This window comes from Actinopolymorpha singaporensis (assembly GCF_900104745.1).
Lineage (GTDB): Bacteria > Actinomycetota > Actinomycetes > Propionibacteriales > Actinopolymorphaceae > Actinopolymorpha > Actinopolymorpha singaporensis.
The window spans coordinates 1,312,517-1,370,187 of the sequence record NZ_LT629732.1; the positions used below are offsets into that span (position 1 = coordinate 1,312,517).

Here is a 57,671-nt window from a genome sequence, read left to right on the forward strand (position 1 = left end):
GACGGCGGAGTCGGCGGCGCGGCGTCCGACCCTGGTGGCCGCGGCCCGGGCGAGCCGGCGGCCGGCTGTGCGGGCGGCGACGACGACCGGGGCCGGCATCAGGGTGCCCCGGGGCGCTTCGTCGTACTGGGACTGGGGGTGGGCCTGGGGCTGGGACTGGTGCTGTGCGTGGCTGCGGGCTTCGCGCCCGGCTCCCCCGGCTTCGTCGGCGGTGACGCGGTCGGGCTCGGCACCGGGGTGTCGGAGTCGGGCAGGACCTCCGAGACCCGCCACCCGGTGGTGTCGAGCACGAGGTTGCAGCGAATGCGGATGCCGTCGTCGAAGGGCGTGCTGGTGGCGGCGGCATAGGGCGTCGCGGCGACGATCGCGGGCTTGCCCTTCACCGACGCGGTCGGCAGGTCGGCCGGATCGATCCTGGCCAGCCGGGTGGTGAGCCACTCGGTGGCGTACGGCCGCAGGCGGGCGGTGCGCTCCGCCGGGGTGCCTGGCCGCTTCCACTCGGCGAGGAACCGCGTGCTGATCCGGACCAACGTGGCCTTCGTCCTGGCGTCCGGGGTGTAGGGGTCGTCGGAGTGGTCGGAGCCCTCTTCCGGCACGGTCGGCGTCGGCGTCGGGATTTCCGGTCCGGCGGGCGCGGGCGGGCCGTCGACGTCACCGGTCGTCGCGGTCGGCTCGGCGGCCGGGGTGTCACGATCACTGCCGAGATAGGTGCTCGCCATCAACGCCACGACCGACAGGACCGCCACCACGGCAGCGATGACCGCGGCGATGCGGGCGTTGCGGTTGTCCACCGGTCGCTCCCGAACGTGCCTGCCCGGGCGACCGTCGCGCGGGCTGTTGCCGAACTGCGGGTAGATGCCTCGACTACGGTACGCGAGCGCGCGGCGCTGCGGCTGCTGCGAATCGTCGCCTTGTGGACAACGCGCCGGCGTGGCCCGGTCGTCCGGTTATCGAGGGTGGCCGCCGTAGATCACGGATGCAAGCTTGCACCGGGATGGATCCCGAAGGTCGGGCCACCGATCAGCCCCCACGGTCAGAGGAGCCGGCGGACCACCGGCACACGCCGGAGCACGAGGGTGACCAGTCCGCAGCCGACCACCAGCGCCAGTACGACTCCCACGTGGAACGCCATGTCGGCGTAGTCGGACGCGAACGCGGGCCGGCGCCGGCGGACGAGCAGTTCCAGCGGGATCGGGTGCAGCAGGAACACGCCGAACGTCAGGTCGGCCAGCCGGCGTACCAGCCGGGCGCGTCCCGGGTTCGGCGCGCGGTCGCCGAACACCGCGCGCAACCCGTACGCCATCGCCACCGACGCCACCAGCACGGTCGGTGCGTAGTAGTCGTACAGCGGCCGGCCGTCCTGCGGCCCGACCAGCCCGAACAGCCACCAGGTGACCAGCGCCGTCACCAGTACAGCCGCGACGTACGCACCCGCCGACCAGGCGAGCACGGTCCGCCGGGGACGTCCCGGCCGCGCGGTGGCGACGACGTACCCGAGCAGGTAGTAGCCGAGGAACGGCACGAAGTAGGAGAACGCGTTGAACCCGCCGCCGCCCATCAGCAGGTGCTGCGCCTTGTCGGCGGTGGCCAGGCCGAGACACACGGCGGTACCGGCGACCAGTAGGCGGCGGTCCGCGGTGGCGACGAACGCCCGCAGGAACGGCGTGACGAGGTACAGACCGGCGACGACGTACAGGAAGTAGAGGTGGTAGTACGGCCGGCCCCACGCGAACCCCTGCACGAAGGTGTACGACGTGATCGCCCGCCCGTGCAGCCACGCGTCGAGGACGAGGTAACAAACCGTCCAGGCGACCAGCGGCACCGCGATCCGGGCGGCCCGGCGTCGGTAGAAGTCGCGCAGCCGTTCCCCGGGCCGTGGCGGCAGCAGGGTGGCGCCGGACACCATGACGAACAGCGGTACGGCGAACCGGGCGGCCGACTCGGCGAGGTTGCCGAAGTGCCACAGCTTCGCGCCGACCGTGCCCCACTCGAGGGTGAGGTGGGCACACACGTGGACGGTGACGACCGCGAGGATCGCCACGATCCGCGCCCAGGAGAGCCAGTGGACGTGTCCGGTCGCGTTGCTCTCCGGGGTCGCGGTGGCTCCGGTGTCCCTGGCGGCGCTCCCGGCGCTCGCGGCGGTGGGAGCGTCGGCTTCGGCGGAGGTCGGCACGTCGGGAGTCGGCACGTCGGTGGTAGGTGCGTACGGCGCGGTCAGCGCGCGGCGCGGCGTGGCCGGCCGGGTCGGCGGGAGCCGCGGCGCAGCCGGTTGGTGGCGTCCCGCGCCACCATCGCCACGAACTTCAGGTTGCCCTCGGCGTAGCGCCGGACCAGCCTGCGGGGCTCCTGCCGCATTCGGTGCACCCACTCCAGGCCGGTCCGCTGCATCCACCTGGGCGCCCGGGTCACCTCTCCTGCCACGACGTCGAACGAGCCGCCGACACCGACGGCCAGCGGAGTGCGCAGCCCGTCGAGGTGGCGGTGCAGGAACTCCTCCTTGCGCGGCGTCGGAAGTCCGACGAACAGCAGGTCTGGCCGGGAGCCCGCGACCTCGGCCACCACGGCGGGCTCCTCGGCCGGGGTCCAGTAGCCGCTGCGGGCGCCGACCACGGTCACCCCCTGCGCGCGGGCGGCGTCGGCGGCCTTCTGCACCGTCGACGGCTTGGCGCCCAGCAGGTAGACGCGGTAGCCGCGGTCGGCGGCGACCTCCCACATCCGCAGCATGAAGTCGATGCCGGCGACGCGTTCGGGCAATCGGGGCCGCAGCAGCCGGCTGGCCCAGACGATGGACTGGCCGTCGGCGTTGGCGAGCGCGCAGGACTCGATGATCTGCCGCAGCCGCGGGTCGCGCCGGGCGGCCACCACCTTCGCGGCGTTGATCGCGACGTGCTGGTGCGGCCGTCCGGACTCGATGAGCTCGCTGGCCGCGACCAGCGTCTCCTCCATGGTGAGGACGTCGACGGGCACGCCGCAGATGTGGGTGCGCCGCCACCGGTCGGCCTCGGGAGGAACAGGAGCGGGCGCGACCCGAGCCTGGACGTGCCGCGGTGTCGTCACATTCCCTCCCGTGCCGGAACCACCGACCAATGTGCGCCGATCAGGATGCCAGTCAGCTCATCCTGGCGTCGAGTGCCGGGCATCCCTCGAGAACGGGTGATGCGCCCGACGGGGTCCGCGGTCAGCGCCGAGCTGTGGCCGAACGCAGTTCCCGGACGCGACGAACCGTACCGGCAAGCTCGCCGGCGTTGAGCAGCCCGAACGCCAGGAGGAACCCGGCAGCGCACATGGCTATCACTCCGGGACGGGGGGTGAGCGCCGCGACCGTGGACGCGACGACCCCGGCGGCCAGTCCGGCGGCGTAGCGCGGCAGGCGGCGACCCCACCGCAACCGGAGACGGGTGAACGCCACCACCAGCGGCACACCGGCCTGCACCAGCATCCCCGCGAGGTATCCGGCGGCCACGCCGGCCGCCCCCCAGCGTGTGCCGACGGCGAGCCAGGTCGCCACCCCGACGACGACGCCTCCGGCCGAGGCCAGCGGGGGAATCCGGGCCAGCGTGAGGTCCTGTGCGGACAGGACGTTGACCGAGGGCACCGCCACGACGTACCAGAACACCGCGAGGACGAGCACGGCGAAGGCCGGGCCGCCGTCGGCGTACGCCGGTCCGAACACCAGCCCCAGCACCGGGCCGCCGAGCATCGCCGCCAGCCCGAACGCCGGAAGCGTGGTCAGCAGCAGCAGCCGGGTGACGAGGTCGGTGTGCCGGGCCAGCGCCGCCTGGTCGCCGCGGCCGACCGCCTCCGCCGCGGCCGGGAAGAACGCCATCCCCATCGCCCGCGGCAGGAAGAACGCCGGGCCGACGAGGCTCATGGCGGCGGCGTAGGCACCGGCCTCGGTGCCGCCGGTCGCGTGCCGGGCCACGATCATCGACACCTGGAAGAAGCCCTGCCCCGCGGCGATGCCGACCGCGGTGTACGCCACGAAGCCGCCGAGCTCACCGCGCAGGGCGGGCAGCTCGCCCGGCCGCACGCGCGGTACGGACCGGGCCGCCGCCACCGCGAAGGCGGCGTACCCCACGACCAGCGGCGCCAGCAGCAGGCCCGGCACCTCGCCTGCCAACCGAGCGGGCACCCACCACACCGCCACCACCGCGAGGACGAGGATCACAACATCCGTGGCCACCTCCAGGACGGCGTAGCGGTGCGGCAGGTGGTGGCCGTACAGCACCGACTTCGTGTAGGAGTACGCGCCGTACGCCGTGACCAGCGCGCACACCCACGCCACGTCGGCCCGGCCCGCGTCCGGCAGGAACACCCGCCCGAACGCGGTCAGCAAGGCGACCACGGCCACGGTCGCCACGACCGTCCACCGGGTGAGCCTTCGGCGGACGGCGGCGGCCGTGGCGGGCCCGGACCGTGCGTCGGTGAGCGGCAGGAACTTCGCCGCACCCGCACCGGTCGCGGCTGCGGTGGCGAACGTCGCGAGGAACGCCAGGGACACCTGGGAGCTGACCGCCGCCAGCCGGGCCGGGTCGCCGGTGCGGCCGATCAGCGCGGTGTAGGCCAGCCGGGTGACGCCGAGCGCGGCGATCCCGAGCATCGACCACAACGTGCCGCGGACCAACCGGCCGGTGAGCCGGCGGCGCGCCGCCGCCTCATCCTCGTCCGGGCCGTCCGGGCCGTCCGGGACCGGATCGGGTTCGCCGTCGGGGCCGACCCCGGCGCCGTTGTCCACAGGGGAACCGGCAGCCGGATCGGCGTCCGGGTTCGGCAGGGTATCGTTCGGCACCGTCGAGTCCTAGGGTCTTGGAGGATCGACCCTAGGGCATTCGCGAGACACGCCCTGGAGCCTGGGGATCAGGCGGTCGAGGTCGCCGGTCGCATCGGGTCCGAGCGGTCCGGCGCACCCCGCACAGGTACACATCCGAGCGAGGAGCCACCGCTGCACGTCGTCGTCGTTACCAATCTCTGGCCGAGCCCGCGCCGGCCCGCCTGGGGGTCCTTCGTGGCCAACCGGGTAGAGGCGCTGGAGCGGCTGGGGCACGACGTCGAGGTCGTAGCGGTCCGCGACCATCCGTCCGCGCCTGCACGGTACGCCTCCCTGCTCGCCGGGGTGGCCCGGGCCGCCCGCCCCGACCGGCCACGCCCGGCCGGGCCCGGCACCGTCGTCGAGGCGCACATCGCGCACCCGTCCGGGGCGTTCGCCTGGCCGCTCGCGGCCCGGCTGCGCGCTCCGCTGGTGCTGTTCGCGCACGGGTCGGACGTGCTCCGGCTGCCCGGTCGCTCGTGGGCCGACGCCCGGCTGTGCCGGTTCGTGTTCGAGCACGCCGACCTGGTGGTGGCCAACAGCCGCTACCTCGCCGGGGAGGTGACCCGCCGGTTCCACCTTCCGGCCGAGCGTGTCGCCGTGGTCTCGCCGGGCATCAGGTACGCCGACCTGGCCGCGGCCCGGTCCGCCTCGGACGCGGGCGACATGGCGGGCGGGCGCGGTGCACGTCCGTACGAGCTCCTCTTCGTCGCCAACCTCGTGCACCGCAAGGGCCTCGACGTGCTGCTCGCGGCGCTGGCCGAACTCCACCGGCGGGGCGTCCCCGTCCCGAGGCTGCGGGTCGTGGGCGACGGCCCCGAACGCGAGAAGCTGCGGCGCCAGGCCGACACAGCACGCCTGCGGGTCGACTTCGCCGGTGCGCTGCCGCAACACGCCGTGGTCGGCGAACTCGCCCGCGCCGAACTCCTCGCCGTCCCCTCGCGGGAGGAGGCGCTCGGACTCGCGCCCCTGGAGGGGATGGCGGCCGGCTGCGTACCCGTCGCCTCCGCCGTGGGTGGGCTGGCCGAGTCGGTGACCGACGGCGTGACCGGCTTCACCTACCCGCCGGATGACCCGTCCGCGCTGGCGACGGCGCTGGTCCGTGCGCGCGACGCCGTCCGCGACCCGGCTCGCCGCGCCGCTCTCGTGACCGCGGGCGACGCGCGTGCCCGCACCCACGACGTGGAGGCGGCGGCGGCCGCGACGATCGACCGGTACGCCGACCTGCTGGGCACGTCGGTCTCGCCGGCCACCGGGTCGAGGAGTTGACGGAACCATGCTGAGCCGCCGGACCATCCTCCGCGTCGTCGTGGCCGCGGTCGCGGTGCTCGCGGTGAGCCTGGTCGCCGACCGCGCCGTCCCGCCGGCGAGCGCCGGGTCACCGCACACGTTGTACGTCGACGCCCGGATCGGCGACGACGACGCGCCCGGCACGCTTCCCGACCAGCCGCTGGCGACGTTGACCGAGGCGCTTCGGCGTACCCGCCCGGGCACCGACATCCTGATGGCCGGGTACGGCGACCGCCTCCCGTACCTCGGCACCGGTGTGCAGTGCCCGACCGTCGAGGGCACCGCGGAGCGGCCCGTGGTGATCCGGCGCAACGTCTACACCAACATCCTGCGGCCGGTGGTGCTCACCACCGACACGCCCGTCACCGGGCCGTGGACGCTGCGGGAGACCACCGCCGGGCACCGCACCTGGAGCGCGCCCTGGCCGGACCGGATCCGGTTGTTCGGTGACCCCGACTACGGGTTCGTCAAGATCGGCGGGATCGCCCTCACCGGCTACGCCGAACCACCCGGCGACTACGCCCACGAGGCCGCCTGGTGGTCCGACGGCCGGCTCTACCTCCGCAGCGGGCGGGCGTCGCCCCACGACTACGCCGTGACCGTGAAGAACGGCGACGCCATCTGCCTGTCCGGGCGGTCGCGGCACGTCCGCATCGACGACCTGATGGTGGTCGGTGCCGTGCACGCGGTCCGGGTGGAGCCGGGTGCGGTGGACGTCCGCGTCGACCACTTCGTGCGCCACAACGTGCTCGACAAGGACCTGATCCCCGCCGACGCGAGGTCCGGCTTCAACCCGCCGATCAGCAGGTTCGGCCCGGACTGCCCCTGTCAGGTCGGCCAGAAGTGAGGGCGGTGACGGCGCTCGCGTTCGGCGCGGCCTCGGTGGTCACGGCGGTGTTGGTGTGGCGCCGGGTGCCGTCGCTGCGGGCCTGGCCGCCGGCCCTCGGGCTGCTGGTCGCGGTGTTCACGGTCGTGCCCCCGCACCAGACCCTCGCGGCCGGGGTCGGCGTCGACGACCTGCTCTTCCTGCTCGGGCTGGCGTTGCTGGTGCCGTACGCCTGGCGGCGCGGCCCGGTGAGCTGGGTGCCGTTCGGCCGCGGCCTGGTGCTCGGGGCCGGGCTGCTCGTCGCCGGTACGACGGTGTCCTCGTTCGTCAACGCCGACACTCTGCCGGGCACGGTCGAGCTGCTGTTTCGCGGACCGGGCCGGCTGTTGCTCTACGTCGCGATGGTCCTGGTGGTGCTCGCCCAGTCATCGCCCGACCGCACCCGTTGGGTGGTGGCCCGGGCGCTCGCCGGTGTGGGCGCGTTCGAGGCGGCGTTCAGCGTCGTGGCGTACTTCCCGGGCCTGCCCGGCGGGTTCGGGCTGGAGCCGGCGGAGGGCAACACCAGCCTGGTGGGCGAGATCCCTGGGCGCGTGACCGGGACACTGGCCCTGTCTCCGAACTTCCTCGGCGCCCTGCTGGTGCTGTCCATCCCGGTGGCGCTCGGGATCGCGCTGGACGCCGCGGACCGGCGCAGCCGGCTGTGGTGGTCGGCCGCGGTCCTGGTGCAGATGGTGGCGCTCGTCCTCACCTACACCCGCAGCTCGCTCGCGGTCACCGTGCTCGCCGCGGCGGCCCTGGTTGCGCTCCGCGGCCGGCTGCGCTGGCTGGTCGGCGGCGCCGTGCTCCTGGTCGGCGTACTGCTGCTGGTGCCGCCGGCGTTCGAGCGGCTCGCGCACGACCGGACCGACCGGATGGCGCTCTACACCTCGGGCCTGCGGGTCTTCCTCCACTATCCGCTGGCCGGGGTCGGGCCGGGCGAACAGGCCGCGTTCACCGCGGCCGATCCCGCCGCCTACCGGACGACGACGTTCGGAGTGGCCGGCAACAACGCCCACAACACGGTGCTGCTGGCCGGCGCGGAGAACGGCGTCCTGGGCCTGCTCGGTGCGCTGGTCCTGAACGTCGTCCTGGCGGCGGTGGCGGTGGCGGTCATCCGGCGGGCGCGGAAGCTCTCCGCCGAGGGCCGCCCGGCCGCCGGCGAGCCGCTCGGCATCGGGGTGGCGGTGCTGGCGTTCCTCTTCCAGGGAATGGCCAACAACCTGTTCACTGTGACGCTCACCGCGAGCGCTCTGGTGATGCTGGTGGCGGGGTGTGCGTTGCCGTGGCTGTCCGCCGCCGATCCTCCCCGGCGGGCGGGCGAGGAGCGGTCACCGGACCTCGAGGCGAACGCCGACCCGGGCCGCTGAGCCGGTCGAGAATCCTCCGGCCGCGCCAGGCGAGCACGGCGGTGAGGGCCAGCAGGAGGGTCGCGGCACCGGATCCCGCGAGCACGTGCGCGGGAGCGAGGACGCTGGTGAGCGGGCCGCCGATGGCCGTACCCACCGGTGCCGCGGTGAGCAGGACCGCCGACCGCGCAGCCAGCACCGAGGACAGCGCGGCGGGCGGCGTCCGGGACTGCAGCAGGGTGTAGGAAACGGCGGGAAACGGCCCGTAGATCATCCCGCCGAGGCCGAAGCAGACCAGCTCGACCGCGGTCGGCGGACCGAACCCGAACGGCAGCAGGATCAGGCTCCAGCAGCCGACGACGGCCAGCAGCACCGGCGCGGGCGAGAGCCGCCGCAACGCGCCGACCGTGAGTCCGCCGGCCACGGCCCCGAGCCCGAACGCCGTCCAGTACGCGCCGAGCAGTTCGGTGTGGCCGCGGTCCCCACCGGTCACGTGCAGCGGCAGCGCCACCTCGACCGGGCCGAACAGCAAGTTGAACGCCCAGGTCAGCACCAGCAGGCCGAGCAGCGTGGGCCGGCCGCGCAGGAAGCGCAAGCCCGATGTCGAGCCGCGCGCACCGGTCGGATCGGCCGGCCGGGCCCGGTGCAGGTCGGGGCGTACCTCCCGGTGGACCGACCACACCACCAACCCCAGCAGGGCGAACGACAACCCGTCGGCGCCGATCACCCAGCCCGGCCCGGCCACCGCCGCGCCGACACCGGCGACCGCCGGCCCCGCGATCATCGCCAGTGAACTCGTCGAGCTCGCCAGGGAGTTGCCCGCCAGCCGCTGGTCCGGCGGCAGCAACTCCGCAAGCAGGGTGAACTTCCCCGCCGAGCCCCAGGCGTGCAGCAGCGAGGAGAGCCCGAGCAGGGCCACCAGCCCCGCCGGCCGGAGGACCCCGAACGCCCAGGCGAGCGCCACGGCCGACAGGCATGCCGCCCGCAGGACGGAGTCGGTGAGCAGCAGGGACGCGGCCGGAAGTCGACGCAGCCATCGGCCGAAGACGAGGGCGCCGACGACGCCGGGCAGGGCGTACGCGGCGACCGACGCGCCGACCAGCATCCCCGCCTGGCCCGGCGCGGCGATCTCGATGGCGAGCAGGGGTACGGCGACGACGCTCATCCCGTCGCCGAGGTCGCTGACGCCGAACGCACCGAGCAGGCGGCGGAGCCTGGAGTCGGTCAGCAGGGGCCGGTACGTGGAGAGGAAGGGCACGGGGCCCAGCTTCGGGCCTCAACCGCGGTTGGGCTCAAGTGGTCCGGGCCTGCCGGGCCGGTCTGCTGTTCTCTCACGAGTTCTAGGCAAATCTAGGGCTGGCGCTAGCAAGAGCTAGACACGCCGATACGCCTCGATACGGCGCGATCGACCGGCGTCCGTCGCTCCGCCCGAGGCTCCTCCCGGATGCTGCGCCCTCGGTCCGAGTTCCGTGCCTCGCCCGGCGGGCCCAACCGAGCTGGGACTCCCGCGTCGGCCGAGTTGACGAGCCTTTGCGCTTTGTTCTATAACTTCTATAACAGAGCGCCGGGAGATGACATGATCGTGACCTTGGACCTCGCCAGCGAGATCCCGATCTACCAGCAGATCCGGGACCGGGTGGTCGAGGCCATCGCCGCCGGCGACCTGCGGGAAGGCAGTCCGCTGCCGTCCACCCGTCAGCTCGCGGTCGACCTGGGCATCAACTTCCACACCGTCAACAAGGCCTACGACCTGCTCCGCCACGAGGGGTTGCTCCGGCTCAACCGCAAGAGCGGTGCGGTCGTCGTCCGCGACCCCGGGTCCGGCCCGCCGGGGCCCGGTTTCGTCGACGACTGGGAAGCCAGGCTGCGCACCCTGTTGGCCGAGGCGATCGCCCAGGGGGTCCGCGGGCCGGAGACGCTCGGACACTGCCGATCGGTGCTCACGTCGTTCAAGCCGGACCCCGAAACGAGCCACGAACCAGGCCGAGAACCAGGCCGCGAACCGAACCACGAACCGAACCACGAACCGAACCACGAGGAGACCGAGTGATGGCCGAGTTGATGTTGGTGAACCTGTTCGGGCCCGTGCTCGGCCTCGTGGTGTTGTGGCTGCTGCCCACGATGAACCGCCGGACGCTGCCGTTCGGGATCCGGGTTCCGGCCGCGCACGTCGACGCCCCCGTCATCGCGGAGCAGTTGCGAACGTATCGGCGGTGGATCCTCGGCGCCGGGATCGTCGTCGTGGTGGCCGCTGTCGGGCTGACGTACCTCCTTCCGGTGCCGGTCGCGCAGGGCATCGCGCTGGTCGCGGTCGTCGCGGTGTGGCTCCCGGCGTTCCTGCGAGCTCGCCGGGAGATCAGCGCGGTGAAGGAACGCGAGGGCTGGTACGCCGGGCTGCGGCAGGGTGTCGCCGCCGACACCTCCCTGCGCACGGAGCCGGTTCGCTTCCCCTGGCTGTGGGCCGTGCCCGCCGTTCTCCTGTGCGTGGCCACCGCGGTCCTCGGCGTCCTGCGCTACCCCGACCTGCCGCCGACCCTGGTCACGCACTGGGATCTCGACGGCGCACCCGACCGGACCGTGCCCACCACCGTGGCCAGTGCGTTCACGCCGGTGTTCGTCCAGGTGGCGATGACGGCGCTCCTGGTGGGGTTGATGTGGGCGTCGATCCGGTTCCGGCCCGACCTCGACGCGGCCGCACCGGCCGCCTCGGCCCGGCAGCACCGCGGCTTCGTCGTCACGACCGCCAAGGCCGTTCTCGTACTGTCCGCACTCGTCGACGTGTCCATGCTGGCGATCGCCTGGCGCGTGTGGGGCGGCGGTACGCGGCTGCCGGCCGGCCTGGTGGTGCTGCCGATCCTGGCAGGCACCGCGATCGTGATCGGGTCGGCGATCCGGACGGGTCAGGGCGGCAGCCGGCTTCCGGCGGGCGGCGAGCCCGGCGCGGGGGCGGCGGAGGAGGACACCGGCGTGGTGCAGCGAGACGACGACAGGTTCTGGCCCGCCGCCAGTTTCTACGTCAACCGCGACGACCCGGCGATCTTTGTGCCCAAGCGCCTCGGCGTCGGCTGGACGGTCAACTTCGGCAACCTCAAGGGCGTGGCGCTGTTCGTGGCGATCCTGCTCGCCCCGCTGGTCCTGACCGTCGTACTCCGGTGACCGCGACAGGCGCGAGGACACGCCCTAGCCAGTTCTAACCAAATCTAGGGCCACGGCTAGACGAGCCCATACAGTCTGAGCGTGGACCCCGTGCGCAACCCCTACGCACCAGGTGCCGGCCAGCGTCCTCCCGAGCTGGCCGGCCGCGACCGCGAGGTACGCCAGTTCGAGGTGGTGCTCGAACGCGTCGCCGCGGGCCGGCCCGAACGCAGCCTCGTCCTGTCCGGGCTGCGCGGCGTGGGCAAGACCGTGCTGCTGAACGCCCTCCGCTCGCTCGCCCTGAGCAGGGCGTGGGGCACCGGAAAGGTCGAGGCCCGCCCCGACAGGTCGATCCGGCTGCCGATCGCGCAGGCGCTGTACGCGGCCAGCCGGGAACTCACCCCGCGCCACCGTGACCCCGAACGCGTGGACGACTTCCTCGGCGTACTCAAGGCGTTCGCGCTGGAGACGTCGATGAAGGACCGCAAGGGGGTGCGCTGGCGGCCGCCGTACGACGTGCCCGCCACCCGCGGCCGGGCAGACTCCGGCGACCTCGAACTCGACCTCACCGAACTCTTCACCGCCGCCGGCGAACTCGCCCGCGACCTCGGCGTGGGCGTCGCGGTCTTCGTCGACGAGATGCAGGACATCCAGTCCGCCGAGCTGGCGGCGCTGTGCGGTGCCTGCCACGAGATCAGCCAGCGCGGCGTGGCGTTCGTGGTGGTGGGCGCCGGCCTGCCGCACCTGCCGACCGCGCTGTCGGCGAGCAAGTCCTACGCCGAACGCCTGTTCCGCTACGTCTCGGTCGACCGGCTGGACCGCGACGCCGCCGACCGGGCGCTCACCGTTCCCGCGCAGACCGAGGACGTGGAGTTCGAGCCGGCTGCGCTGGACGCGCTGCACGACGTCACCGACGGCTATCCGTACTTCGTCCAGGCGTTCGGGAAGGCCACCTGGGACGTCGCGCCGCGCAGCCCGATCTGCGCCGACGATGTGAAGGTCGCCGCGCCGGAGGCGGAGGCCGAGCTCGCGGTCGGCTTCTTCGGTTCGCGGTACGAACGCGCCACCCCGGCCGAGCGGGAGTACATGCGGGCGATGGCCGAGCTCGGTGCCGAACGCGCCGACCGCGCGGTGCCCACCGCGGACGTCGCGGCGCTGCTCGGCCGCAAGCCGCAGAGCCTGTCGCCGGCGCGGGACGGGCTGATCAAGAAGGGCCTGGTGTACGCCGCGGAGCGTGGCTCGGTGGCGTTCACCGTCCCGCACTTCGGCGCGTTCCTGCGTTCCCAGCACGCCTGAGGCGCGTGGAACGGGCCAGGGTCTGTCGTGCGGACCCTTGGGGGTGCCGCCCGGCAGACTGGCGGCGCGAACCCAACCCGGCACTCGGAGGTCGTCCGCCATGTTGCAGACAAGCTTCTCCCGCTTCCTCGGTCTGAGATACCCCATCGTCGGCGCGCCGATGGCCGGGCCCGGCAGCGGCCGGCTCGCCTCGTTCGTCAGTGGAGCCGGCGGCCTCGGCATGGTCGGAGTTGGCAGCCGCGCGACGAGCAAGTGGGTGCGCGGCCAACTCGACGCCGCCTCCTCGATGGGGCAGCAGCGGTGGGGTGTCGGTGTGCAGGTGTGGGCGCTGCCGAACCAGCCCGGCGTGATGGACGAGATCGAGATCGCCCGGCCGGCGCTGGTTTCGTTGTCCTTCGGCGATCCCAGCCCCTACATCGACCAGGTTCACCGGGCCGGAGCCCTGGCCGCCTCCCAGGTCAACACGGTCGCCGACGCGCGGAAGGCGGTCGACGCGGGAGTCGACGTGGTGGTGGTCCAGGGCGCCGAGGCCGGCGGCCACCACGCCGGTCAGGTGGCGACCCTGCCTCTGCTGCAGGGGGTGCTCGAGGCCGTCGAGTACGACGAGGTCTACGTCCTCGCGGGCGGCGGGATCGGAACGGGGCGTGGGCTGGCGGCGGTGCTCGCCGCGGGTGCGGAAGCGGGCTGGATCGGTACGGCGTTTCTCGCCACCCCCGAGGCGCACAGCCCGCTGCTGGCCAAGATGGCGGTGCTCTCGGCGAAGGAGACCGACACGATCCACACCAGGGTGTTCGACCTCGTGGGCGGAATCGACTGGCCCGAACGCTATCCGGGCCGTGCCCTGCGCAACTCCTTCGCTCGCACCTGGCATCCCCGGGAGGCCGAGCTGGCCGAGTGGGCGCAAGGGTCCGACCCGGAGTCCGCCGGCAGGCTGGCCGCTGTCAAGGATGAGTTGACAAAGGCCACCAAGGCGGAGGACTACGACGTCGCGGTGGTCTACGCCGGGCAGGCGGCCGGACTGGTGCGGGACGAACGCCGAGCCGACGAGGTGGTGCGTTCCATCGGTGAGGACGCCGAACGCTGCCTGCGTGCGGCCGCCGAACTCTGCGTCCCCGACGAGTGGTTCCGCGGGTGATTTTCGGATGAGGGCTTGGCGATCCTCGGCCTGTCGGGGGTGCCGGTCCGGGTAGGCTCGCGGCCGTCCGGCAAGACGGCGGCACGACGAGATGACGAGGCTCCCGTAGATGCGCTGTGCACGTTGCGGCTACGACAACCCCGACAACCCTCGGACGTGTGCGCGCTGTGGCTTGGCGCTGGCCGATTCGTCCGACCCGGTTGGCGACCCGGTAGGCGACCCCGGCGGCCGCGACGTGTCCGACCCGGCGGAGGGACGCCCGTCCCCTGTCCAGCCGTCCTGGCGACGACCGGCCGAAGCGCCGGCCGAGTCGCCGCCGTGGTCGGGGTCCGTCGACGCCGCGCCCTGGCAGACGCCGCCGCGACGAGGGACGCCGCCGAACCGCCCGGCGACCGACTCGCCGGCTTCGACGTCGCCCGCGGCCGGCAGCCCGCCGGTGGCGGCGGAGCCGCCGAGAGCGGCGTCCGGGCGGCCGAACACACTCGGCCGGGTGCTCGTCGTCCTGCTCGCGATCGAGGTCGTGCTCGCGGTGGTCTACGCGGTGTTCTCGCTCGGCCCTCGGCGTGGAGTGTTCGCCGCGCTCGCCGCCGATCCGGCCGGGGTGGACAGTGCCGAGGCGGCGGCCAGCGACCGCACCAACCTTGCGCTGTTCACCGCGCTCGGACTCTGCACCCTCGTGGCGGTGGTGCTGGGTGCCTGGTGGGCGAGCCTGGCCGGCCGGGCCAGCCGGTCGCGACCGGTGCGCTGGGGACCGGCCTGGTGGATCGTCACGGTCGCCGCGGCCGTCGTGATCGGCGCGGCGCTGGTCCTGCACGCCGGCGAGGACACCGGGCGGATCGCCACGGGGTACGTGCTGCTCGGCCTCGGGTGCGTGCTTCTCGCAGGTTCGGCCGGGTGGGCAATGCTGGTCGTACGCCGGCACGGTGGGCGGCAGGGCGCGGTCGACAGCGACGCTGCCGGGGCGACCGGCCAGGCCGGCTCGGGCGCCGAGCGGAGTCAGGCCGGCCCGGACAGCGAAGGTCCCGGCCACCTGGTGCGGTGACCGGGACCATCGTCGCTGGCGTACGGCGCCGACACGAGCGGCCTACTGAAAGATCGTGGTGTTGCTGCGCTCGGTCGCGGTGTAGTTTTCGTGGACGTTCTGAACGGCGACGTGCAGCTGGTCGAGGACGCCGTTGAGCTCCCGGATCGCCTTCTCCCACTGGGCCTTCGCCTCCCAGTAGGCGTTCTTCGCGTCGCCGTCCCAGTCCTGGAGCTTGGCCTCGAGACTCTTCTCCAGGTCGTTGGTCTCGTCCTCGACACCGCGGTAGGCGAGCCGCAGGTTGGCCTGGAGGTCGAGCAGCGCCTGGCTGTTCCACCTGGTCAAATCACTCATGAACGTGAACCTTCCGTGCAGGTAGGGCGTGCTGAACTTGGTCGGACATGCATCAGGTCAGGCCGCGATCAGGTCAGGCCGTTGAGGAGCTGGTCGATCTTGTTGACGCCTTCCTCCTGCTGCTGCTCCGTCGCCTCGTAGCTCATGCGCGCGGCGCCCATCTTCTCCCGCAGGTCGTTCAGGGCGTCGCAGACGGTCAGGAACTTCTCGTCGAAGGTGCCCATCACCCGGGTGAAGGTGGTGGCGGCGTTGCCCTCCCACTGGCCGGCTGCTTCCCTGCTGTAGTCCTGCAGCTTGCCCTTGATGCCGACAATGACGTCGAACGAGTCGCCCACACGCTGGGCGGCCTCGGCCATCGCAGCTCTGTCTTGCGACGCTGCTCCTCCCACACCTACCTCCTCCGTCAGCCCGGTCTGCCGGGCAGTGTTGTCGACCGACGCCTCGTGGCGCCGATCCGCGATGTCGCGTGCGTTCGTGAGTCCGCTCGACCGCAGTCCCCGTGTCAACCGCGGTGCCGGGAGATCGTCGGCCGGGTTGGCACCCGACGCGAGAACACGCTAACGCGAAACGAGGTTTGGCCGGGAGCGGGAAATCTCCGGCTGTGGATAACTCCTCCGCTCCCGCAACCTGTCGACGACCCGGAGCCGCATCGCCCTTGGGGCAGGGCCTTCTCCACCTCGCGGATTCTTCCGCGGAAGAGTCCGATCCGGTCCCCATGGCGCACGCGGGACGGCCGGCTCTCCTACCCGCCGGACTCCGGTGCGAAGCGTTCGGAGCGGTAGGCCGCCTGCTGCGACAGCGCGGGACCGGTCGGGACGAGGTTCAGCAGCGTCGGAGGCACCGGCAGCGGGTGCGCGCCGGCGTACCCCAGGCGAGCAAGCGTGTCGGTGTCGGGCACCGGGAACTTCACTCCGGACTCGGTGACGAGGTAGTAGCCGGACGGCCGCACGCCCGGTCCCGGAAGCAGTGCGGCCAGCGCGCCACCACCGGGCGGCACGAGCACCCGCGGCGTGGAGGGAGCCGACCCCGACCCGGCCGATCCAGCGCCCTGCGGGAGGGATCCCCCGGTGGTGAGGCGCATCAGGGGGTGGTCGCCCGACTGGTCGTTGTCGTACCACAGGCACAGCGGGGCGTCCGGGCTCGACGGGGTCGCGAGCCGCGGCGGTGCCGGCGGGAGGTCCTTCACCTGCAGGTCGTCGTCGGTGGGAGAGGTGTGGGCGAGTACGACGCTGAACGCGACCTCGGTGAACGTGCTCTGCGCCTCGCCGCCGGCGGCGACGGCCGCACCGGTGCCGAGCAGGATCTTCGCCTGTACCTCACTGAGCCGGGCGAAGCCGTCGGCGGTCATCACGTAGTACCGGTCGGGGTCGGGGGTGTGGAAGAGCTGCCCGATCGTGGCGGACTCGCCGCCGATCGGCACCGGGCTCGGCTCACCCCGGCCGGGTACGACGGGACCGGCGAGCTCCTGGCCGGCCGGCAGAGCCCGCAGCCACGCGGAGTCGACAGGTACGGCGGCCGAGGTGGAGTAGCCCAGGCTCGCCAGCGGGCGTTCGCCGACGGCGAGCCGGCGCCCGTGCCAGACGAGGTGGTAGCTGCCGTTCGAGCCGCGCACCAGCAGGGCGGCATCGCCGACCTGGCGGCCGCCGACCGACTTCTCCGGCGTACCGATCAGCACCGTGACCCTCGGCGTTCCCGCCGCGGCGCCACCCTCGCCGGCGACCGCCGTCGCGCACATCGCCCACGGCGCGGAGCGGATGCTGGTGGCCAGGGGCACCGACGTGGGCGCCTGGGCGATCCCGATCTCCGGGCCGCGGGGGATCCCGGCGAGCGACTCCCGGCTCACCGACACCTTCTTCATCCCACTTCCCCGGATCAGCAGCGCGGAGGTGGTGTTGCGTACCGGCACCAGGATCATGTTCGCGTCGTCGCCGCCCTGCCCGGACTGTCCCGGCCGGCCCGGCGGCTGCGGTGTCTGAGGTGCCTGGCCGGGCTGTTGCGCGGTGGATCCGCCGGACTCCACCGCCGAGCGCGGCAGGTAGAGGTAGAGCGCGCCGGTCTCCTTCTCCACGATCACCGAGGAGGACGCGTCGTTCTTCCAGCGGGTGGACGAGCTGTCGCCCAGCCAGGCGTACAACGCGACTCCCGCGCACGCCAGCGCGCCGACCATGATGCCCGCGAACGTCGAGGTGGTGACCCGGCGCATGGGCTGCTCGATCGCCTCCGGGTCGTTGCCGAGCATGGCCGCGAGCACCCGGCGTACGAGATAGCGGTACGCCTGGAGCTGGTCGCGTCGGGTCTGCATCGTGGTGGTGTTCCTCGCGGAAGGCGCTGCGCGGTCACTGCCGGGATACTTCTGGGGCACTGCGTTCGCAGGTGGATCGGCCTCGCCGCCCCCGGCGGTTCCCGAGTCGGCGACACTACGATATTCCGGCGAGCCGCGACCACCGCGGCGCAGCCCGCGCAGGCCGCATCCGACGGGTGCGCCTGAAGTCCACGGGAGGAGGGGTCCGGTGTCCGCTGTCCGTGCCCCGCAACCGACCACTCGCACCGGATCGTCCCCGGCGAACGGCCGCAGGCGCGACCGGCGCACCGGCCGCGACGACCGGCGAGGAGACTCGGCCGGAAGTCGGCGGCGACCGGCCCGGCTGCGCCGCTCCTACCCGGGCCGCCACCTGGGTGCTCTCCCCGTCGCCACGCTCGTCGCGTGGGAGGTCGCGGTGGGACTGCTCGCCGCCGGGGTGGCCGTGGGCGGAGCGCTGCTGGTACTCGGCGGAGTGGTGTTCCTCGCGGTCGTGATCGGCACCGCGGTGTGGTGGAACGGCCGGCCGCTGTGGCGCTGGCTGGGCGTGTGGACACGGTTTCGCCGGCGCAACGCACAGGCCGCGCCGGCCCCGCCCCACGATCCGGGGCTCGCTCCGCTGCGGGAGTGGCTGCCGGCGTTCGAGCTGTCGGCGGTCGCCGGACGGCGTGGCGAGCGCCCGGCCGGCGTCGCCCACGACGGCACCGGCTACGTCGTCGTTCTCGGCCCGCGCGGTGACGACCTGATCGCCTCCGCCGATCCCGTCCGCATCCCACTGGGTGCGCTGGCGAGCGTCGGTGACGCCGAAGGGGTCCGGCTCGCCTCCGCACAACTGCTCGTCCGCACCTTGCCGGCGCCCGCACCGACGTTGGGTGCGTACGCCGCTCAGCTCGGTGCGTCGTACGCCGAGATCAGCGGCGGTTCGACCCCGGCGGCGACCTCCTGGTGGATCGCGCTGCGGCTGGAGCCGGGCCGCGACGGTACGTCGGTGACGCTGGACGGTTCCGACGTCGACGCGGTGAGCCGGGCCCTGCGGACCACCGTCGGCTGGGCCACCAAGGTGCTGTCCTCGTCCGGGCTGCCCTGCCGTCCGCTGGACGAGGCGGAGCTACGGGAGGTTCTCGACCTCACCCTCGGCGTCGACCCCCAGCGCGCGACCGGCGGCCGCCGCGAACGCCGTACCACCGAGTCCTGGCGTGGCTGGAGCTGCGACGGAGTCGCCCACGTCAGCGGCTGGCTGCGGAGCTGGCCGCGGGCGGGCATCCCGTCGCTGTCCCGGTTGCTGGCGGCGATGGCCGGGCTGCCGGTACGGGCCGCCGTGGCGTCGCTCGCGCTCACCTGGGCACCCGACCGTACCGTACGTACGACCACCTTCGTCCGCGTCGTCGCCGACGACGCCAAGCTCGCCCGGACGGCGTTCCGGCAGCTCACCAAGGCAGGTGGCCGAGCCCGGATCGGGGTCGTCCGGCTGGACGGGGAGCAACTGCCCGGCCTGATCGCCACGATCCCGATGGGAGGCGGCGCCCGGTGAGCCGCCGAACGCGCCGGAGCCACGTCCCCCAGGTACAGGCGCACGAGACCCGGCCGGACGACCTGGACGACGTCTCGCTCACCCTGCCGCCGGCCGGGCTGGTGCTGGGTTCGGGGCAGGCCGGCGCGCTGGTCGTACGACTGTTCCGCAGCGACCCGGTGCGCATCTGCGTGGTGTCCCGCGGCCAGTTGGCCCAGCTCGTCGCGTACCGCGCGATCGCGGTCGGCGCCCACGTCACCGTGGTGACCGACGCGGTGGCCGCCTGGGGCCGGCTGGTGTCGGCCGTTCCGCGCGGGCCGGCCTGGCTGACGGTGCTGCCGACGGGTGCCCGGGTGAGTGCCACCGGCAGCGTGGCCCGGCCGTCGCTGGTCATCGACGCCACCCGTGACCACCAGGCGCTGCCGCGGTGGGAGCAGGGTGACTGGCAGACGTTCATGTCGGTGCAGACCGACCTCGAACCCACCGACGAGCAGCGGCTGCGGTCCTCGGACCTGCTGATCGCGCAGCGGGTGGAGCCGGCCGCCGCCGACGTGGCCCGGCGTGGCTTCGGCCTGGCCAGGGACCGCGCCGGCTGGCTCACCCAGATGCCACCGGACGTCGTGGCGGTGGCTGCCGCCGGCCAGTTGGCGTTCGGTCAGCTCGGGCTGAGCGGCATGGAGCAACGGCTGTTCGGCGGCCGCTGAGCGACGGGTCCGCCGTCGGGCCGGCGGAGCCGTCAGGACAGCAGGGCGATGATCGCGTCGTACACGCCCATCGCGCCGAACGCCAGCGGTACCACCGTGAGCAGGACGAGCACCTCGAACAGATCGGTGTAGCGGGCCCAGTACGGCGACAGCCGCCGGCCCGGCGCGTTGACCGCCCAGGCGCCGAGTGCGGCGGCGACGAGCAGGCACGGCACGCCCACCGCGAGAACCGTCGTGGATCCCGAGAGACCCGACCCGCCGGTCGCCAGCCGCCAGACCAGCAGTGCGGCACAGGCGACCCCGCCGCACACCAGCCACCGCCGGTGCGTACGGCCCCGGAAGTGCCGCGACCGCAGGAACAACGCGAGCCCGGTCACGCCGACCAGGGCCGGGCCGAACCAGCCCGGCTGCCGGGTGAGGTAGACCGCGCCCGCCGCGCACACCGTGGTGGTGGCGGCGATCAGCGCGGCCACCAACCTGTCGGCGACGACGGCCTGCTGCAGGACGGTCGGCCCCGGCAGCACGCCGGACTGCCGGCGCAGGTCCTCCGAACTGGTCGGCAGCTGCGGCAGCGGGAGCTGGGCGAGCCGGGCGCAGATCGTCGGCAGGAACGGCATCACACCCAGCGCGAGCGCCACCGTGGCGGCGGCCACCACCCCGGCCGAGGCGGACAGGACCAGCACCGCCGCCGCCGCGAGCGCCCCGACCAGCGCGGTGGCCGCGACGCCGAGGAAGCCGTCCCATCCGGCAGCCACCGCGAACGCCGAGACCGTCGCCAGCACGAGCACCAGCGCGCATCCGACCAGTGCCTGCGGGGCGCCGAAGTCACCGAGCCGGTGGTCCCCCCCGAGCAGGAGCAGGCCACCGACGCCCGCGTAGCCGACGCCCGCGGCGGCCAGCAGCACGCCGGCGTCCGGCTGACCGAAGGCCCGCGACATCGCCGTACCTCCGCCGACCAGGCCGGCCGCGGCGACCAGCGCCACCACCGACTGGAGCAGCCAGGAGGGGCCGGTGGCCAGCGCCACCAGCGCGCCCAGCACGAAGAAGGTGCCGGCCACCGACAGGGCGGTCGTCCGTGCGTCGGACGGCTGCCAGGCTGTCCGCCGCTCCCGGGTGGCCACCGCGACCGCGTCGGCCACGTCGTCGAACGCGAACTCGGGGATGGCTTGCTCACGATGGCGCAGATGGAGCACGTCGCCGTCGCGTACGCCCAGGCCGGACAGGTGCAGCGACGGGTCGAAGGAGGACTCGCCGAGCCGCTGAAGCACCCATCCGCCGCGCAGGAACGCCGGGTCGTCGGGGTTTTCCCCGGCGTACCGCAGCAGCGTCGGCAACAGGTCGGCCAGCGGGGTGTCGGTCGGCAGGGCGAGGTCCATCCGGGTGCGTGGGGCGACGACGGTGACGCGGCAGAGCTCCACGCCGCTGTTCGCGTCCACTGTTGATCTCCTCATCGCGCTGGGGCAGCCTGAAACCGGCGGACCGGGTGCACGGCGGCGGAAATGCGGACGTCTCGGGGCCTGTCCGTGCCGGGTCGTATTGTCTGCCATTGTCTGATACCGCACCACACCGCATGACCCAACACATCCACCGCACATCCACCGCACGCAAGGGTCCGGCTGAGAGGGGGCCGCGCAGTGAGCACGGTGCTCTACCGTCGCCCCGGTCGCCGGCAGCCACCGGCGATGCCCAAGGGCGAGGTGCTGTTCGAGGCGCCGCCGGAGCTGCCGGAAGCCACGCCCGGCGGGGCGATGCAGAAGATGTTCGGCATCCTGCCCATGCTCGGCGGCGGCGCGGTGATGGCGTTCATGTTGTCCAGCGGCTCCACCGGCAACAACTCCATGCGGCTGCTGATGAGCGGCACGATGGCCGTGTCCATGGTGGGGATGTACATCAGCCAGCTCGGCAGCGGCGGCAAGAACGGCGAGCGCAAGCACCAGGTCGACGGCAGCCGCCGCGACTACCTCCGCTACCTCGGCCAGCTCCGCCGTCGGGTCCGCACCGCCGCCAACCGGCAGCGTGAGGCGCTGGAGTGGCGCTACCCCGAGCCGGACAGCCTGTGGGTGCTGCCGCTGAGTCGGCGGCTGTGGGAACGCCGGCCCGCCGACCGCGACTTCGGGCACGTACGCGTCGCCAAGGGCGTCCAGCGGTTCGTCCTGCAGCTGATCGCGCCGGAGACCAAGCCGGTGGAGGATCTCGAGCCGGTCGCCGCGGGTGCCCTGCGCCGGTTCATCGCCACCTACCGCACCGTTCCCGACGTACCCATCGCCGTGTCCCTGCGTGGGTTCGCGCACGTACGCATGGACGGCGACCCGCAGGCCGTCCGTGGCCTGAACCGGGCGATGGTCGCGCACCTCGCCGCGTTCCATGCGCCGCACGAGTTCGTCGTCGCGTCCTGCCTGTCCCCCGACCGGCGGGCCGAGTGGGACTGGCTCAAGTGGCTGCCGCACGCGTTGCATCCCACCGCCACCGACGGCGCCGGCCAGGTGCGCCTGGTCACCTCGTCACTGGCCGAGCTCGAACGCCTGCTGGCGCCCGAGCTGGCCAACCGCCCGTTCTTCTCCGCCAACGGCAAGCCGCTCACCGACCAGCCGCACGTCGTCGTCCTGGTCGACGGCGGGCACGCCAGCACCGACTCGCGGTTCCTCAGCGCGCCGCCGCAGGGCGTGACGGTGATCGACCTCACCGGCAACGCCGTCCGCCGGTTCGGTGACGGCGTGATGCGGCTGCGGGTCACCGCGGACCAGGTCTTCCACGTCGCGACGGGTTCCGACGACGACCCGGACGAGGGCGGCAAGGAGAGCCTGCTCGGCCGGCCCGACGAGCTGACCGTGGCCCAGGCCGAGTCGTTCGCCCGCCAGCTCGCCCCGCTGCGGTCGGCGCTGGTGGGGCCGACCGGCGTGATCGAGGAGCAGGCGGAGGTGGAGGAGGAGAAGCCGCAGTACGAGCTGGAGTTGATGAGCCTGCTCGGCATCCCCGACGCCCACCACCTCGACCCCGACGTCATCTGGCAGCCGCGCCCGCGCCGCGACCGGCTGCGCATCCCGTTCGGGCTCACCCCCGACGGCCGGCCGGTGGAGCTGGACATCAAGGAGTCCGCGCAGGGCGGTATGGGCCCGCACGGCCTGGTCATCGGCGCCACCGGTTCGGGCAAGAGCGAGGTGCTGCGCACGTTCGTGCTCGGCCTGGCCGTCACGCACTCCCCTGACGCGCTCAACCTCGTCCTCGTCGACTTCAAGGGTGGCGCGACGTTCCTCGGCCTGGACAGCCTGCCGCACGTCTCCGCGGTCATCACCAACCTCGAGGACGAACTGATCCTGGTCGACCGGATGCAGGACGCCCTGGCCGGTGAGATGAACCGCCGCCAGGAGGTGCTCCGGCAGGCCGGCAACTACGGCTCGTTGCGCGACTACGAGGACGACCGCGCCAAGGGCAAGCCGCTGGAGCCGATGCCGTCGCTGTGGATCGTGGTCGACGAGTTCAGCGAGCTGCTGTCGGCGAAGCCCGAGTTCATCGAGCTGTTCGTCATGATCGGCCGGCTGGGCCGAAGCCTCGGCGTGCACCTGCTGCTGGCCTCCCAGCGGCTGGAGGAGGGCAAGCTGCGCGGCCTGGACACGCACCTGTCCTACCGCATCGGCCTGCGGACCTTCTCCGCCGGTGAGAGCCGGGTCGTGCTCGGCGTTCCCGACGCCTACGAGCTGCCACGTGAGCCCGGTGGCGGCTACCTCAAGGTCGGTACGGAAGGCCTGGTCCGCTTCAAGGCCGCCTACGTCGGCGGGGTCTACGAGCCCTCGGCACTGGCCGCCGGGCCGGGACGCAAGCCGCCGCCGAAGCCGGGCGAGAAGCGCTGGGTGCCGCGGATCACCGCCTACACCACCGACTACGTCGAGCCCGAGATCGTGCAGGTGCCGGAGGAGCCCGAACCGGAGCCCGCGGAGACGCCCGCGTACGCCCAGCAGGACCGGCCCCAGCCCCGGGTGCTGGTCGACCTGGTGGTCGACCAGCTGAAGTCCATGGGCCGGGCCGCGCACCAGGTGTGGCTGCCCCCGCTGGACACTCCGCCGACTCTCGACTCGCTCCTGCCCGGCCCTCTCACGGTGATCCCCGACAACGGCCTGACCGTCGACTGGGAGGGCCGCGGGCAGTTGCGAGCCCCGGTCGCGATCGTGGACAAGCCGTACTACCAGCGCCGGGACCCGATGTGGCTCGACCTGGCCGGAGCGGGTGGCCACGTCGGCATCGTCGGCGGACCGCAGTCGGGCAAGAGCACGCTGCTGCGCAGCCTGATCGCGTCGTACTCCCTCACCCACCGGCCCGACGAGGTGCAGTTCTACTGCCTGGACTTCGGCGGCGGCACGCTGTCGGCGCTGCTCGGGCTGCCGCACGTCGGCGGGGTGGCCACCCGCCTCGACGCGGACGCGATCCGGCGTACCGTCGGTGAGCTGACCACCCTGCTCGAGCAGCGCGAACGCGCCTTCACCGACGCCGGTGTCGACTCCATCGCCACCTACCGCCGGATGCGGCGGCAGGGACGCATCCAGCCCGACCGGTTCGCCTCCGACGTGTTCCTCGTCGTCGACGGGTGGGGGACGGTCCGTGCCGACCACGAGGCCGTCGAGTCCGCCGTGACCACCCTGGCCGCCCGCGGGCTCGGGTTCGGCATCCACGTGGTGGCCACGGCGAACAAGTGGTCGGAGTTCCGGATGGCGATCAAGGACCTCATCCAGACCAGGCTGGAGCTGAAGGTCGGAGACCCGTACGACTCCGAGATCGACCGCCGGGCCGCCGCCAACGTCCCAGCCAACCGCCCTGGTCGCGGACTCTCGCCGGAGCAACTGCACTTCCTCGGTGCGCTGCCCCGCATCGACGGGGTGGAGGACGCCGAGGACGTCGCCGAAGGTGTGCAGGCGATGGTCGCGGCGGTCGCGGACGCCTGGCAGGGACCAGCCGCCCCGCCGGTGCGACTGCTGCCGGAGGAGCTTCCGCTGCAGAGCCTGCCCCAGGCGGGCACGGACCCGCGGCCGGGCGTTCCCATCGGCATCGACGAGGACGAGCTGGCACCGGTCTACCTCAACCTCGACGAGGAGCCGCACCTCGTGGTGTTCGGCGCCAACGAGTGCGGCAAGTCCAACCTGCTCGAGGTCATCGCCCGCGGGATCGTCGACCGGCACCCGCCCAGCGAGGCGCGCCTGATCATCGTCGACTACCGCCGTGCGCTGCTGGACGCGGTGAGCGGTGACCACCTGATCGGCTTCGCCGCGTCCTCCGACGCCGCGACGTCGCTGCTCAAGGACGTCGGCGCGGCGCTGCGCAAGCGGCTTCCCGGCCCGGACGTGACGTCGGAGCAGCTTCGCAACCGGACCTGGTGGAAGGGCTCGGACCTCTACCTCATCGTCGACGACTACGAGCTGGTCGCCACCTCGTCGGGCAACCCGCTGGCGCCGATCACCGACCTGGTGAGCCAGGCCCGCGACATCGGCCTGCACCTGATCATCGCCCGTGGCTTCGGCGGCGCCGGCCGGGCGATGTACGACCCGATCGTCCAGCGCATCCGGGACATGGGCAACCCGGGCCTGATCATGTCCGGCACCAGGGAAGAGGGCCAGCTGTGGGGCGGCGTACGAGGTGCGCCGCTGCCGCCCGGTCGCGGCACGCTGGTGAGCCGCCGCCTCGGCACCAGGCTGATCCAGACCGCGTACGTCAAGGGATCCACCGACCAGCCCCTCCCCTGACCCCTCGCGGCTCCCCGCATCGTGCCTTGGCTGCGTTGTCGTCGTCGCCCGTAGAACACCGCTACGCGACTCCTCCTCCGCCTTGCCAGCCAGCCACGCGCGCCTACCGGCCTACCGGCCGGCGCCGTCGTCCGGGCCCGGCCGCCAGCCGCGTGCCCGGCCGCGCCGGGTGACCGCGACCCCGGCGATTACGAGCAGGGTGAGGGCGACCGAGGCCCCGCCGACGCCGAGCGCGACCCTGCGCGGCGTCGCGTCGGCGGGTGTGGGCGTGGGAAGCGGGGCGATCGCCGGACCGGTCTCCGGGCGTCGCGTGGCGCCCGCCTGGGGGAGCAGTTGCGTCAGTGCCTCGTACGGATTGATCACCCCGTAGCCGTAGCTTCGGTCCGGAAGGTCCAGGCCCGGATGGTCGGCGGTGTCCTCGATCAACTGTTTGACCTGCACCGGCGTCAGCCGATGGTGGTACTTCTCCACCAGCAGGGCGGCGAGGCCGGAGACGAACGGCGCCGCGAAGCTCGTCCCCTGCTGACCTCGCTGGTAGTTCGTCATGGGGGCGGTGCTGGCGAGGTTGGTGCCGGGCGCGACGACGGACACCGGGACCGACGTGGTACTGAAATCGGCGACCTTGCCCTGTTCGTCGACCGCGCCGACCACGATCAGGCCCTCGTACCCCTTCTCCGCCGCGAACTCCGCCGGCCACTGTTGGGCGTTGCCCTGGTTGCCCCCGGTGTTCCCGGCGGCGGTGACCACCACCACACCCTTGTCCAGGGCGTAGCGGACGGCCTGCCCGAGCGGGTCGTACTCGGTGCCGGTGACGATGGACACGTTGATGACGTCGGCGCCGTTGTCGGCGGCATAGCGGATCCCGTCGGCGAGCGCCGCGGCCGAACCCTGCTCCGGCCCGGGCGCGACCCGTACGGACAGGATGTCGGCGAGTGGTGCCACGCCGCGCAGGCCGCCTCCCGGGATCGAGCGGGCGGCGATGATGCCCGCGACGAGGGTGCCGTGGCCGCCGGGAGCGCAGTCGCGCCACGGCGGGATCGGGGTGTCCTCGTCCTGGACGAAGCTGGCTGCGTGCGGTGCCCGCGCGGGCGTGAGGTGGCGGTTGCGGAAGTCGACACCGGTGTCGACCACGGCGACGGTGACGCCGCGCCCGGTGGCGAAGGAGTTCAGCCTGTCCAGTTGGAGGCGATCCTGCGCCCAGGGCTGTCCGGCGCTCGACGCGGAACCGGCGTACTGGTTGCGGCAGGTGTTGTTCTGGTAGCGGCCGGGGTCGACCGGCGCGTTCCCCGCACCGGCGTCCTCACCCGGATTCGCGGTGCCTGTGGGGGTGGGCGTGGGAGAGGTGGGGGAGGGCGTGGGGTTCGGCGCAGCGGCGACCGACACGGTCGGCGAGATCACCGCCGGAACCACGGTGGCGAGGGCGAGGGCCGGCGCGAGTAGGATTCCCGCTGCTCGCATGGTCCAGCCATTCGCCCACGTCACAGTGGGCGAGGTTACCGGGCGTCGCCAGGTGCTTCGGGGGAGCCGTCCACAGCCATCCGTCGGTGGTTCGGCGCGGCCGGCCGAGCCGTCCCACTTCCTGGCCACATCCGGAAAACATCACCTGTGACCCCGCGTGCGCTCGCGTGGGCAGCCAGTTGCCCGGGCGAGCGAGGGTTTCCGCCCCTGTCGGTGCGGGAAGCAAAGCGTCATGCCTACGCGGAAAGGCACGGCACAAAGGTGTGGCGAGCGGAGGTCTAAGGAGAAGGCGTGACTGTGGTATCCGTCGAGAGTTCGACGACCTCCACTGCCTTGGTGCTGCCGTTCGAGGTCGCCAGCGCACGGACGGCACGGCGGCGGCTGGCCGCCGACCTCCGTGCCGCCGGTGTCGCCTCCGACGACGTCCATGACGCGGTGCTCGTCCTCAGCGAACTCGTCGGCAACGCCCTCCGGCACGCGCGGCCCCTCCCCACCGGTGCGCTGCGGGTGACCTGGAGGCGGCATCCGCACCAGCTCGAGGTGAGCGTCACCGACGGCGGCGGGCCGACCGAGCCGCGCCCGTTGGAGTTGCCGGCGTCCGCGCTGGGCGGCCGTGGGCTGGCGATCGTCGACGACCTTTCCTCTCGGTGGGGCGTACGCCGTGGTGGTCGCACCACCACCGTGTACGCCGTGCTCGACCTGACGCACGAGTCGGGCCTGGCGCCCGGCCGGTCCTGACGGGTCCTGACGTACGACACCGCCTGACGCGCAACGCCTCCTGATCCACTCGCTACGTCATAGGCTCGGGTCGTGTCCGTTCCCACGTCCCCGCCGGCGGCCCGGGTGGCGGTCGTCATCCCCGCGCGTGACGAGGCCGCACGGGTGGCCGCGACCGTACGCGCGGCGAGGAAGGTGACCGCCGTCGACCTCGTGGTCGTGGTCGACGACGGCTCCCGGGACGCCACCGCGGTGCACGCGCAGGAGGCCGGTGCCGTGGTCGTCGGCCACCACCGCCCACGCGGCAAGGCGGCCGCACTTGCCACCGGCGCGCAGGCGGTGTCGGCGATCGAGGCGCGGGAGAACCCCGCCGATCCGCGGCACCTGCTGTTCCTGGACGCGGACCTGGCCGAGAGCGCTGCCCGGGCCGAGCCGTTGGTTCGCCCTGTCCTGGACGGCACCGCCGACGTCACCATCGCGGTGATGCCACCGCAGAACGGCGGCCCCGGTGGAGGGCACGGCTTCGTCGTCCGGCTCGCCCGAGCCGGCATCGACCGGGCGACCGGGTGGCAGGCCACCCAGCCGTTGTGCGGGCAGCGCTGCCTGAGCCGGCCCGCACTGGACGGCGTCACCCCGCTCGCCCGCGGCTTCGGGGTCGAGGTCGGGATGACGATCGACCTGCTGCGCAGGGGTTTCCGGGTCGCGGAGGTGCCGGTCGACTTCCAGCACCGGGTGACCGGCGCCGACTGGCGGGGACAGATCCACCGCGGCCGGCAGTGGCTGCACGTCGCCGAGGCGCTGGCTCGGCGGGGGGTCGTACCCCTGCCGGCTCTTCCCTCGCTTCCGGCGTTCGCGACACCCGCCCGCCGCGCATCGGCCGACACCGACACCGACACCGACGCTGACGCCGACCCGGACGCTGATGCCGGCACTCCACGTCGTGACCGACACGCGAACTGACCAGGCCGCCCGGGCCGCCCGGGTGGGTCGTCTCGCCGTGACCTGCCTGGGCGCGAGCCTCGCGCTGTTCACCGTCACCGGACTGCTCGGCCCGTCCGTCGTCGCCCTCACCCTTCCGCAGCGGGCGGCGTGGCGGCCGCCGTACTGGTTCGACGCCCATCCCGCGCCCTGGCTGGTGGTGATGCTCGCGCTGAGCGGGCTGGCCGTCGGCGCCCTCGGCCTGTACGCCGGCCTGCGGGCCCTGTCCGCCGGGTGGACGCCGGCTCCACGCCGGCTGACGGCACTCGGGGTCGCCGGGGTGACCGCGCTGACTCTGGTGCCGCCGATGGCGTCCGGCGACGTCCTGATGTACGCCGCGTACGGCCGGATCGCGGCCCGTGGCGGGGACCCGTACCTCACCGCGCCGGCAGAGTACGTGCTGCACGGATCCGACCCGGTGGTCACGGCGACCGAACGGCCCTGGCAGACCGCGACCTCCGTCTACGGCCCGGTCGGCACCTGGCTGCAGCAGGCGGCTGCCTGGCTGGGCGGCGGCTCCACGCATGCCACGGTGCTCGGCCTGCAGGTCACGAACTCGCTGGCGTTCGTCGCCGTGGGGCTGCTGGCGGTACGGCTGGCCGGGCGGGCGCCGCGGGCGCGGGCCCGCGCCGTGCTGTGCGTCCTCTCCAACCCCGTCCTCGCCTGGCTGGTCGTCGCGGGCGCGCACAACGACGCCCAGGCGGTGGTGTTCGCGGTGGCGGCGCTGGTGGTGGTCCGCCGGTCGCCGTTCGTGGCGGGGCTGCTGGTCGGCCTGGGCGGGGCGGTGAAGCTCACCGTCGGGCTGTACGGCCTGGCGCTGCTGTGGGCGCTACGCCGGTCACCGCGGGCGGCGGCGGCACTGTGCGCGGGGTCGCTGCTCACGCTCGTCGGGACGTACGTGTTCGCCGGGCCGCACGTGTTCGACCGGGTGCTGGCGGCGCCGAGTTTCGTGTCGTCGGGTACGCCGTGGCGGTTGCTGTTCGGGCCGCTCTACCTGTTCGTGCTGCCGATGCCCGCCGCCCGGGCGGTGATCGCCGTCGCCTCCGCGGTGACGACCGTGCTGCTCGCGGCGTTGTTGTGGCGCGCGGTGCCGACCGCGGTGCATGCCCCGGTGGAGGGGGGAACCGACACGACCGCCGATCCGACGGCCGACCCGACACCGGAGGCCGTCCGGGTGGCGGCCGTACTCTGTCTGGCCTGGGTGTTCACCACGCAGTACAGCCTGCCGTGGTACGACCTGCTCGCCTGGGCTCCGCTGGCAGGACTGGTCGCCGGCCGGCTGGACTCGATGGTGCTCGCCCGCACGGCCATGATGGCCGCGGCGTACGTGCCGGGCCGGGTGGTCGACCTGCCGGCCGTGGTCGGCTTCGTGACCGACCGGATCCGCGACACGGCGACCCCGCTGGTGCAGATCGCGATCCTGGTGTGGCTGGTCCGTTGGTGCCTGTCACGTCGCGATCAGCCGTCGGCCGGCGATGCCGTACGGATGCCTCCTCGCACTCCCCGGGCCGGGGAGGCCCTGCCTACCGGGCGAGGCGCCGGGTCAGGAAGTCCGTGAACGTCAGCATGTCCGGGTGCCGCTCCCGAAGCGCCGCGATGTCGGCCTGGTAGCCGGACTCGGCGAACCACTCGTACATGCGCGACGTGATCGGCTCCGCGTGGTAACGCGTGGGTACGCCGGTGACCTGCTCGAACGCCGCCGCGATCTCGGGCAGGGTGAGCTGGTCTCCGGCGAGTTCGAGCTGCCGGCCGAGGTAGCTGTCCGGGTGGTCGAAGGCGTCGGCGGCGAACCATCCGATGTCGTCGGCGGCGACCAGTTGCAGCGGCCGGTCCGGGCGCAACGGCAGGTTGACGACCCGCTCGCCGTCGGCAACGTCGAAGTACAGCAGGTTGTTCATGAAGTAGACCGGCCGGAGCACCGTCGCGGGCAGGCCCAGCCGCGCGATGTGGCGTTCGACCTCCGCCTTGGTCTCGAAGTGGTCGACGCCGGTGTGGCGTTCGGCGCCGCCGACCGAGCTGTAGACCAGGTGCGCGACTCCGCTCTGCGCGGCAAGGTCGGCGACGGACTCACCCTGGCGTACTTCCGCGGCGAGCTGTTCGGCACTGGTCGCGAGCGGCTGCACGCTGAACACCCCGTGCACACCGGTCATCGCCGCGCGCAGGGCGTCGGGGTCGTCCAAGTCTCCGGTCGCCAGCTCGGCGCCCAGATCGGCGAGCGCGCGGGCGGCGGGTTTGGCCGGGTCGCGGACGTACGCGCGTACCGACCAGCCGCGCTCGAGCAGGGCCCGCGCGGCGGCGCCGCCCTGGTTGCCGGTCGCTCCGGTGACCAGGACGCTGCGGGTGTCGGGCACGGTGAACTCCTCGCCGGCAGGGATTTCGCGCGGGAATTGTCGCACGAATCGCCACCGGCGTTCGGCGGCGGCGCGTCGGTGGAAGTGGGTCTGCCATGACGGCACTCGTCGACACGTCGGCCCTGGCGAGGTGGCAGGGCCTCGCCCGGGAACACGGCGTGGCCTGGACCGAGCTGGTCCTGGTCGCGGTCAACCTGTACGGCATCCGGACTCCGCTCGGCGCCCGGATCCGGCTGCTGGTGCGGGTGACCGGTGAGCGTGAGTCGCGTGTGGTCGTCGTACCTTCCGGCCGCCCGGACTCGCCGTTCGAACTCGTCGAGGACCGGCTGTGCGCCGACGGCCGGACACTCGCCCGGGTCGAACGCCGGGCCGCGGACGACGCGGTGCCGGGATACCTGCGCTGCTGGGACGGCCGAGCCTGGCGGGCCGCCACGCTCAACCCGAACGCCCGCAGCCGCTGCACCGGTTGTGCGTTCTGCCCCACGACGCTGGAGGACGCGGTCGACCCCAGGCTGCGGCTCGAGGACGAACTCGCCGCCCTGCTGGCGGGCCTGGCCGCGCAGCTACCACCGGGCGGAACGCTTCGCGACCTGGCGGAGGTGACCATCTCCACCGGTTGCTTCCACACCGAGCAGGGCGCCCTCGCCCACCTGCGGACGGTGCGCCGGGTGCTCACCGAACACGGCCTCACTCCCCGGATCGGCCTGCTCACCTCGGTCCTGCGCAGCCGGGAGGCGTTCGCCGAGATCGCCCGCGAGATCGGGCCCTTCCTGCTCTACCTCACCGCCGAGTGCGCGTCGCGCAGGGACGTCCTGCTGAAGGCGAGCAAGGCGAGCTTGACAGCGGCGGAGATGCCCGGCCTGCTGGCCCGCGCGCGGGCGGCCGGGCTGCAGACGTCGTTCACCTACGTCGTGGGCCTGGATCCGTACCCGCTGATGCGCGACTTCCTGCGCACGCTGCTCCCGCACTGCACGGTGTTCCCGTCCGTGCAGGTGTACCAGTCGCACACGCCGCTGATGGATCTGCTGCGCGCCGAGGGCGCGGGCGAGCCGGCGTACTACCTCGACATCCGGCGCGAGGTCGAACGCGTCGCCGCGCCGCGCGGCCTGGTGCCCGAGCGATGGCGGTGCTACCGGCCGCTGTGGTACTCGACGTACGCGGGCCGCCCGCTGACCGGACCGTGCCGATGAGCGGACTTTCGCGGGCGTACGGGGGCACGCGCATCGCGGTACGCGGGCGCCGGCACGTCCACGCGGGCGCGACGGCGTACGTGCTGGACCGCCGGCTCAGCGGGTACGACAGCTACCGACCGGCCGTGCTGCTGCTCACCGGGTCGCGGCCTGCGGAACCGCCGGCGGGGTCGACGCAGGTGACGTGCCGGGCGACGCGGGTCCGGGTGCTCACACTGGACGACGTGACCCTGGTCTGCCCGCTGGGTGCAAGGGGAGCGAGCGGTACGGACGCCCGGCCGGACTACCCGCCGGAGTCGTGGCCGGAGTCCTGGGAGGGCACGCTCGTACTGCCGGAAAGCCGGCGCCGGGTGGGCGTACCGGCCGATCTCGCCGCCGCCCTCGCCGCCGCGGGCGTCGACGCAGACCAGGTGGGCGAAGGGCACCTTCGGCACCTGGTGGGGTACGTCACCGAGGCCGGCCCGGGGCCGACGCGCGCCGCCCGGGTGAGTGCCGCCGTGTCAGCCGTACGCCGTGAGGTCGGCGGCCGACCCGGCTGACCCGTCAGCGGGTGAACAGCTCGAACGACACCGCCGGCCGGCCGCCGAACCTCTCCGCTGCGCTCTGCGTGTAGCCGGTGAGGTGCTCACGGGCGTACTCCGCCGGGTCCCGGTCGTCCAGGGCCGAGATGTAGGCGTGGTGTTCGGCGAGCGAGGCAACCGCCCGGTCCAGGGTGCGGGTGACGTCGACGGCGTGCGAGGCGTACGGCGAGGAGGCCACCGCGACGTAGCGGACGCCGTTCCAGGGTTCGTGACCCTCGTCGACGAGCTCGGGGAAGATCCACCGGTTGCCCGCGTCGCCCGCGGCGTCGAGTACGGCCCGGCCGACCGCGCGGTGGTCGGGGGTGTTCCAGCTGCCCGGCGTCCCCCAGCTCTCGTGGTGGTTCAGCGTGAGCAGGAGCTCGGGCCGGTGCCGGCGGATCGCCCGGGCGAGGTCGCGGCGCAGGCGCGGGCCCTCCTCGATGACGCCGTCGGCGTGGTCGAGGAACTCCACAGTGTCCACTCCGACGACCCTGGCGCTGGCGCGTTGCTCGCGTTCGCGGACCTTCTCGGCCTCGGCGGGTGGGAGGTTGTCGATGCCCGCCTCGCCCCGCGTCACCAGCAGGTAGCTCACCTCGTGGCCGGCCGCGGTCCAGCCGGCGATCGCGCCGGCCGCGCCGTACTCCAGGTCGTCGGGGTGCGCGACGATCGCCAGGCAGCGCTGCCAGTCCGTGGGCATGGGCGCGAAGTCCGGTTGCCGGCTCGGTTGCCGCTCCGGTTGTTCGGTCATGGACATTTCCCTTGCGTCGGGTGCGTTTCGGCGTTCCAACGTACCCGCCCGGCTGTGCGCCACGCAGCCGCGCGGATACTGGCCCGGTGACCGAACCCGTCCAGCCCAGCCAGTTCGCCGGCCTTCCCGGCGAGGAGTCCGGGCTGCCTGCGCAAGCCGAGGTTGACAAGGCTCCCGACCCTGTGACCGCGGTGCGCTGGTGGCGCGAGCACTGGCGCAACCTCGCGTGGATCGGGCAGGCGGAGCGGGACGACGACGAGCCGTGGGCGCTGCCGTTGGTGGTCCGGGTGGAGAAGGCGAGCCTGCCGACCCACGAGGACGCGCTGGCGGCGTCGGCGCTGGCGGTCGTACGACTGCTGGCCGACCCCGACAGCGCACCGGGCGGGCCGTGGCACGCCGGCCTCGAGCGCTGGATGGACGGCCGGATCCGCAAGGTCGTACGCCGGGCACGCGGGATCCGGTGGACCGAGGTGGAACGGCTGCCGGGGCTCACCGCCCGCTCCGGTGGCGCGGAAGTACGCGCGCTGGCCCCCCACCCGGTGGCGCGGCCGCCGGTGGAGGTGTCGAAGCTGCAGGTGGAGGGGCTGGACCTGGCGCACGCCGAGGGCGCCGAGGCGGAGCGACGTGGTGCAGCGGAGCGGCCCGGTGGAGTCGAGCAGTGGGGTGACGCCGAGCACGCGGCTGAGGCCGAGCAGTCGGGGGACGCCGAGCCGGCCGGCCGGCCGGTGCTGTCGATCATGCTCGCTCCGGGGGTAAGGATGTCGACCGGCAAGGCCTGTGCCCAGGTCGGGCACGCCGCCCACCTCGCGCTCCTCGAACTCGACGACGAGACCGTCGCCGCGTGGGCGTCCGCGGACTTCCCGCTGCGGATCACCACGGCTACTCCGGACCGGTGGGGCCGGATCGTCGACGGAGAGGTGGCCGCCGCGACGGTCCGCGACGCCGGCTACACCGAGGTCGAGCCGGGCACCTGCACCTGCGCAGCCACGTTCGACCCGCCCGGCCTGGCGCCCTGATCCGCCGGAGAGCCCGCGTGGCCGAGGGCCGCGCGCAGGCCGGCCGGGCCGGTGTACGCGAGCCCCTGCATCCCGAGGGCCCGTGCCGCCTCGACGTTGCCGGGCTGGTCGTCGACGAACAGGCACCGGGACAGGTCCACGCCGACCAGCGCGGCGGCGTACCGGAACACCCGCGGGTCGGGTTTCACCACCCCGATCCGGGAGGTGTTGACCACCGCGTCCAGGTGTGCTGTGAGCCCGAGCGCGGCGAGGTCGCGCTCCAGCCGGGTGGTCGCGTTGCTGACCAGAACGACCGGGACGTGGGTACGCACCGCGTCGAGCAGGTCGAGGACGTCGGAGTCCACCCGGCCGGCGGGAGCCGACCAGGCGTCGACGGCCGCCAGCGCGCGAGCCCGTGACCCGTGGCGTTCGGCAAGATCGTCAACCACGCCTGCCCGCCACTGCTCGTCGCTGACCTGCCCGGTGATCGCGGGGAGCAGCCGGTCTGGTGCGAACGCGGCCGCCGCCAGCGCACCGGCGGGCAGGCCGTTGGCGGTCTCGGGGGCAGCCAGGTGCTCGGGATCCCAGATCCGGAGTACGCCGTCCAGGTCGCACAGGAGCGCGTCGAAGGTCAACGGGTGCACGGCCGCGATGATCCCACGACGATGTGGTTCGAAGCACGCTCGGCGGACGTCGCGGGACGTCAGCGGAAGTCGCGGGACATCGTGGCGATGGTGAGCGGCAGCCGGCTGAACTTCTCGGCCACCACGTTGGTCACGCCCTCCACGCGTTCGAGGCGGCCGCGGATGAGCAGGGCGGGGGAGTCGCGGGCGACCCGGCGGTGGCGGTTCCACACCGCCTGCGGGCAGATGACGTTGACCATGCCGGTCTCGTCCTCGAGGTTGAGGAAGGTGACCCCGCCCGCTGTCGCCGGTCGCTGGCGGTGGATGACGACGCCGCCGACCAGCACGCGGCGGCCGTGTTCGGTGGTGCGCAGCCGGGCGGCCGGGATCACCCCGAGCTCGTCGAGCTTGTCGCGTACGTGCCGGGTGGGGTAGTCGTCGGGCGAGATGCCGGTGGCCCACAGGTCGGCCATCACGCGTTCGGCGGGGTTCAGGTCGGGCAGCAGCGGAACCTGCTCGTGCCGCACCTCGCGCGCCGGCCCCGCCGGCTTGGGCACGCTGCCACGTGTGGGCTTGGCCACGGACCCGCTGCCCTGCCTGGCGTACGTGCCACTGGACGGCAACTGGTCGGGGCGTTCCTGGGCGGCGCTGCCGGCGACCCACAGCGCCTCCCGCCGGGACATCCGGAAGCACCCGAACGCGCCCGCCGTCGCCAGTGCCTCCATCTGCACCGAGGTGAGGCCGACCCGCCGAACCAGGTCGGCCTGGTCGGCGAACGGCCCGTGCGCGGTGCGCTCGGCGACGATCCGCCCGGCGAGGTCGGCGCCGATCGAGCGGACGCCGGCCAGCCCGAGGCGTACCGCGAACCGCCCGTCGCGCCGGTGCCGGGCGTCGTCTGCGGGCGCGTCCGGATCGAACTCCCCGACCGGCGGGTGGTACGTGTCGACGCACGCCGGGTCCCCGGTCGGCGCCGCGCCGTGGGTCCCGGCCGTCGGGCTCGGGTCCGCGCCCGACAGGCTCGGGTCGAGGAGTTCGAGGTCGGCGTGCACCCCGGACAGGTGCAGGTCGGCGCCGCGTACCTCGACCCCGTGGCGGCGCGCGTCGGCGACCAGGCTCTGCGGGGAGTAGAACCCCATCGGCTGGGCCCGCAGCAACGCGGCCAGGAACATCGCGGGGTAGTGCAGCTTGAACCACGAGGAGGCGTAGACGAGCAGCGCGAAGCTGATCGAGTGGCTCTCGGCGAACCCGAAGTTGGCGAACGCCTCGATCTTCTCGTAGATCATGTCGGCGGTGTCGCCGGTGATCCCGCGCGCGGCCATCCCGGCGTACAGCTTCTGCCGTAGCGAGGAGATCTTCTCCAGCCCGCGCTTGGAACCCATCGCCCGGCGCAGCAGGTCGGCGTCGTCGCCGGTGCACCCGCCGACCTCCATCGCGATCTGCATCAGCTGTTCCTGGAAGAGCGGGACGCCGAGGGTGCGTTCGAGTGCGGGGGCGAGCGTGGGATGGGGCGGCGTCGGTGGCTCGTGGCCGAGCTTGCGGCGGATGTACGGGTGAACGGCACCGCCCTGGATCGGGCCCGGGCGGATGAGGGCGATCTCGATCACCAGGTCGTAGAACCGGCGCGGCCGCAGCCTGGGCAGCGTCGCCATCTGCGCCCGGCTCTCCACCTGGAACACCCCGACCGAGTCGGCTCGGCAGAGCATGTCGTAGACGCCCGGCTCCTCCTTGGGAATGGTGGCCAGCGCCCAGTCCTCGCCGAGGTGCTCGCGGATGCCCTCCATCGTGTAGTGCAGGACGGCGAGCATGCCCAGGCCGAGCAGGTCGAACTTCACCAGGCCCATCCATGCGCAGTCGTCCTTGTCCCACTGGAGCACCGTGCGGCCGTCCATCCGGCCGTGCTCGATCGGGCAGACCTCGCCCACCGGCCGGTCGGTGAGCACCATGCCGCCGGAGTGGATGCCGAGGTGGCGCGGGAACTTCAGCAACTGCTCGGCCATCGACACCACCGGTGCGGGGATGTCGCTGTCCACCGTGGCGGTGGTGCCCCACGAGTCGACCTGCTTGGACCAGGCGTCCTGCTGCCCGGTGCTGTGCCCGAGGGCCTTCGCCATGTCGCGGATCGCCATCTTGGGCCGGTAGGTGATGACGTTGGCGACCTGGGCGGCGTTGTACCGGCCGTACTTCTCGTAGACGTACTGGATGACCTCCTCGCGCCGGTCGGAGTCGAAGTCGACGTCGATGTCGGGCTCCTCCTCCCGGGTCGCGGACAGGAAGCGCTCGAACGGCAGGTCGTAGAAGATGGCGTCGACCGAGGTGATGCCGAGGACGTAGCAGACCGCGGAGTTGGCCGCGGATCCCCTTCCCTGGCAGAGGATTCGCCTGCTCCGGGCGAACTCCACGATGTCGTGCACGATGAGGAAGTAGCCGGGGAAGTCCTTCTCCTCGATGACCCGCAGCTCCTTCTCCAGCCGGGCGCGGGTCTCATCGGCGAACCGGCCGGTGTAGGTGCCGTAGGCGCGTTCGGCGCCCCGGCGGACGAGTTCGCGCAGCCAGCTCATCGGGGTGTGCCCCGCCGGAACGTCCTGCCGGGGCAGTCGCGGCTTCGCCCGGCGCAGCGGGAAGGCCAGCGTCTGTGCGTACTCCACGGTGCGGGCGACGGCGCCGGGATAGCGCGCGAACCGGGCGGCCATCTCCGCGCCCGTTCGCAGGTGGGCGGTGCCGGCCGCGGGCAGCCAGCCGTCGATCTCGTCCAGGCTGCGGCGGGAACGAACGGCTGCCAGCGCGGTGGCCAGCGGCCGGCGTTCGGGCGTGGCGAAGTGGACGTTGTTGGTGGCGACCACCGGAAGCCGGCGGGACCGGGCCAGCTCTGTCAACGCGTCGTTGCGGTCGGAGTCGAGCGGGTAGCCGTGGTCGATGAGCTCGACCGCCACCTGGTCGCGGCCGAACAGCCCGACCAGCCGGTCGAGCTCGCGGCCCGCCTCGGCCGTGCCGCCGCGGTCGAGGGCCTGCCGCACGGTGCCCTTGCGGCAGCCGGTGAGGACCAGCCAGTGGTCGCCGGCGCGGGCGGCGAGGTCGTCCAGGTCGTAGGTGGGCCGGCCCTTCTCCCCGCCGCGAAGCTGCGCCTCGGTGAGCGCGCCCGCCAGCCGGTGGTAGCCCTCCTCGCCGCGGGCGAGGACGAGGAGGTGACTGCCCTCGGGGTCGGCGGCGCCGTTCTGCGGCTCGGTGAGGTCGAAGGACAGCTCCGCCCCGAAGATCGTCCCGAGACGGTAGTCGGCAGCCTCCGCGGCCTCGGCCATCCGGACCACGCCGTACAGCCCGTCGTGGTCGGTCAGCGCGAGCGCCTGCAGGCCGAGCCGCACGGCCTCCTCGACCAGCTCCTCGGGGTGGCTGGCGCCGTCGAGGAAGCTGAAGTTGGAGTGGCAGTGCAGCTCGGCGTACGGGACGACCGGGCCGTCGGGCCGCTTCGGGCGTTCGTCGGGGGGTGGGTCGTAGGGCGGGCGTACGGAGGTCCAGGCAGGGCTGTCGCCGCCGTCCACCTCGGCCGGCGGCCCGCCGGGCCGGCGCCCGGACAGCTTGCGTTCCAGCTCCGACCAGGGCATCCGCGGGTTCTTCCACCCCATCAGGACCACCCGCCGCGCAGCGTGCCCAGCAGCTCAGTCATAGCCGGCCTCGATCCACCACTGTCCGGCCTCGTGCAGCAGCACGAACGCACTCCCGTCGGCGCACGCCACCTGGAAGCGGGCGTAGCGGCGGGCGGCGTCGGGATCCCACCAGCGTTCGTCGACCGGCCAGGGCCCGGCCCAGCCGACGATGGGCAGCGCGGTCACCGACCCGCCGGGCCGGGCGAGGGTCCGGCAGTCACCGGACATCTCGCCCCGCTCGCCGACGGTGACGGCCCGGCCGGTGGGGTCGAGGACGTCGACCGGCTCGGGGGAGGGGAACACCGTGGACGGGGCCGGAGGCGGTAAGTGCCCCGTCCACGGCGGCACTGTGGGTCTGGCGGGGGCGGGCTCGTCGCCCCACGCCACCCAGGTCACGCGTTCGGCGGCGGCCCGGCCTCCGGACAGGACGGCCGTCACCACCGCGTCGTGGCCGAGCATGCTCTGCACCCGGGTGAAGGTTCGGTGGATGCGTTCGTCGGGTGCCTGGTCGCCCCACAGGCCGTCCTGGTAGGCGCCGGTGGCGGCCACCTCGTCGGGCACCAGCCGGATCCGGACCACCCCGGAGGTCAGCTCCTGGGCGGGTCCGCCGGAGTCGGTGCGGGTGCCCTGCAGCTGCCAGCGGACCCGGTCGACCACGTCGGCCGCGCTGAACCAGCGGGGGTGCCGCCACTGCCGGCCGGCGGGCTCGTCGCGTTCGCTCTCGGTCTCCACCCGCAGGCAGGTGCACACCAGGTCGCGTTCGGCGAGGCCGGCGACCAACTGGTCGGCGGCACCGCGGATCGCGAACGCCACGTGGTCGACCCGGTCGACGGGCGGCTCGAACGCCACCTCGGTGGCCAGCTCGGGCGGGGGCCTGCGGGTGGCGAGGGCGCGGGAGTCGCGGCCGCCGGCCAGCCGGTGCGCGGCCACGCCGTCGGAGCCGAACCGCCCGAGGACGCTGCGGGCGGGCAGCGCGGCGAACTCGCCGAGCGTGCGGATGCCCAGCCGGCGCAACAGGTCGACCAGGTCGGGGCGGCCCAGAGTGTCGATCGGCAGGGGCGCGAGACAGCGAGCGGACTCACCGGGCGGGAACGCCAGCTCGGGCTCGCCCGCCCGCTCCGCGAGCCGGGCAGCCTGCTCCGCAGCGAACGGGCCGTCGGCGATGCCGATCACGCTCTGGAAGCCGGCCTGCCGCAGCTGCTCGCGCAACGCCTCGGAGAACGCCTGCTCGCCGCCGAAGTAGCGGCTCGGACCGCGGGCGGCGAGCGCACACATGCCCGGGCGGATGATCTCCACGCCGGGAGCGAGCGTCTCGACCGCGACCACCACCGGCTCGAACGCCCGGGCGTCCACCGCCGGGTCGTACGCCAGGACGGTCAGCTCGGGGCACCGGGACTGGGCCTCGCGGATCCGCAGGCCCCGGCGTACGCCCTGGTGGCGAGCGGCCTGGGAGCACGCGAGGACCCGGCCGCGGTCGAGCACGGCCAGCGCAGCGTCGGGTGGACACCCGGCGTCGCGTCCGGCCGCGGTCACCGGCCAGTCGGGGCACCACACCACCAGGGTGCGTACGGCGCTCATCCCCCCACCACCCCCAGCTTCCCCAGATGGGGGGTGAGGCCGCGCGGAGCGCCCGACCGGACCGGAACCATGGCCCTATCGTCGAACACACGTTCGATCCTTGTCAACCGGATCGACGCGGGGGGCCTACTCCTGGCCGGTCGCGCCTTCGTTCGCCGCACGCATCGCGGCCGCGGTCTTCGCCGGGTCGTACCCCTCCGAGACGCCCTCGACGAAGATCACGTCGCCGGTGATGTGGTCGGTGCGCAGGTGGAGGATCTCCTGGTACGCCGGGGAGTCGTACCACCCGTGCGCGTCCGCCAGGCTCGGGAACTCGATCACGACCACGCCGCCCGGCCAGGAGCCCTCGACCACCTCGTGCTGGGTGCCGTGCACCAGGAACCGCCCGTTGAACGGGTCGAGCGTGCCCTGGATCCGCTCTATGTACTCCGTGACGTCCGGGTGGTACTTCGGGTCGTGCAGGTTGGCGATGGCGTACGTCGGCATGCGTTCTCCCGTGGCTGCCTCGTTGCGGCTGTCGAGTCCTCCGCGATCATGCCAGTGCCCACCGACGGGCGCCCGTGAGTTTCGGATCGCCGGGACGTCACGCCGACAACCGGCGGCCGGCGAGGGAGATCACCTCCCCAGGCTGCTCGTCCGAGCGGTCGGCCGGCTGGTCGACGGGCCGGACGGTGGGCTGGTCGGCCGTGGCGGTGGCGGGCTCGGTCGCCACCGCCACGGCGCCGGCGTGGTCGGGCAACCACAGCCGGGAGGTACGGCGCCGACCGGCCGTTCCGCGTCCGGTCGCCTGGATGGTGACCTCGCGTGCCGACAGGTGCCCGTGGCCGGCGCCGAGACCGTGCCAGGTGCTCGAGATGATCGACAACCCCAGCTCGCTGCCCGACCAGTCCGCGTCCTGGACGACGAGCACGGCGCCGCGCTCGCGGACCCGGGCGGCCAGTTGGCGTACCTCGCCGTCGGGGGCCGAGGTGGGTGGGCGGACGACCACCACGTCGAGGACGTCGACCAGTGCCGCCACCACGGCCGGCCACTTCCGGCCGGGCGTGGGCACGAGGACGAGGCGGCCCAGGTCGACGCCCAGCCCGGTGGCCGCCTCGGCACCGAGGTGGGAGAACCCCACCAGGCCGCACCACGACCCCGCCTTGGAGGCGCCGGCGACCAGGGCCAGGGTGAGCGTGGTCGACCCCGCCACGGTGTAGCTCGCGCCGCGCCGCAACCCGCCGTCGGGCAACAGGCCGGCGAACGCCGGCAGGGCGGGCACGGTGGGAACCGCGCGCCCGGCCACCCCCGCGGTCGTCGGCCGGGCGGCGATCTCGGCCCGAAGCTCGGCGAGCACCGCTGCCCGGTCGGCCGCGGACCGCCTGGGGCCGGCCTCCGATGACACGCTGCGGTGCCGCACAGGAAGTGGGCTCGTGCCCAGCGCGGATGCCTGTGAAGTCCCGACCACTCCAGCATCATCGAACGCGTGTTCGAGGATGTCAACCGCGCCGCAGGGGAGGGGCCGGGGAGGTTCCGCGGGCTCGTGACCGTGAGAAGTTCGGGGTGCCGCGGCACGCGAACAATGTCCGGCCGGGGCGACTTCTGCCGCCGGTGGGTGGTGTGGACGGGCAGGCTCCCGGCCGGGTCCGCCACGCTCGGACTTAGGGTCGGTCCATGACTTCGCCCGCCCCCGACGACGCCGGCCGAAACCTCCACCCCGGTCACGCCACCGAGACCAACCACGCCGAGACCAACGCCGAGGTCATCCAGGTCACCGAGGCCGACCCCGGCTTCGTCGACCTCGGATACGCCCGGCTGGACACCGACCGGCTCACCCGTACCGGCGACCCGGAGGTCGTCTACGGCGCCGGGAAGACCCCCGACCAGGTGGTCGACCTGCTGCGCCACCTGCACACCGCGCACCCGGACCGGGCCGCGCTCGCCACCCGGCTCGACGCCACGGCGCTGGACCGGGTGCGCGCGGCGTTCCCCGACGCCCGGCTGGACGAGGTGGCCGGCACGGCGACCCTCGGCCCGCCGCCCACGCCGGTGGGCCTGGTGTGCGTCCTCGCCGCCGGCACGTCCGACGCGCGGGTGGCCCGCGAGGCGGTGCGCACTGTCGAGGCCTACGGCGCGGGAGTACGCACCATCACCGACGTCGGTGTCGCGGGAGTGCACCGGCTCCTCGCCGCGAAGGAGGAGTTCGACGACGCCGACTGCCTCATCGTCGTCGCCGGGATGGAGGGCGCGCTGCCGTCCGTCGTCGGCGGGCTGACCGGGGTGCCGCTGGTGGCGGTGCCGACGAGCGTGGGGTACGGCGCGTCGTTCGGCGGCCTCGCGGCGCTGCTCGGGATGCTCAACTCCTGCGCGCCGGGCGTGGTCGTCTGCAACATCGACAACGGCTTCGGTGCGGGCGTGTTCGCGGCCAGGGTGGCCCGGCGGGCGCACGCCGGCCGTGGCTCCGCGGCCGCCGGCACCCCGAACGGAGCCGCCCGGTGAGCCGGATCGGCTGGCTGGACTGCGCGTCCGGCGCCAGCGGCGACATGCTGCTCGGCGCACTGGTCGCCGCCGGGGTGCCCCTCGACGTCCTCACCCGCGCCGTCGACGCCGTCGCGCCGGAGAAGATCCGGCTCCGCCCGGAGAACGTCGTCCGCAACGGCCTGGCCGCGACGTTGGTGCACGTCGAGGGCACCGACTCCACCCACCACCGGACCTGGGCCGACGTCCGCACGCTGCTGGACGACGCCGACCTCCCCGAGCCGGTACGCCGCTCCGCGCACGCGACGTTCGAGCGACTGGCGCAGGCCGAGGCGCGGGTGCACAACACGACGCCGGAGGCGATCCACTTCCACGAGGTGGGCGCCCTGGACGCGATCGCCGACGTCGTGGGAGTGTGCGCCGGGCTGGCCCACCTCGGCCTGGACCGGCTGGTCGTGTCGCCGGTCGCGGTGGGGTCCGGGTTCGTCCGGGCCGCGCACGGACGGCTGCCGGTGCCCGTACCCGCCGTGGTGGAGTTGCTGGCCGCCGCCGGTGCGCCGTCGTACGCCGGGGAGATCGACGGCACTCCCGTCGGTGAACTGTGCACCCCGACCGGCGCGGCGCTGCTGGTCACCCATGCCGCGACGTACGGCCCGCAGCCGCCGATGCGGGTGGCCGCGCAGGGCTTCGGCGCGGGCACTCGCGAGACGCCCGGGCGCGCGAACGCCGTCCGCCTTCTGGTCGGCGAGCCCGCCCCGGAGGTGTGGACGCCCGGATCCGCCGGCCCGCCGTCGCCCGGTGAGTCGACCCAGCTCGTGGTGGAGTCCAACGTCGACGACCTGGACCCGCGGGTGTGGCCGGCCGTGCTGGCCCGGCTGCTGGACGCGGGCGCGGCGGACGCCTGGCTGACGCCGATCCTGATGAAGAAGGGCCGCCCGGCGCACACGCTGGCGGTGCTGGTCGACCCCGACCGGTACGACGCGGTGTGCGAGGTGGTCTTCACCCAGACCCCGGCGATCGGGGTACGCAGCCACACGGTGCGCAAGCGGCCGCTGGAGCGGGAGTTCCGTACCCTCGAACTCCCCGGCGGCACGGTGCGCCTGAAGGTCGCGACGTACGCCGGCAAGGTGGTCAACGCCCAGCCGGAGTACGACGACGTGCTCGCTCTGGCCGAACGCACCGGCCGCCCGGTCAAGGCGGTGCTGGCCCAGGCCGCCGCCGCCGCGCAGCAACACCTGTGAGACCTCCAGTCACCGGAAGGGCCCGAACGAAGGAGTACTCGTGACGGACGTCGCGATCCCGGGGTCGAAGTCGCTCACCGCCCGGGCGTTGTTCCTCGCGGCCTGCGCGGACGGCACGTCGGTGCTGCACCGGCCGCTGTGGTCGGACGACACCGAGGCGTTCGCCGCCGGCCTGGCCGCGCTGGGGTACGCCGTCGACGTGCGCCCGGACCGCTGCACGGTGCGGGGCGGCGCGGCCGGCCCGCCCGCACCAGGTGCGGAGGTGTTCTGCCGGGACGCCGGCACGGCTGCGAGGTTCCTGCCCACGCTGGGCGCGCTCGGGCACGGCGTGTTCCGGTTCGACGGCTCGGAGCAGTTGCGCCGCCGCCCGCTCGGCCCGCTCGTCGGCGCGCTCGCCGCCCTCGGTGTCGACGTACGTGCCGAGGAGCGCGAGGGACACCTCCCGGTCACCGTCCACGCCGCCGGACTCAAGGGCGGCGCACTCACCCTGGACGCCGGGCTGTCGTCGCAGTTCCTCACCGGGCTGCTGCTCGCCGCGCCGCTGATGGCCGAGGGTCTGGAGGTCACGGTGACCGACCTGGTGTCGGTGCCGTACGTCGAGATGACGCTGGCGATGATGCGGAGGTTCGGCGTGGAGGCGACCCGCGCCGGCGACACGTTCACGGTGCCGCCCGGCCGCTACCGCGCCACCGAGTACGCCGTGGAGCCGGACGCGTCCACGGCGAGCTACTTCCTCGCCGCGGCCGCCCTGACCGGCCGCTCGGTGACCGTTCCCGGGCTCGGCACGGACGCACTGCAGGGTGACGTCCGGTTCGCCGAGGTGCTGGGACGCATGGGCGTGGACGTGACGCTGACCGCGGACTCGGTCACCGTCACCGGACCGGAACGGCTGTCCGGCGTCACGGTCAACATGCGCGACATCTCCGACACGATGCCGACGTTGGCCGCGATCGCGCCGTTCGCCGACGGCCCGGTCCGGATCGAGGACGTCTACAACACCCGGGTCAAGGAGTGCGACCGCCTGGACGCCTGCGCGACCAACCTGGCCCGGCTCGGCGTGCGGGTGGAGACCGGACGGGACTGGATCCGGGTGTGGCCGGGCACTCCGCGGGAAGCCGAGATCGACTGCCGCGGCGACCACCGGATCGCGATGAGTTTCAGCGTGACCGGCCTGCGGACTCCGGGGCTGACGCTGGACGATCCGGGGTGTGTGAAGAAGACGTTCCCGGAGTTCCACCAGGTGCTCGCCTCGCTGGTCCGGGAGTGGACCCAGGGCGCCTGACCGAAGTCCCGGGGCTTGTCCCCGCCCGACTCTAAGGTGGGTCGCGATGTCGCGCCGGGTGCCGTTCGCCGCCGCCGTCGTGTGGATGCTCGCCGCCCTGTCGGTGGCCGCGACGGCACTCGCCGGCGCGCCGGATCGGGCGTTCGCCGACCGGGGTGGTCCCGCCCGGTCGGTCGTCCCCGTCGTCATGGTCGGGATCGGCGGGCTGACCGCCGCTGACGTCTCGCCCGCTCGCACCCCCGCGCTGGCCGCGCTGGTCGGCCGGGGCGCGCCCGGCGTACTCGTCCCGCGTTCCGTGCGCCCCCGCACCTGTCCGCTGGACGGCTGGCTCACCGTCTCCGCGGGCGAGCGCGCGGCGGGGCCGGCGACCTGCGGTCCGCTTCCGCGGGTCGCGCGGATCCCCGGAGGCGCCGGCACCTCCACCGTGTCCGGCTGGCGGCGGCTGGCCGAGGCACAGGCGCGCACCGGCTACGGTGCCGAACCCGGCCGCTTGGCCGAACACCTCGCCCGGGCGGGCTCCTGTGCCACCGCCGTCGGGCCGGGCGCCGCGGTCGCGCTCGCCGACCGGAGCGGCACGGTGGCGCGCTACCGCCCGGCGTTCGACCGTACGGCGGCACCCACCGGCGACTGCCCACTCACCGTCGTCGACGCGGGCGCTCTGCCCCTGGGCGTCGGACGCGGAGACGCCCTGGTGGCCGCGGACGCGCTGGTCGCGAAGGTGGTCGCGGCCTCCGGTCCGGGCGCGACCGTGCTGGTGGCAGGGCTGTCCGACGAGTCGGCGGGCAGCGGTACGTCGTTGCGGCTGGCCGCCGCGGCCGGGCCGGGATTCGACGGGAGCTGGCTCACCAGTGGCGGAACCCGGCGGGAGGCGTTGGTCCAGCTCACCGACCTGACCCCGACACTGACCGAACTCCTCGGCACCGGCACCGACGAGGTGTTCGACGGCGGCTGCTGGCGCGCCACCGGCGACCGGCCGGCCGGCCGAGCCACCAGTGCCGCCGCGGCCGCCACGCTGGACCGGCTGCGAGCGTTCGCCACCACCGACCGCGTGGTGAGCACCTACGGCCTGTGGTTCTTCACAGCGCTGGTCGTCGTCCAACTGCTGGCGTACGGGCTCGCGTTGCTGGTGGCCGCCCGCGCCCGGCGGGCGGTGTCGCGCCGTCGGGCGGGCCGACTGGCGTCGGCGGCCGGGCTGGTCTGCGGCGCCGCCCCGGTCGCGGCGGTGCTCGCCGGACTGGTGCCCTGGGCCGCCTCGCCGGTCCCGGTGTGGTCGCTCGTCCTCACCGTCGCCGGGTTCACCGCAGTGCTGGCAGCACTGGCGGGCCGCACACCGTACGACCCGCCCTGGGCAGCGCCGACCACACTCGCCCTGGTCACCGCCGTCGTGCTCGGCGCCGACGTGGTGACCGGCTCCCACCTGCAGGGCGGCAACCTCGTGACGCCCGGCGACCTGCCGCTGGTCGGCGGGCGGTACTTCGGCTTCGGCAACGTCGCGTTCGCGATCTTCGCCACCGCTGTGCTGCTCACGGCCGGCGGCCTCGCCACCCGCCAGGCCGAACGCCACCACCGCCGCCGGGCCGCGCTCGTCGTGCTGACGGTCGGGTTCGCAGCGGTCGTGCTGGACGGATGGCCGAGCTGGGGTGCGGACTTCGGCGGAGTGCTCGCGCTGGTGCCCGGAGTCGCTGTGCTCGCGGCGGACGTCGCCGGGGTTCGGCTGACCGTGCGCCGGGTCGCCCTCGTCGCGATCGCGGCCGTCGCGGCGGTGAGCGCGGTCTCGGTCGCCGACTGGCTGCGGCCGCCGGAGAGCAGATCCCACCTCGGCACCTTCGTGCAGCGGGGCGTCGAGGGGCAGGGCGGACCGGTGGTCGTCCGCAAGGCCGAGGCCGCGCTGGCCAGCCTGACCTACGGCGGTCCACTCGGCTGGCTGACCCTGCTCACGTACGTCGGCGTCGGTGTGTACCTCCTTCGCCCGCGCGGGTTCGGCGCGCGAGCACTCGCCGACACCTACCGCTGCTGGCCCACGGCGCGGCCGACCCTGCGCGCGGTCTGGCTCACGGGGCTGCTCGGCTTCGCGCTCAACGACTCCGGGGTGGCGGTGCTGGCCGCGGTCCTGATGACCGGCGTACCCCTCGTCGTGGTCGCGCTCGTCCGGTCCTCACCGGACGTGTCGCGCCGTCCGCCGCCCCGGCCTCCCGCGCCGGACCGCGCCCGACCCCGGGGTCAGCGTGGCGCAGTCGGGTCGGCGGCCTCGTCGCGAGGCTGAGTCCCGCCGGGCACGGGGAGCTCGAGTTCGATCATCGGCGAGGTCCGGACGAGCTCGTCGAGGTCGGCCTGGTCGCGGTACCACCTGGTCCGCGGGTCGGTGAACACCCGGCGCCGGGCTTCCGGATCGGTGACCGGCCGGGCGAAGGCCGGCAGGTCCAGGCCGTCGACATGGACGGTGACGTGCGGGTCGGCGAGGACGTTGGCGTACCAGTGCCGGGGGCCGGGTGTCCCGGTGATGACGAACCTGCCGTCCACGTGGAACCACCAGATCTCCACCCGCAGCGGCCGGCCGCTGCGGCGTCCCCGGGTGGTGAGGTCGACGGTCAGCCGGTCGGCGAGCTCGGCGAGGGCGGGGTGGGTGACGCGGTCGGTCATGGCCTGGACCGTACGACCTCAACCGCGGACGAGGTCAACGGCGTGGGAACCGCTCGTCACGGGTCGGGACCGTCGCCGGAGACGGTCACGCCTCGGTCGCCGCGTCCCGGGTGGCGAGGGCCGCGGTGAGTGACCGGGCGGCTTGCCCGGCGCGGACGCCGTACCCTCCACCGAACGCGGCGGCGTGGGTGAGCAGCGGATGGAGCTGGTGCAGGGCCACGCGGTCGCGCCAGCCGTCGGCCAGTGGGAACACCTCGTCGTACGCGGCCACCAGCCGGTCCAGGTGCGGCGTACCGAACAACGCAAGCATCGCCAGGTCGGTCTCCCGGTGCCCGCCGTGCGCGGCCGGGTCGACCAACCGGGGCTCGCCGTCCAGCGCCCAGACGATGTTGCCCGACCACAGGTCGCCGTGGATGCGGGCAGGGGGTTCGGGCGGGCCGGCGTGGTCGTCGATGTGGTCCAGGACCGCGCAGATCGCGTTCGCGTCGTCGGCCCGCAGACGGCCCCGGTTGAACGCGGTCCGCAGGTAGGGCTCGACGCGGTTGCGGGCGTAGAACTCGGGCCATCTGTCGGCCGGCTCGTTCGGCTGTGGCAGTGCGCCGATGTAGCCGTCCGCCGGTCCGCCGAACGACGCGGCGCCGCTTCGGTGGGTGATCGCGAGAGCCTGGCCGAGCTGTTCGGCTGCCTCCGGTGTGGGACGACCGGCCTCCAGCCACTCCAAGACGAGGCACTCCTGGCCGACGCCGAGCACGACCGGGATGGCGGCCGCGCCCTCGCCGGCGGAGGCCAGCCACTCGAGGTGGGCAGCCTCGGTGGGAAAGAAGTCGTCGGGGGCGCCTGGCCGCGCCTTGACGAAGACGCTGCGGCCGTCACCGAGGCGGGCGCGGGTCGCGACACATACGTCGCCGCCGGCCACGGGGTTGGTCGCCACGACCGCGGTGCCGAGGAGCTCCTCGACGTGCTGAGCGATGCTTGCCTGCCGAGCCATTGCCCGATAGTAAGACCTGGGCTCTCACTTTGCGTACGCGGGCGAGTCGATGCCGTGACGATCAGTTGGTCGGGCCGATCAGTGAGGCGAGTTCCGTGACCAGACCGGCGGCCGCCTCCTCGACCATTTCGAGCACCTCGTCGAACGCCTCACCACTCGCGGTGTAGGGGTCCGGGATCTCGCCGACGTTCCTTCCGAACCAGCCGAACAGCCCTACCCGGTGCCCGTCGCCCGGTCCGGCGAGGCGGCGCAGACCGTCAAGGTTGGCCTCGTCCATGCCGAGCACCAGATCGCGGTCGGCGAACCAGTCACGGTCGAACTGCTGTGCCCGGTGCGCCGACACCTCGTCCCGGTCGTACCCCGAGGCGACCAGTACGCGCGCCGACCGCGGGTCCATCCCCTCGCCGACGTGCCAGCCGCCGAGCCCGGCGCTGTCCACCCGGACCACGGTGAGCCCGGCTTCGGCGAGCTGTCGTCGTACGACCACCGCGGCGATCGGCGACCGGCAGATGTTGCCCAGGCAGACCAGGCTCAGGTGGTACGCGGACGGGTCACGGGCCGGAGGAAGCTGCACGGTCCCAGGATGCCGACCGGCCCGGCCGCCCGTGGGTACGGGGGTCGGCCGGGCCGGTCGTTGCGTCACTCGTGGATGCCGGTCGTACGTCGGTCATACGCCTGGCGTGCGTTGCTCGTACGTCAGGCGTACGTCAGTTGTCCTCGTCCTCCGCCGCGTCCGAGTCGCCGCGCGGCTGGTCCTCACCGAGGATCCGGTAGATCTTCGACCGGGCCTCGTGGAGGGTGTCGACGATCCGGGCGAGCTGGTCCTCGTCGGCCACCTGGGCGCCCTGCATCGCGGCGGCGGCCAGGCCCATCCCGGCGTTCCGCAGCTCGTGCCACGGCGAGTCGGCGGGCTCGGCGAACTCCTCCCACGGTGCCTGCCCCTCGCGGGTGGCCACGTGTTCGCGGCCGGCCTCGGTGAGGGCGTAGGACCGCTTGCCGCCCTCCTCGGTGGAGCTGACCAGGCCCTCGTCCTCGAGCAACTGCAGTGTGGGATAGATCGAACCCGCACTGGGGCGCCAGGCCCCGCCGCTGCGTTCGGCGAGTTCCCGGATCATCTCGTAGCCGTGCATCGGCCGGCCGGTGTCGGCGAGCAGGTGGAGGATTCCCGACCGGACGTCGCCGCGGCGCGCCCGCGGGCCGCGGCCTGGCCCGAACGGCGGGCCCCAGCCGCCGCGACCCCAGCCGCCGGGGCCACCCGGGCCGCCGAAGCCGAAGCCACCGAATCCTCCGGGGCCGAAGCCACCGGGACCGAAACCGCCACGGCCCCGTCCGCCGCCGCGTCCTCGTCCGCCGCGGCCGCGACCTCCGCCACCGCGTCCTTCGCCTCCTCCGTGTTCTCCGTGCGCACCGAAGAAGTGGCCACGGAAGTGCTCCGCCGGGTCGCCGGGGACGTCGTACTCGCCCGCGTCACCGAAGTCTCCGCCCGGGTGAGGTCCAGGCGGGGGCGGCTCGAAACCGGTGGACCCGAACGGACCGAACTGTGCGTGCCCGAACGGTCCGCCCGCCGGGCCGCAGCCCCTGCGAGCGGCCGCCCTCAGTGCCGCCGCTGCCACCGGCATGGCGTACGGAAGGGCCCGGGCGAAGGGTGGGGTGTGCCTGCTCATGTGATCTCTCCTCAGGTCTGGCGACGTGTCGCTGAACTGTCGTTCCGATGGTTCACGATATATCGCCGATACGACGGCGACAAGTCCTGAGCGAAGAGAATCAGACCGTCGGGAGGAGTCGGCCGAGGGTCAGGCGCGATCAGGAGCCGCCGCCTCGAGGTCGGCGACGGTGCCCGACATGACGGTTCGGACGTGCTCGGTGAGGTGGTGGAGTGGCCAGTCCCACCAGGCCACGGCGAGCAGGCGGGCGATGTCCGTCTCGCTGTGGCGGTACCGGATCAGCCGGGCCGGGTTGCCGCCGACGACGCCGTAGTCGGGAACGTCGTCGACCACGACCGAGCCGGAGGCCACGATCGCGCCGTGTCCGATCCGTACGCCGGGCATCACCATCGACCCGTAGCCGAGCCAGACGTCGTGCCCCACCACCGTGTCGCCGCGCCCGGGCAGCCCGGTGATCAGGTCGAAGTGGTCCGCCCACGCACCGCCCATGATCGGGAACGGGAACGTCGACGGGCCGTCCATCCGGTGGTTGGCGCCGTTCATCAGGAACCGGACCCCCGTGCCCAGAGCGCAGAACCGGCCGATGACCAGCCTCTCCGGCCCGTAGTGGTAGAGCACGTTGCGGGTCTCGAACTCCGTCGGGTCGTCCGGATCGTCGTAGTAGGTGAACTCACCGACCTCGATCAACGGCGAGGTGACCAGCGGGCGGAGCAGCACAACCCGCGGCTGGCCGGGTATCGGATGGAGCACCGTCGGGTCGGCGGGCACCGGTGGTGTCGCCGGCGTGGACGGGTCGGCCGGCGTGGACGGTGTGTCGGGCGTGGACGGTGTGTCGGGCGTGGACGGTGTGTCGGGCATGGGGACTCCTCTCGGTCACGGCGAAGCCGCCATGATCGCGAGGGTGCGGCCGTTCGGGCCACCGGATCGCGCGGGGTTCCGGCCGGTCAGGAATCCTCGACGCGGGGACGCCGGAAGCCGGGATGCCCCGCCGGCAGCGAACGCCTCAGCACCCACGCGCTCACCGCGACACATGCCGCGACCAGCGGCCAGGTCAGCGCGGCCCGGGCAGCGGCGAGGGCCACCACCGCGTCCGCTGCGTACAGCGCACCGAATACTCCCACCCGTACGGCGTACTGCCCGACCCACACCCAGGAGGCGGCGCCGTAGGCCCGCAGCAGGTCGGGGTCACGTCGCCAGCGCCCGCGTTGCCGGAGCGCGGTGCCCACGACGATGCCGAGCAGCGGCCGGCGCACCACGATGCTCACGATCCAGGCCAGCCCGCTGGCGGCGTTGGTGGCGAGCTGGACCAGGAAGAAGTCGGCGGCCCGGCCGGTTCGGAGTACGACCACGGCGGCGACCGCGACCCCGAGCAGCCCGAGCAGGACGGCGCGCGGCCGGGCACCTCGAGACCATCGGTACGCCGCCACCGCGACCCCGACCGCCAGCGCGGCAGCGACACCCCAGCCCACGGAGTTGCCGGCGACCAGCCAGCCGGCCACGAACGCCACGGGCGGCAGCGCGGCGTCGACGGAGGCCTCCCAGCCCCCGAGTACCCCGGCCAGCGAGTCCGGTTCGTCCGAATGGTGGGTGTCGCGCTCGTCGACCTCGTCTGCCCGCACGTCACCAAGCGTGCCTGATGGCCGCACCGGGCGCCGTGTCCCCTCCGGCAGACCCTATGGTGAGGAGCATGACCGACCCGTCGACCGGACCTCGCCTGCGCAGAGCTCTCCAGGGCATCCCGTCGTACAAGCCGGGCCGACCGGCAGCGGCGGCCACCGACCGGCCGACGTACAAGCTGTCCAGCAACGAGAATCCGTTCCCGCCGCTGCCCGCCCTCGTCGAGGCCGCGCACGAGGCCAGCCGGGTGATGAACCGCTACCCCGACCTCGCCTGCGGCCGGCTGGTCGGCACACTGTCGGACCGGCTCGACGTCCCGCCCGGTCACTTCGCCATGGGGACGGGTTCGGTGGCGCTGCTCTACCACCTGCTCCAGGCGACCTGCGAGCCCGGCGACGAGGTGGTGTACGCCTGGCGCTCGTTCGAGGCGTACCCGATCGCGGCGCAGGTCGCCGGTGCCACCCGGATCGAGGTGCCGCTGACCACCGGTGCGCGGCACGACCTTCCCGCGATGGCCGCCTCGATCACCGACCGGACCCGGGTCGTGATCGTCTGTACGCCGAACAACCCGACCGGCCCGGTGGTCACCCACGAGGAGCTGGCCGACTTCTGTGCCCAGGTCCCGCGTGAGGTGCTGATCGTGGTCGACGAGGCCTACCTGCAGTTCGTCCGCGACCCGGCGGCCGCCGACGGGCTGGCGCTCTACCGCGACCATCCGAACGTCTGCGTGCTGCGGACCTTCTCCAAGGCGTACTGCCTGGCCAACTTCCGGGTCGGGTACGCGATCGCGCACGACCCGGTCGCCGAGGCGCTGCGGGTGTGCACCCCGCCGTTCGCGGTGTCCAGCGTCGCGGAGGAGGCGGCCCTGGCCGCGCTGGCCTGCGAGAACGAACTCCTCGAGCAGGTCGAGGTGTTGGTCAAGGAGCGCGCCCGGGTGACCGAGGGTCTGCGCGCGCTCGGTTTCGACGTACCCGCGACCGAGGCCAACTTCAGCTGGCTCCCGCTCGGTGCCGACACACAGGCGTTCGCGCGGGCGTGTGAGGAAGGTGGCGTCGTGGTCCGGCCGTTCGACGAGGACGGGTGCCGGGTGAGCGTGGGTGAGCCCGCCGCCAACGACCTTTTCCTGGACCTCGCCGGACGCTGGGCCGCCCGGGCACGCTGACGTCCGGCCGGTCGGCGGCACGCGAGTGCGGGCGCCGCAGGTGGGTAGTCGGAGTTCATGGGCGTCGCCGCCGACCTGTGCGGGCTGATCCGTGACCACGAGGGGCCCGCGCTGCGGGTGACAGCGCTCGTTCGTGACCGGCGTGATCGGATCCTGCTGCTGCGGCGGCCCGACGGGGCATCGTGGCCCGGGACCTGGGAACCCGTCGTCGCCGACGTACCGGTCGGTGCCTCCGTCGGTGACACCCTCCGGGACGCGGTCGCCCGGGCGACCGGCTGGACCGTCCGTGCGGTCGAGCCGATGGTCGAGCCGGCCTTCGACGGAACAGGTCGTACGGGCCGGCCGGGTCGAGCGGTCCGTCGCGACCTCCGTTTCCTGGTGACCGCAGTGACCCCAGTGACCCCAGCGACCGCGGCCGAGCCCGCCGCGGCGCGTGACCTCGCCCCGGCACGTGACCTCTCTCCGGCTCCTGACCTCACCGGCACCGGCCACGACGCGTTCACCTGGGCCGGTCTCGGTGACACCGGCTGGCTGCGGTCGCCGGGAACCGTGGCCGACCCCGGCCTGGCCGAGGTGGTGGTGAAGTCCGCGCGGACCCGGCTGACCCGGAGGCTGCGGCTGGAGCCGGTCGGTCCTGAACACGGGATGGACCTGTGGCGCCTGCACTCCCGGCCGGAGGTGGCGGGCTGGCTCGGCGGTGCGTGGACGCAGGAGTCCGCCCGGCGAAGTGTGCTGCGGCTGCGGGCCGGCTGGGACGCGGTGGGGTTCGGTACGTGGGCCGCCTACGACCGTGACGACGGCGAACTCGTCGGCCGTGGCGGCGTCGCGCCGTGCACCCTCGACGGTCGTTCGACCCACGAGGTGGGATGGACGGTACGCCCGGAGCGGTGGGGTCGCGGCTACGCCACCGAGATCGGTGCGGCCGGTCTGTTGCTCGCGTTCGCCGAACTCGGTGCGCGGGAGGTGGTCGCCCTCACGTTGCCGCACAACGCGCGTTCACGTGCGGTGATGGAACGGTTGGGAATGCGCTTCGCGCGTGAGGTCCCGCACGCCGGGATGCGTCACGTGCTGTATGTCGTACGTCCGAACGCTGTGACGATGCCTGGCCAGGTCCGGCCAGAAGCCCAACCGGGGTTGGCGGTCTCCCCCGGGCATCTCGGTTTCTCCGGTGCGAGTGGTTGTTCGAACCGATTATCCTGAGGAGGACTCAGCTTCAGCTTCCGCCGGATCGCCCGTGGAGGGGCGGCGTTCGCGACCGGCGATCCTTCTTCCGAAACGCACTCGGTGAGGAGTGGCCTGCCCGACAATGCCATCAGATACCTCGGCGGCGACCGTCGCCAACCAGTCCAACCAGCCCGGTACCAACAACTCCAAGAAACATCTCCGTAGCCTCGACTCCCTGTGGCGGCTGCGGAGCTACCTTCGACCCTACGTCGGCCGACTGGTCGTGATGTTCGCCGCGGCACTCGTCGGCGTCGGCGCCAGCCTGGCGATACCTCTGGTCACCAAGCAGATCATCGACGGGCCGATCGCGGACCGTGACTCCCGTGGCCTTGTCCTGCTGGGCCTGCTGGCGGTCGCACTCGGACTCGTCGAAGCGTTCCTCATCTTCCTCCGTCGCTGGATCCAGTCCGTGGCCGTGCTCGGCCTGGAGACCGAGATCCGCGACGACATCTACGCTCACCTGCAGCGGCTGCCGATGAGCTTCCACGGCGGCTGGCAGAGTGGCCAGCTGCTGTCCCGGATCACCACGGACCTGTCGATCATCCGGCGGTTCCTCGGCTTCGGTGTCATTTTCCTGGTCACCAACGTCGTGCAGTTGACCGTCGTCACGGTGCTGTTGCTGCAGATGTACTGGCCGCTGGGCCTGCTGGTGGCGGCGACCGCGGCGCCGGTCATCGTGATGTCGGCGCGGTTCCAGAAGCGCTACATCCGCATCTCCCGCGCGGTGCAGGACCAGCAGGGTGACCTCGCGACCATCGTCGAGGAGGGCGCGGTCGGGATCCGGGTCATCAAGGCGTTCGGCCGCCGGCACCACATGTACGACACCTTCGACGAGCAGGCACGCCAGGTCTACGACACGTCCATGGACAAGGTGCGGCTGTCGTCGAGGTTCTGGACGTTCCTCGGGTTCGTCCCCAACCTCACCCTCACCCTCGTCCTGCTGTTCGGCGCGCTGGCCGTCGGTAAGGGAGCGTTGACACTCGGCGCCCTGGTGGCGTTCAGCACGCTGGTGCTGCAGCTGGTGTGGCCGATCGCCTCGCTGGGGCAGATCCTCGCGATGGCCCAGGAGGCGATGACCGCGTCCGACCGGGTGATGGAGGTGCTCGACACCGAGCCGGCCATCGTCGACGGTTCGGACGAGGCGCCGCGGGCGGCCGGTCACCTGCGGTTCGAGGGGGTCGGCTTCCACTTCCCCGACGACGACACTCCGGTGCTGCACGACGTGTGGCTGGACGTCCAGCCGGGCGAGACGGTGGCGGTCGTGGGCGCGACCGGTTCCGGCAAGACCACGTTGACGGCGCTGGTGCCCCGGCTGCACGACGTCACCGCGGGCCGGGTGACCATCGACGGGCGCGACGTCCGCGACCTCACCCTCCCGGCCCTGCGCTCCATCGTGGCCACCGCGTTCGAGGAGCCGACGCTGTTCTCCATGAGCGTGCGGGAGAACCTCACGCTCGGTCGCACCGACGCGACCGAGGAGGAGGTCCACCAGGCGCTCGAGGTCGCGCAGGCGAAGTTCGTCCACGACCTGCCGTGGGGCCTGGACACCCGGATCGGCGAGCAGGGCCTGTCGCTGTCCGGCGGTCAGCGGCAGCGCCTGGCACTGGCCCGGGCGGTCCTCACCAGGCCGAAGATCCTGGTGCTCGACGACACGCTGTCCGCACTGGACGTGGAGACCGAGGCGCTGGTGGAGAAGGCGCTGCGGTACGTGCTCGCCGAGGCCACCGGCATCGTGGTCGCCCACCGGGCGTCGACGGTGCTGCTGGCGGACAAGGTGGCCCTGCTGCAGGGCGGCACGGTGACCCACGTCGGCACCCATCAGGAGCTGCTCGCCGAGGTGCCCGCCTACCGCGAGCTGCTCGGCCAGGACGCCGACACCGACCTCGAGGCGAAGGAGGTGTACTCGTGACGACCCAGACCCAGACCACGACGAAGACCTCCGACGGCGAGGCCGACGAGAACGCCCTGAAGACCGCCGGCACCCAGCCGGCGGAAGACAAGGGCTGGCGGGGTGTCGCGGCCGAAGGGCAGGACGACATCGGCGACAAGGCGTCGGTGTTCCTCCGGGAGCGTTCCCGGAAGCTGCTCGGCGACCTGCTCCGTCCCTACCGCAAGCTGATCGCCCTGCTGGTCGTGGCGGTGGTCGTCGAGAACGCCGCCCGGCTGGCCATCCCGTACCTCGTGAAGGTCGGTATCGACCGTGGCATCCCGCCGCTGGTCCACAACGAGGGCGCCACCACCCTGGTCACCGTCGTGGTGGCCCTGGTCGTGGCGGCGGTCACCCAGGCCGTCACCCGGCAGCTGTTCCTGCAGCTGTCCGGAAAGATCGGCCAGGAGGTGCTGCTCCACCTGCGGCGACGGATCTTCAACCACTTCCAGAAGCTGTCGCTGTCGTTCCACGAGAAGTACACCTCCGGTCGGGTGATCTCCCGTCTGACCTCCGACATCGAGGCGATCTACGAGCTGCTGCAGTCCGGCTTCGACAGCATGGTGAGCGCGGTGCTCACCCTCGTCGGTACGGCCGTGCTGCTGCTGATCCTGGACGTCAAACTCGGTCTGGTGGCGCTGGTCCCGATCCCGATCCTGCTGTTCTTCACGCAGTGGTTCCGGAAGAAGTCCAGCATCGCCTACCGCAAGACGCGGGAGACGGTGGCGGTCGTCATCGTGCACTTCGTGGAGTCGATGGGCGGCATCCGCGCGGTGCAGGCGTTCCGTCGCGAGCCGCGCAACCAGGAGATCTTCGAGGAGGTCAACGCCAGCTACCGTGACGCCAACATGCAGGGCATGCGGCTGATCGCGGTCTTCATGCCGGGCGTGAAGGCGATCGGCAACGTCACGGTGGCGGCAGTGCTGTTGTACGGCGGCTGGCTCGCGTTCCACGACGCGGTGACCGTCGGTGTGCTCGCGGCGTTCCTGCTCTACCTGCGGCAGTTCTACGAGCCGATGCAGGAGATCAGCCAGTTCTACAACACGTTCCAGTCGGCCAGTGCCGCCCTGGAGAAGCTGTCCGGTGTGCTGGAGGAGAAGCCGGAGGTCGCCGAGCCCGCCGAGCCGGTGAAGCTCGAC

General features: G+C 73.2%; 48 protein-coding genes and 1 pseudogene (2 of these 49 running past the window's edge). 25 read left to right on the top strand and 24 right to left on the bottom strand.

Features of this window, described 5'->3' with window-relative positions; all coding sequences use genetic code 11:
• The 5 genes from BLU27_RS29785 to BLU27_RS29495 form a co-directional block, all read right to left on the bottom strand.
• On the bottom strand, positions 1-99 hold the beginning of the coding sequence (locus BLU27_RS29785; RefSeq protein ID WP_092651352.1) for a M23 family metallopeptidase. The gene continues 1,527 nt to the left of window position 1, outside the view; 99 of the gene's 1,626 nt are visible here — the first part of the coding sequence; it begins with the start codon at positions 97-99; its stop codon lies beyond the left edge, outside the window.
• On the bottom strand, positions 99-791 hold the full coding sequence (locus BLU27_RS05975; RefSeq protein ID WP_092651354.1) for a hypothetical protein: 693 nt from the start codon (positions 789-791) through the stop codon (positions 99-101). The genes BLU27_RS29785 and BLU27_RS05975 overlap by 1 nt, the downstream gene beginning before the upstream one ends.
• A gap of 242 nt (positions 792-1,033) precedes the next feature.
• Entirely contained in the window at positions 1,034-2,173 is a 1,140-nt protein-coding gene (locus BLU27_RS05980; RefSeq protein WP_157728259.1) for an acyltransferase, read from the bottom strand.
• A gap of 41 nt (positions 2,174-2,214) precedes the next feature.
• Positions 2,215-3,057, bottom strand: a complete 843-nt coding sequence (locus BLU27_RS05985) for a WecB/TagA/CpsF family glycosyltransferase (RefSeq protein ID WP_206744637.1) — start codon at positions 3,055-3,057, stop codon at positions 2,215-2,217.
• 121 nt (positions 3,058-3,178) lie between these two features.
• Positions 3,179-4,789, bottom strand: coding sequence for a lipopolysaccharide biosynthesis protein (locus BLU27_RS29495; RefSeq protein ID WP_172804888.1), 1,611 nt, complete (start codon positions 4,787-4,789; stop codon positions 3,179-3,181).
• A gap of 216 nt (positions 4,790-5,005) precedes the next feature.
• On the opposite strand from BLU27_RS29495, the gene BLU27_RS29500 reads away from it, so the two are divergent.
• From BLU27_RS29500 to BLU27_RS30790, 3 genes and pseudogenes are all read left to right on the top strand, one after another.
• A complete protein-coding gene (locus BLU27_RS29500; RefSeq protein ID WP_172804890.1) occupies positions 5,006-6,076 on the top strand; it encodes a glycosyltransferase family 4 protein in 1,071 nt (356 codons plus the stop codon).
• A gap of 7 nt (positions 6,077-6,083) precedes the next feature.
• Positions 6,084-6,944 carry a hypothetical protein gene (locus tag BLU27_RS06000; RefSeq protein WP_092651363.1) on the top strand — a complete coding sequence of 287 codons (861 nt, stop codon included), beginning with the start codon at positions 6,084-6,086 and terminating at the stop codon, positions 6,942-6,944.
• Positions 6,945-7,324: 380 nt separating this feature from the next.
• Positions 7,325-8,017: pseudogene (locus tag BLU27_RS30790) on the top strand (O-antigen ligase family protein); the annotation flags it as partial.
• Positions 8,018-8,198: 181 nt separating this feature from the next.
• Here the strand turns inward: BLU27_RS30790 and BLU27_RS06010 are convergent.
• Positions 8,199-9,566: an MFS transporter gene (locus BLU27_RS06010; protein WP_241827810.1), complete on the bottom strand. Its 1,368-nt coding sequence runs from the start codon at positions 9,564-9,566 to the stop codon at positions 8,199-8,201.
• Positions 9,567-9,884: 318 nt separating this feature from the next.
• Here BLU27_RS06010 and BLU27_RS06015 point away from each other — a divergent pair, with 318 nt between their 5' ends.
• The 5 genes from BLU27_RS06015 (at position 9,885) to BLU27_RS06040 (ending at position 14,916) form a co-directional block, all read left to right on the top strand.
• Positions 9,885-10,358, top strand: a complete 474-nt coding sequence (locus tag BLU27_RS06015) for a GntR family transcriptional regulator (RefSeq protein ID WP_092651368.1) — start codon at positions 9,885-9,887, stop codon at positions 10,356-10,358.
• A complete protein-coding gene (locus BLU27_RS06020) occupies positions 10,358-11,464 on the top strand; it encodes a DUF1648 domain-containing protein (RefSeq protein WP_092651371.1) in 1,107 nt (368 codons plus the stop codon). Before BLU27_RS06015 ends, BLU27_RS06020 begins: the two co-directional genes overlap by 1 nt.
• Before the next feature lie 81 nt (positions 11,465-11,545).
• Positions 11,546-12,739 (top strand): ATP-binding protein, encoded by a 1,194-nt coding sequence (locus BLU27_RS06025; RefSeq protein ID WP_092651373.1) that lies wholly within the window; start codon positions 11,546-11,548, stop codon positions 12,737-12,739.
• A gap of 100 nt (positions 12,740-12,839) precedes the next feature.
• Positions 12,840-13,874: an NAD(P)H-dependent flavin oxidoreductase gene (locus tag BLU27_RS06030; RefSeq protein ID WP_092651376.1), complete on the top strand. Its 1,035-nt coding sequence runs from the start codon at positions 12,840-12,842 to the stop codon at positions 13,872-13,874.
• Between the two features lie 490 nt (positions 13,875-14,364).
• Positions 14,365-14,916: a hypothetical protein gene (locus tag BLU27_RS06040; RefSeq protein WP_157728262.1), complete on the top strand. Its 552-nt coding sequence runs from the start codon at positions 14,365-14,367 to the stop codon at positions 14,914-14,916.
• Between the two features lie 42 nt (positions 14,917-14,958).
• On the opposite strand, the gene BLU27_RS06045 is transcribed toward BLU27_RS06040, so the two are convergent.
• The 3 genes from BLU27_RS06045 to eccB form a co-directional block, all read right to left on the bottom strand.
• Complete coding sequence (locus tag BLU27_RS06045) at positions 14,959-15,249, bottom strand: WXG100 family type VII secretion target (RefSeq protein ID WP_092651381.1); 291 nt, start codon at positions 15,247-15,249, stop codon at positions 14,959-14,961.
• Positions 15,250-15,317: 68 nt separating this feature from the next.
• Positions 15,318-15,605 (bottom strand): WXG100 family type VII secretion target, encoded by a 288-nt coding sequence (locus tag BLU27_RS06050; protein ID WP_092651384.1) that lies wholly within the window; start codon positions 15,603-15,605, stop codon positions 15,318-15,320.
• Between the two features lie 386 nt (positions 15,606-15,991).
• On the bottom strand, positions 15,992-17,551 hold the full coding sequence (gene eccB, locus BLU27_RS06055) for a type VII secretion protein EccB (RefSeq protein ID WP_092651386.1): 1,560 nt from the start codon (positions 17,549-17,551) through the stop codon (positions 15,992-15,994).
• 208 nt (positions 17,552-17,759) lie between these two features.
• On the opposite strand from eccB, the gene BLU27_RS06060 reads away from it, so the two are divergent.
• Both BLU27_RS06060 and BLU27_RS06065 read left to right on the top strand, forming a co-directional pair.
• On the top strand, positions 17,760-19,079 hold the full coding sequence (locus tag BLU27_RS06060) for a type VII secretion protein EccE (RefSeq protein ID WP_092651389.1): 1,320 nt from the start codon (positions 17,760-17,762) through the stop codon (positions 19,077-19,079).
• A complete protein-coding gene (locus BLU27_RS06065) occupies positions 19,076-19,762 on the top strand; it encodes a hypothetical protein (RefSeq protein ID WP_092651392.1) in 687 nt (228 codons plus the stop codon). The genes BLU27_RS06060 and BLU27_RS06065 overlap by 4 nt, the downstream gene beginning before the upstream one ends.
• A gap of 32 nt (positions 19,763-19,794) precedes the next feature.
• On the opposite strand, the gene eccD is transcribed toward BLU27_RS06065, so the two are convergent.
• On the bottom strand, positions 19,795-21,198 hold the full coding sequence (gene eccD, locus BLU27_RS06070; protein WP_157728263.1) for a type VII secretion integral membrane protein EccD: 1,404 nt from the start codon (positions 21,196-21,198) through the stop codon (positions 19,795-19,797).
• Positions 21,199-21,396: 198 nt separating this feature from the next.
• Here eccD and eccCa point away from each other — a divergent pair, with 198 nt between their 5' ends.
• Entirely contained in the window at positions 21,397-25,491 is a 4,095-nt protein-coding gene (gene eccCa / locus BLU27_RS06075) for a type VII secretion protein EccCa (RefSeq protein WP_092651397.1), read from the top strand.
• Between the two features lie 111 nt (positions 25,492-25,602).
• Here eccCa and BLU27_RS06080 read toward each other — a convergent pair whose 3' ends face one another.
• Positions 25,603-26,949 carry a S8 family serine peptidase gene (locus BLU27_RS06080; protein WP_092651400.1) on the bottom strand — a complete coding sequence of 449 codons (1,347 nt, stop codon included), beginning with the start codon at positions 26,947-26,949 and terminating at the stop codon, positions 25,603-25,605.
• A 291-nt stretch (positions 26,950-27,240) separates the two neighbouring features.
• Here BLU27_RS06080 and BLU27_RS06085 point away from each other — a divergent pair, with 291 nt between their 5' ends.
• The 3 genes from BLU27_RS06085 (at position 27,241) to BLU27_RS06095 (ending at position 30,202) form a co-directional block, all read left to right on the top strand.
• Positions 27,241-27,687, top strand: a complete 447-nt coding sequence (locus BLU27_RS06085) for an ATP-binding protein (RefSeq protein WP_092651402.1) — start codon at positions 27,241-27,243, stop codon at positions 27,685-27,687.
• A 72-nt stretch (positions 27,688-27,759) separates the two neighbouring features.
• On the top strand, positions 27,760-28,626 hold the full coding sequence (locus BLU27_RS06090) for a glycosyltransferase (protein WP_092651405.1): 867 nt from the start codon (positions 27,760-27,762) through the stop codon (positions 28,624-28,626).
• A complete protein-coding gene (locus BLU27_RS06095) occupies positions 28,607-30,202 on the top strand; it encodes an MptA/MptB family glycosyltransferase (protein WP_157728264.1) in 1,596 nt (531 codons plus the stop codon). Before BLU27_RS06090 ends, BLU27_RS06095 begins: the two co-directional genes overlap by 20 nt.
• Here BLU27_RS06095 and BLU27_RS06100 read toward each other — a convergent pair.
• On the bottom strand, positions 30,168-30,995 hold the full coding sequence (locus BLU27_RS06100; RefSeq protein ID WP_092651411.1) for an NmrA/HSCARG family protein: 828 nt from the start codon (positions 30,993-30,995) through the stop codon (positions 30,168-30,170). The two genes, BLU27_RS06095 and BLU27_RS06100, sit on opposite strands and share 35 nt — an antisense overlap.
• Before the next feature lie 95 nt (positions 30,996-31,090).
• On the opposite strand from BLU27_RS06100, the gene BLU27_RS06105 reads away from it, so the two are divergent.
• Together BLU27_RS06105 and BLU27_RS06110 are read left to right on the top strand one after the other, a co-directional pair.
• Positions 31,091-32,185 (top strand): hypothetical protein, encoded by a 1,095-nt coding sequence (locus tag BLU27_RS06105; protein ID WP_092651414.1) that lies wholly within the window; start codon positions 31,091-31,093, stop codon positions 32,183-32,185.
• Entirely contained in the window at positions 32,182-32,724 is a 543-nt protein-coding gene (locus BLU27_RS06110) for a hypothetical protein (protein WP_157728265.1), read from the top strand. Before BLU27_RS06105 ends, BLU27_RS06110 begins: the two co-directional genes overlap by 4 nt.
• Before the next feature lie 4 nt (positions 32,725-32,728).
• Here the strand turns inward: BLU27_RS06110 and BLU27_RS06115 are convergent, their stop codons facing one another.
• Positions 32,729-33,493, bottom strand: a complete 765-nt coding sequence (locus tag BLU27_RS06115; RefSeq protein ID WP_092651420.1) for a PIG-L deacetylase family protein — start codon at positions 33,491-33,493, stop codon at positions 32,729-32,731.
• An 86-nt stretch (positions 33,494-33,579) separates the two neighbouring features.
• Here BLU27_RS06115 and BLU27_RS06120 point away from each other — a divergent pair, with 86 nt between their 5' ends.
• The gene (locus BLU27_RS06120; protein ID WP_197681700.1) at positions 33,580-34,509 is read left to right on the top strand and encodes a peptidyl-tRNA hydrolase; all 930 of its coding nucleotides are present in this window, start codon (positions 33,580-33,582) and stop codon (positions 34,507-34,509) included.
• Here the strand turns inward: BLU27_RS06120 and BLU27_RS06125 are convergent.
• From BLU27_RS06125 to BLU27_RS06145, 5 genes are all read right to left on the bottom strand, one after another.
• A complete protein-coding gene (locus BLU27_RS06125; protein WP_092651423.1) occupies positions 34,440-35,132 on the bottom strand; it encodes an HAD family hydrolase in 693 nt (230 codons plus the stop codon). The genes BLU27_RS06120 and BLU27_RS06125 overlap by 70 nt on opposite strands.
• Before the next feature lie 59 nt (positions 35,133-35,191).
• A complete protein-coding gene (locus BLU27_RS06130) occupies positions 35,192-38,731 on the bottom strand; it encodes an error-prone DNA polymerase (RefSeq protein WP_092657244.1) in 3,540 nt (1,179 codons plus the stop codon).
• Positions 38,732-38,764: 33 nt separating this feature from the next.
• Entirely contained in the window at positions 38,765-40,330 is a 1,566-nt protein-coding gene (locus BLU27_RS06135; protein ID WP_092651425.1) for a DNA polymerase Y family protein, read from the bottom strand.
• Between the two features lie 126 nt (positions 40,331-40,456).
• Positions 40,457-40,816 carry a DUF1330 domain-containing protein gene (locus tag BLU27_RS06140; protein WP_092651428.1) on the bottom strand — a complete coding sequence of 120 codons (360 nt, stop codon included), beginning with the start codon at positions 40,814-40,816 and terminating at the stop codon, positions 40,457-40,459.
• A gap of 97 nt (positions 40,817-40,913) precedes the next feature.
• Positions 40,914-41,777 (bottom strand): hypothetical protein, encoded by an 864-nt coding sequence (locus BLU27_RS06145; protein ID WP_197681701.1) that lies wholly within the window; start codon positions 41,775-41,777, stop codon positions 40,914-40,916.
• 206 nt (positions 41,778-41,983) lie between these two features.
• On the opposite strand from BLU27_RS06145, the gene larB reads away from it, so the two are divergent.
• The 4 genes from larB to BLU27_RS06165 are packed head-to-tail and all read left to right on the top strand — an operon-like array spanning position 41,984 to position 47,573.
• Positions 41,984-42,808, top strand: coding sequence for a nickel pincer cofactor biosynthesis protein LarB (gene larB / locus BLU27_RS06150; protein WP_092651431.1), 825 nt, complete (start codon positions 41,984-41,986; stop codon positions 42,806-42,808).
• On the top strand, positions 42,805-44,028 hold the full coding sequence (larC, locus tag BLU27_RS06155; RefSeq protein ID WP_241827811.1) for a nickel pincer cofactor biosynthesis protein LarC: 1,224 nt from the start codon (positions 42,805-42,807) through the stop codon (positions 44,026-44,028). Before larB ends, larC begins: the two co-directional genes overlap by 4 nt.
• Before the next feature lie 40 nt (positions 44,029-44,068).
• Positions 44,069-45,310 (top strand): 3-phosphoshikimate 1-carboxyvinyltransferase, encoded by a 1,242-nt coding sequence (aroA, locus tag BLU27_RS06160; RefSeq protein WP_092651434.1) that lies wholly within the window; start codon positions 44,069-44,071, stop codon positions 45,308-45,310.
• Between the two features lie 46 nt (positions 45,311-45,356).
• The gene (locus BLU27_RS06165; RefSeq protein WP_092651437.1) at positions 45,357-47,573 is read left to right on the top strand and encodes a serine/threonine-protein kinase; all 2,217 of its coding nucleotides are present in this window, start codon (positions 45,357-45,359) and stop codon (positions 47,571-47,573) included.
• Here BLU27_RS06165 and BLU27_RS06170 read toward each other — a convergent pair.
• The 6 genes from BLU27_RS06170 to BLU27_RS06195 all read right to left on the bottom strand — a co-directional run bounded on the left by BLU27_RS06170 (position 47,531) and on the right by BLU27_RS06195 (position 52,221).
• Positions 47,531-47,950, bottom strand: a complete 420-nt coding sequence (locus BLU27_RS06170; RefSeq protein WP_092651439.1) for a nitroreductase family deazaflavin-dependent oxidoreductase — start codon at positions 47,948-47,950, stop codon at positions 47,531-47,533. The genes BLU27_RS06165 and BLU27_RS06170 overlap by 43 nt on opposite strands.
• 85 nt (positions 47,951-48,035) lie before the next feature.
• Complete coding sequence (locus BLU27_RS06175; protein ID WP_092651442.1) at positions 48,036-48,938, bottom strand: fructosamine kinase family protein; 903 nt, start codon at positions 48,936-48,938, stop codon at positions 48,036-48,038.
• Between the two features lie 61 nt (positions 48,939-48,999).
• On the bottom strand, positions 49,000-49,512 hold the full coding sequence (locus tag BLU27_RS06180; RefSeq protein ID WP_172804892.1) for a low molecular weight protein-tyrosine-phosphatase: 513 nt from the start codon (positions 49,510-49,512) through the stop codon (positions 49,000-49,002).
• A gap of 133 nt (positions 49,513-49,645) precedes the next feature.
• Positions 49,646-50,602 (bottom strand): PadR family transcriptional regulator, encoded by a 957-nt coding sequence (locus tag BLU27_RS06185; RefSeq protein WP_241827812.1) that lies wholly within the window; start codon positions 50,600-50,602, stop codon positions 49,646-49,648.
• Between the two features lie 129 nt (positions 50,603-50,731).
• Positions 50,732-51,460 carry a CatB-related O-acetyltransferase gene (locus BLU27_RS06190; RefSeq protein WP_092651445.1) on the bottom strand — a complete coding sequence of 243 codons (729 nt, stop codon included), beginning with the start codon at positions 51,458-51,460 and terminating at the stop codon, positions 50,732-50,734.
• Between the two features lie 86 nt (positions 51,461-51,546).
• A complete protein-coding gene (locus BLU27_RS06195; RefSeq protein ID WP_092651448.1) occupies positions 51,547-52,221 on the bottom strand; it encodes a DUF3159 domain-containing protein in 675 nt (224 codons plus the stop codon).
• A 68-nt stretch (positions 52,222-52,289) separates the two neighbouring features.
• Between BLU27_RS06195 and BLU27_RS06200 the strand changes: the two genes are divergently transcribed.
• The 4 genes from BLU27_RS06200 to BLU27_RS06215 all read left to right on the top strand — a co-directional run.
• Entirely contained in the window at positions 52,290-53,381 is a 1,092-nt protein-coding gene (locus BLU27_RS06200) for a histidinol-phosphate transaminase (RefSeq protein ID WP_092651451.1), read from the top strand.
• A 57-nt stretch (positions 53,382-53,438) separates the two neighbouring features.
• Positions 53,439-54,581 (top strand): GNAT family N-acetyltransferase, encoded by a 1,143-nt coding sequence (locus BLU27_RS06205; protein ID WP_092651454.1) that lies wholly within the window; start codon positions 53,439-53,441, stop codon positions 54,579-54,581.
• A gap of 106 nt (positions 54,582-54,687) precedes the next feature.
• Complete coding sequence (locus tag BLU27_RS06210; RefSeq protein WP_092651457.1) at positions 54,688-56,514, top strand: ABC transporter ATP-binding protein; 1,827 nt, start codon at positions 54,688-54,690, stop codon at positions 56,512-56,514.
• On the top strand, positions 56,511-57,671 hold the 5' portion of the coding sequence (locus tag BLU27_RS06215; RefSeq protein ID WP_241827813.1) for an ABC transporter ATP-binding protein. Its footprint extends 741 nt past the window's final position; 1,161 of the gene's 1,902 nt are visible here — the first part of the coding sequence; it begins with the start codon at positions 56,511-56,513; the stop codon falls past the right edge of the window. The genes BLU27_RS06210 and BLU27_RS06215 overlap by 4 nt, the downstream gene beginning before the upstream one ends.

What these genes read in the sequence shown, in the direction of transcription:
- BLU27_RS06000 (WP_092651363.1), top strand. Translation starts at nt 6,084, where the DNA reads ATGCTGAGCCGCCGGACCATCCTCCGCGTCGTCGTGGCCGCGGTCGCG.
- BLU27_RS06015 (WP_092651368.1), top strand. Translation starts at nt 9,885, where the DNA reads ATGATCGTGACCTTGGACCTCGCCAGCGAGATCCCGATCTACCAGCAG.
- BLU27_RS06020 (WP_092651371.1), top strand. Translation starts at nt 10,358, where the DNA reads ATGGCCGAGTTGATGTTGGTGAACCTGTTCGGGCCCGTGCTCGGCCTC.
- BLU27_RS06030 (WP_092651376.1), top strand. Translation starts at nt 12,840, where the DNA reads ATGTTGCAGACAAGCTTCTCCCGCTTCCTCGGTCTGAGATACCCCATC.
- BLU27_RS06045 (WP_092651381.1), bottom strand. Translation starts at nt 15,249, where the DNA reads ATGAGTGATTTGACCAGGTGGAACAGCCAGGCGCTGCTCGACCTCCAG.
- BLU27_RS06050 (WP_092651384.1), bottom strand. Translation starts at nt 15,605, where the DNA reads ATGGCCGAGGCCGCCCAGCGTGTGGGCGACTCGTTCGACGTCATTGTC.
- eccB (WP_092651386.1), bottom strand. Translation starts at nt 17,551, where the DNA reads ATGCAGACCCGACGCGACCAGCTCCAGGCGTACCGCTATCTCGTACGC.
- BLU27_RS06080 (WP_092651400.1), bottom strand. Translation starts at nt 26,949, where the DNA reads ATGCGAGCAGCGGGAATCCTACTCGCGCCGGCCCTCGCCCTCGCCACC.
- BLU27_RS06105 (WP_092651414.1), top strand. Translation starts at nt 31,091, where the DNA reads ATGACGGCACTCGTCGACACGTCGGCCCTGGCGAGGTGGCAGGGCCTC.
- BLU27_RS06110 (WP_157728265.1), top strand. Translation starts at nt 32,182, where the DNA reads ATGAGCGGACTTTCGCGGGCGTACGGGGGCACGCGCATCGCGGTACGC.
- BLU27_RS06115 (WP_092651420.1), bottom strand. Translation starts at nt 33,493, where the DNA reads ATGACCGAACAACCGGAGCGGCAACCGAGCCGGCAACCGGACTTCGCG.
- BLU27_RS06130 (WP_092657244.1), bottom strand. Translation starts at nt 38,731, where the DNA reads ATGGGGTGGAAGAACCCGCGGATGCCCTGGTCGGAGCTGGAACGCAAG.
- BLU27_RS06135 (WP_092651425.1), bottom strand. Translation starts at nt 40,330, where the DNA reads ATGAGCGCCGTACGCACCCTGGTGGTGTGGTGCCCCGACTGGCCGGTG.
- BLU27_RS06140 (WP_092651428.1), bottom strand. Translation starts at nt 40,816, where the DNA reads ATGCCGACGTACGCCATCGCCAACCTGCACGACCCGAAGTACCACCCG.
- larB (WP_092651431.1), top strand. Translation starts at nt 41,984, where the DNA reads ATGACTTCGCCCGCCCCCGACGACGCCGGCCGAAACCTCCACCCCGGT.
- BLU27_RS06165 (WP_092651437.1), top strand. Translation starts at nt 45,357, where the DNA reads ATGTCGCGCCGGGTGCCGTTCGCCGCCGCCGTCGTGTGGATGCTCGCC.
- BLU27_RS06170 (WP_092651439.1), bottom strand. Translation starts at nt 47,950, where the DNA reads ATGACCGACCGCGTCACCCACCCCGCCCTCGCCGAGCTCGCCGACCGG.
- BLU27_RS06175 (WP_092651442.1), bottom strand. Translation starts at nt 48,938, where the DNA reads ATGGCTCGGCAGGCAAGCATCGCTCAGCACGTCGAGGAGCTCCTCGGC.
- BLU27_RS06185 (WP_241827812.1), bottom strand. Translation starts at nt 50,602, where the DNA reads ATGAGCAGGCACACCCCACCCTTCGCCCGGGCCCTTCCGTACGCCATG.
- BLU27_RS06190 (WP_092651445.1), bottom strand. Translation starts at nt 51,460, where the DNA reads ATGCCCGACACACCGTCCACGCCCGACACACCGTCCACGCCCGACACA.
- BLU27_RS06200 (WP_092651451.1), top strand. Translation starts at nt 52,290, where the DNA reads ATGACCGACCCGTCGACCGGACCTCGCCTGCGCAGAGCTCTCCAGGGC.
- BLU27_RS06205 (WP_092651454.1), top strand. Translation starts at nt 53,439, where the DNA reads ATGGGCGTCGCCGCCGACCTGTGCGGGCTGATCCGTGACCACGAGGGG.
- BLU27_RS06210 (WP_092651457.1), top strand. Translation starts at nt 54,688, where the DNA reads ATGCCATCAGATACCTCGGCGGCGACCGTCGCCAACCAGTCCAACCAG.